Annotated in this window: 52 protein-coding genes (2 of these 52 running past the window's edge); 23 read left to right on the top strand and 29 right to left on the bottom strand. The window is 62.8% G+C overall.

From position 1 onward, the window contains the following. On the bottom strand, positions 1 to 645 hold the 5' portion of the coding sequence (locus tag NCR93_RS22215; RefSeq protein WP_008348380.1) for a hypothetical protein. 126 nt of this gene lie to the left of the window's left edge; only the first 645 of its 771 coding nucleotides appear in the window; it begins with the start codon at positions 643 to 645; its stop codon lies beyond the left edge, outside the window. A 331-nt stretch (positions 646 to 976) separates the two neighbouring features. Here NCR93_RS22215 and NCR93_RS22210 point away from each other — a divergent pair, with 331 nt between their 5' ends. Next, positions 977 to 3,076: a putative bifunctional diguanylate cyclase/phosphodiesterase gene (locus NCR93_RS22210; RefSeq protein WP_175981115.1), complete on the top strand. Its 2,100-nt coding sequence runs from the start codon at positions 977 to 979 to the stop codon at positions 3,074 to 3,076. Here the strand turns inward: NCR93_RS22210 and NCR93_RS22205 are convergent. The 7 genes from NCR93_RS22205 to NCR93_RS22175 all read right to left on the bottom strand — a co-directional run bounded on the left by NCR93_RS22205 (position 3,066) and on the right by NCR93_RS22175 (position 9,815). Then, positions 3,066 to 3,788, bottom strand: a complete 723-nt coding sequence (locus NCR93_RS22205; protein ID WP_008348376.1) for a PP2C family protein-serine/threonine phosphatase — start codon at positions 3,786 to 3,788, stop codon at positions 3,066 to 3,068. The two genes, NCR93_RS22210 and NCR93_RS22205, sit on opposite strands and share 11 nt — an antisense overlap. A 108-nt stretch (positions 3,789 to 3,896) precedes the next feature. Next, on the bottom strand, positions 3,897 to 4,499 hold the full coding sequence (locus tag NCR93_RS22200) for a phosphatase PAP2 family protein (RefSeq protein ID WP_175981113.1): 603 nt from the start codon (positions 4,497 to 4,499) through the stop codon (positions 3,897 to 3,899). 81 nt (positions 4,500 to 4,580) lie between these two features. Continuing rightward, complete coding sequence (locus tag NCR93_RS22195) at positions 4,581 to 6,026, bottom strand: efflux transporter outer membrane subunit (protein WP_372492501.1); 1,446 nt, start codon at positions 6,024 to 6,026, stop codon at positions 4,581 to 4,583. Between the two features lie 14 nt (positions 6,027 to 6,040). Further along, entirely contained in the window at positions 6,041 to 6,994 is a 954-nt protein-coding gene (locus NCR93_RS22190) for an efflux RND transporter periplasmic adaptor subunit (RefSeq protein ID WP_008348371.1), read from the bottom strand. Then, on the bottom strand, positions 6,991 to 7,200 hold the full coding sequence (locus NCR93_RS22185; RefSeq protein WP_008348368.1) for a DUF1656 domain-containing protein: 210 nt from the start codon (positions 7,198 to 7,200) through the stop codon (positions 6,991 to 6,993). The genes NCR93_RS22190 and NCR93_RS22185 overlap by 4 nt, the downstream gene beginning before the upstream one ends. A gap of 34 nt (positions 7,201 to 7,234) precedes the next feature. Beyond that, complete coding sequence (locus NCR93_RS22180; protein WP_175981109.1) at positions 7,235 to 9,301, bottom strand: FUSC family protein; 2,067 nt, start codon at positions 9,299 to 9,301, stop codon at positions 7,235 to 7,237. Positions 9,302 to 9,305: 4 nt separating this feature from the next. Further along, on the bottom strand, positions 9,306 to 9,815 hold the full coding sequence (locus NCR93_RS22175) for a MarR family winged helix-turn-helix transcriptional regulator (protein WP_175981107.1): 510 nt from the start codon (positions 9,813 to 9,815) through the stop codon (positions 9,306 to 9,308). A 141-nt stretch (positions 9,816 to 9,956) separates the two neighbouring features. On the opposite strand from NCR93_RS22175, the gene NCR93_RS22170 reads away from it, so the two are divergent. Next, on the top strand, positions 9,957 to 10,718 hold the full coding sequence (locus tag NCR93_RS22170) for a YoaK family protein (RefSeq protein WP_008348363.1): 762 nt from the start codon (positions 9,957 to 9,959) through the stop codon (positions 10,716 to 10,718). Here the strand turns inward: NCR93_RS22170 and NCR93_RS22165 are convergent. Further along, a complete protein-coding gene (locus NCR93_RS22165) occupies positions 10,715 to 11,596 on the bottom strand; it encodes a LysR family transcriptional regulator (RefSeq protein WP_175981105.1) in 882 nt (293 codons plus the stop codon). The genes NCR93_RS22170 and NCR93_RS22165 overlap by 4 nt on opposite strands. 108 nt (positions 11,597 to 11,704) lie before the next feature. Here NCR93_RS22165 and ampC point away from each other — a divergent pair, with 108 nt between their 5' ends. The 4 genes from ampC (at position 11,705) to NCR93_RS22145 (ending at position 17,327) form a co-directional block, all read left to right on the top strand. After that, complete coding sequence (gene ampC / locus NCR93_RS22160) at positions 11,705 to 12,868, top strand: class C beta-lactamase (RefSeq protein WP_175981103.1); 1,164 nt, start codon at positions 11,705 to 11,707, stop codon at positions 12,866 to 12,868. A gap of 11 nt (positions 12,869 to 12,879) precedes the next feature. Next, positions 12,880 to 13,770 (top strand): LysR family transcriptional regulator, encoded by an 891-nt coding sequence (locus NCR93_RS22155; protein ID WP_008348356.1) that lies wholly within the window; start codon positions 12,880 to 12,882, stop codon positions 13,768 to 13,770. 92 nt (positions 13,771 to 13,862) lie between these two features. Continuing rightward, positions 13,863 to 15,824, top strand: a complete 1,962-nt coding sequence (locus NCR93_RS22150) for an aconitase family protein (RefSeq protein ID WP_239294848.1) — start codon at positions 13,863 to 13,865, stop codon at positions 15,822 to 15,824. A 60-nt stretch (positions 15,825 to 15,884) separates the two neighbouring features. Continuing rightward, a complete protein-coding gene (locus NCR93_RS22145; protein WP_175981099.1) occupies positions 15,885 to 17,327 on the top strand; it encodes an MFS transporter in 1,443 nt (480 codons plus the stop codon). Positions 17,328 to 17,334: 7 nt separating this feature from the next. Here the strand turns inward: NCR93_RS22145 and NCR93_RS22140 are convergent, their stop codons facing one another. Further along, positions 17,335 to 18,240 (bottom strand): LysR family transcriptional regulator, encoded by a 906-nt coding sequence (locus tag NCR93_RS22140; protein WP_008348350.1) that lies wholly within the window; start codon positions 18,238 to 18,240, stop codon positions 17,335 to 17,337. A gap of 105 nt (positions 18,241 to 18,345) precedes the next feature. Here NCR93_RS22140 and NCR93_RS22135 point away from each other — a divergent pair, with 105 nt between their 5' ends. The 3 genes from NCR93_RS22135 (at position 18,346) to NCR93_RS22125 (ending at position 23,729) form a co-directional block, all read left to right on the top strand. Further along, positions 18,346 to 21,882, top strand: coding sequence for an indolepyruvate ferredoxin oxidoreductase family protein (locus NCR93_RS22135; RefSeq protein ID WP_175981097.1), 3,537 nt, complete (start codon positions 18,346 to 18,348; stop codon positions 21,880 to 21,882). Between the two features lie 456 nt (positions 21,883 to 22,338). Then, positions 22,339 to 22,653: a hypothetical protein gene (locus NCR93_RS22130; protein ID WP_175981095.1), complete on the top strand. Its 315-nt coding sequence runs from the start codon at positions 22,339 to 22,341 to the stop codon at positions 22,651 to 22,653. A gap of 137 nt (positions 22,654 to 22,790) precedes the next feature. Further along, the gene (locus tag NCR93_RS22125; RefSeq protein ID WP_175981093.1) at positions 22,791 to 23,729 is read left to right on the top strand and encodes a Gfo/Idh/MocA family protein; all 939 of its coding nucleotides are present in this window, start codon (positions 22,791 to 22,793) and stop codon (positions 23,727 to 23,729) included. Between the two features lie 10 nt (positions 23,730 to 23,739). On the opposite strand, the gene NCR93_RS22120 is transcribed toward NCR93_RS22125, so the two are convergent. From NCR93_RS22120 to NCR93_RS22100, 5 genes are all read right to left on the bottom strand, one after another. Next, positions 23,740 to 26,205 (bottom strand): glycosyl hydrolase 2 galactose-binding domain-containing protein, encoded by a 2,466-nt coding sequence (locus NCR93_RS22120; protein ID WP_175981091.1) that lies wholly within the window; start codon positions 26,203 to 26,205, stop codon positions 23,740 to 23,742. Between the two features lie 69 nt (positions 26,206 to 26,274). Next, entirely contained in the window at positions 26,275 to 27,279 is a 1,005-nt protein-coding gene (locus NCR93_RS22115) for a DUF1839 family protein (protein ID WP_008348339.1), read from the bottom strand. Further along, positions 27,276 to 28,343, bottom strand: a complete 1,068-nt coding sequence (locus NCR93_RS22110) for an amino acid--[acyl-carrier-protein] ligase (RefSeq protein WP_175981089.1) — start codon at positions 28,341 to 28,343, stop codon at positions 27,276 to 27,278. Before NCR93_RS22110 ends, NCR93_RS22115 begins: the two co-directional genes overlap by 4 nt. Before the next feature lie 2 nt (positions 28,344 to 28,345). After that, entirely contained in the window at positions 28,346 to 29,599 is a 1,254-nt protein-coding gene (locus NCR93_RS22105; protein WP_175981087.1) for an acyl-CoA dehydrogenase family protein, read from the bottom strand. After that, positions 29,596 to 29,847 carry an acyl carrier protein gene (locus tag NCR93_RS22100; RefSeq protein WP_008348335.1) on the bottom strand — a complete coding sequence of 84 codons (252 nt, stop codon included), beginning with the start codon at positions 29,845 to 29,847 and terminating at the stop codon, positions 29,596 to 29,598. The genes NCR93_RS22105 and NCR93_RS22100 overlap by 4 nt, the downstream gene beginning before the upstream one ends. A 415-nt stretch (positions 29,848 to 30,262) precedes the next feature. On the opposite strand from NCR93_RS22100, the gene NCR93_RS22095 reads away from it, so the two are divergent. Continuing rightward, a complete protein-coding gene (locus NCR93_RS22095; protein WP_175981084.1) occupies positions 30,263 to 30,979 on the top strand; it encodes a YdcF family protein in 717 nt (238 codons plus the stop codon). A gap of 59 nt (positions 30,980 to 31,038) precedes the next feature. Further along, positions 31,039 to 31,578 (top strand): HD domain-containing protein, encoded by a 540-nt coding sequence (locus NCR93_RS22090; RefSeq protein WP_175981083.1) that lies wholly within the window; start codon positions 31,039 to 31,041, stop codon positions 31,576 to 31,578. Here NCR93_RS22090 and NCR93_RS22085 read toward each other — a convergent pair. Continuing rightward, positions 31,558 to 34,242, bottom strand: a complete 2,685-nt coding sequence (locus NCR93_RS22085; RefSeq protein ID WP_175981081.1) for an excinuclease ABC subunit UvrA — start codon at positions 34,240 to 34,242, stop codon at positions 31,558 to 31,560. The genes NCR93_RS22090 and NCR93_RS22085 overlap by 21 nt on opposite strands. A gap of 58 nt (positions 34,243 to 34,300) precedes the next feature. Here NCR93_RS22085 and NCR93_RS22080 point away from each other — a divergent pair, with 58 nt between their 5' ends. Further along, on the top strand, positions 34,301 to 34,636 hold the full coding sequence (locus NCR93_RS22080) for a hypothetical protein (RefSeq protein ID WP_239294846.1): 336 nt from the start codon (positions 34,301 to 34,303) through the stop codon (positions 34,634 to 34,636). A gap of 30 nt (positions 34,637 to 34,666) precedes the next feature. Here NCR93_RS22080 and NCR93_RS22075 read toward each other — a convergent pair whose 3' ends face one another. Continuing rightward, on the bottom strand, positions 34,667 to 35,089 hold the full coding sequence (locus tag NCR93_RS22075; RefSeq protein ID WP_008348325.1) for a hypothetical protein: 423 nt from the start codon (positions 35,087 to 35,089) through the stop codon (positions 34,667 to 34,669). Between the two features lie 598 nt (positions 35,090 to 35,687). On the opposite strand from NCR93_RS22075, the gene NCR93_RS22070 reads away from it, so the two are divergent. Then, positions 35,688 to 36,434 carry a FadR/GntR family transcriptional regulator gene (locus tag NCR93_RS22070; RefSeq protein WP_008348324.1) on the top strand — a complete coding sequence of 249 codons (747 nt, stop codon included), beginning with the start codon at positions 35,688 to 35,690 and terminating at the stop codon, positions 36,432 to 36,434. Positions 36,435 to 36,449: 15 nt separating this feature from the next. On the opposite strand, the gene NCR93_RS22065 is transcribed toward NCR93_RS22070, so the two are convergent. Next, positions 36,450 to 36,860 carry a hypothetical protein gene (locus tag NCR93_RS22065; RefSeq protein WP_175981079.1) on the bottom strand — a complete coding sequence of 137 codons (411 nt, stop codon included), beginning with the start codon at positions 36,858 to 36,860 and terminating at the stop codon, positions 36,450 to 36,452. Positions 36,861 to 37,403: 543 nt separating this feature from the next. Here NCR93_RS22065 and NCR93_RS22060 point away from each other — a divergent pair. Beyond that, positions 37,404 to 38,489, top strand: coding sequence for a glycosyltransferase (locus NCR93_RS22060; RefSeq protein WP_175981077.1), 1,086 nt, complete (start codon positions 37,404 to 37,406; stop codon positions 38,487 to 38,489). Beyond that, a complete protein-coding gene (locus NCR93_RS22055) occupies positions 38,486 to 39,340 on the top strand; it encodes a polysaccharide deacetylase family protein (protein ID WP_175981075.1) in 855 nt (284 codons plus the stop codon). The genes NCR93_RS22060 and NCR93_RS22055 overlap by 4 nt, the downstream gene beginning before the upstream one ends. A gap of 1 nt (position 39,341) precedes the next feature. Here the strand turns inward: NCR93_RS22055 and NCR93_RS22050 are convergent, their stop codons facing one another. Beyond that, entirely contained in the window at positions 39,342 to 40,169 is an 828-nt protein-coding gene (locus tag NCR93_RS22050; RefSeq protein WP_081851882.1) for an alpha/beta fold hydrolase, read from the bottom strand. A gap of 263 nt (positions 40,170 to 40,432) precedes the next feature. Here NCR93_RS22050 and NCR93_RS22045 point away from each other — a divergent pair, with 263 nt between their 5' ends. Both NCR93_RS22045 and NCR93_RS22040 read left to right on the top strand, forming a co-directional pair. Next, on the top strand, positions 40,433 to 41,080 hold the full coding sequence (locus NCR93_RS22045; protein WP_175981073.1) for a carbonic anhydrase: 648 nt from the start codon (positions 40,433 to 40,435) through the stop codon (positions 41,078 to 41,080). 82 nt (positions 41,081 to 41,162) lie between these two features. Continuing rightward, positions 41,163 to 42,740: a SulP family inorganic anion transporter gene (locus NCR93_RS22040; protein WP_175981071.1), complete on the top strand. Its 1,578-nt coding sequence runs from the start codon at positions 41,163 to 41,165 to the stop codon at positions 42,738 to 42,740. A gap of 49 nt (positions 42,741 to 42,789) precedes the next feature. Here the strand turns inward: NCR93_RS22040 and NCR93_RS22035 are convergent, their stop codons facing one another. Both NCR93_RS22035 and NCR93_RS22030 read right to left on the bottom strand, forming a co-directional pair. Next, on the bottom strand, positions 42,790 to 43,455 hold the full coding sequence (locus NCR93_RS22035; RefSeq protein WP_008348315.1) for an O-methyltransferase: 666 nt from the start codon (positions 43,453 to 43,455) through the stop codon (positions 42,790 to 42,792). 118 nt (positions 43,456 to 43,573) lie between these two features. Continuing rightward, positions 43,574 to 44,857 carry a LysR family transcriptional regulator gene (locus NCR93_RS22030; protein ID WP_175981069.1) on the bottom strand — a complete coding sequence of 428 codons (1,284 nt, stop codon included), beginning with the start codon at positions 44,855 to 44,857 and terminating at the stop codon, positions 43,574 to 43,576. A 144-nt stretch (positions 44,858 to 45,001) separates the two neighbouring features. On the opposite strand from NCR93_RS22030, the gene NCR93_RS22025 reads away from it, so the two are divergent. Together NCR93_RS22025 and NCR93_RS22020 are read left to right on the top strand one after the other, a co-directional pair. Beyond that, on the top strand, positions 45,002 to 45,511 hold the full coding sequence (locus NCR93_RS22025; protein ID WP_250532284.1) for a universal stress protein: 510 nt from the start codon (positions 45,002 to 45,004) through the stop codon (positions 45,509 to 45,511). 158 nt (positions 45,512 to 45,669) lie between these two features. After that, positions 45,670 to 46,458 (top strand): L,D-transpeptidase, encoded by a 789-nt coding sequence (locus NCR93_RS22020; RefSeq protein WP_175981064.1) that lies wholly within the window; start codon positions 45,670 to 45,672, stop codon positions 46,456 to 46,458. A gap of 32 nt (positions 46,459 to 46,490) precedes the next feature. On the opposite strand, the gene NCR93_RS22015 is transcribed toward NCR93_RS22020, so the two are convergent. The 3 genes from NCR93_RS22015 to NCR93_RS22005 form a co-directional block, all read right to left on the bottom strand. After that, a complete protein-coding gene (locus NCR93_RS22015) occupies positions 46,491 to 48,248 on the bottom strand; it encodes an IlvD/Edd family dehydratase (protein WP_175981062.1) in 1,758 nt (585 codons plus the stop codon). 77 nt (positions 48,249 to 48,325) lie between these two features. Continuing rightward, positions 48,326 to 49,156 carry a siderophore-interacting protein gene (locus NCR93_RS22010; RefSeq protein WP_175981060.1) on the bottom strand — a complete coding sequence of 277 codons (831 nt, stop codon included), beginning with the start codon at positions 49,154 to 49,156 and terminating at the stop codon, positions 48,326 to 48,328. Between the two features lie 13 nt (positions 49,157 to 49,169). Further along, entirely contained in the window at positions 49,170 to 49,934 is a 765-nt protein-coding gene (locus NCR93_RS22005) for a PadR family transcriptional regulator (protein WP_249798675.1), read from the bottom strand. A 121-nt stretch (positions 49,935 to 50,055) separates the two neighbouring features. On the opposite strand from NCR93_RS22005, the gene NCR93_RS22000 reads away from it, so the two are divergent. From NCR93_RS22000 to NCR93_RS21990, 3 genes are all read left to right on the top strand, one after another. Further along, positions 50,056 to 50,637 (top strand): flavin reductase family protein, encoded by a 582-nt coding sequence (locus NCR93_RS22000; protein ID WP_008348308.1) that lies wholly within the window; start codon positions 50,056 to 50,058, stop codon positions 50,635 to 50,637. Positions 50,638 to 50,743: 106 nt separating this feature from the next. After that, a complete protein-coding gene (locus NCR93_RS21995) occupies positions 50,744 to 51,343 on the top strand; it encodes a LysE family translocator (RefSeq protein ID WP_175981056.1) in 600 nt (199 codons plus the stop codon). 34 nt (positions 51,344 to 51,377) lie between these two features. Beyond that, positions 51,378 to 52,145, top strand: a complete 768-nt coding sequence (locus NCR93_RS21990) for a class I SAM-dependent methyltransferase (RefSeq protein ID WP_175981054.1) — start codon at positions 51,378 to 51,380, stop codon at positions 52,143 to 52,145. Here the strand turns inward: NCR93_RS21990 and NCR93_RS21985 are convergent. The 5 genes from NCR93_RS21985 to NCR93_RS21965 all read right to left on the bottom strand — a co-directional run bounded on the left by NCR93_RS21985 (position 52,118) and on the right by NCR93_RS21965 (position 55,924). Next, on the bottom strand, positions 52,118 to 52,570 hold the full coding sequence (locus NCR93_RS21985; protein WP_175981262.1) for an ApeP family dehydratase: 453 nt from the start codon (positions 52,568 to 52,570) through the stop codon (positions 52,118 to 52,120). The genes NCR93_RS21990 and NCR93_RS21985 overlap by 28 nt on opposite strands. Next, positions 52,570 to 53,367: a beta-ketoacyl synthase chain length factor gene (locus tag NCR93_RS21980; protein WP_250532283.1), complete on the bottom strand. Its 798-nt coding sequence runs from the start codon at positions 53,365 to 53,367 to the stop codon at positions 52,570 to 52,572. Before NCR93_RS21980 ends, NCR93_RS21985 begins: the two co-directional genes overlap by 1 nt. Beyond that, positions 53,364 to 54,569, bottom strand: a complete 1,206-nt coding sequence (locus tag NCR93_RS21975) for a beta-ketoacyl-[acyl-carrier-protein] synthase family protein (RefSeq protein WP_033536216.1) — start codon at positions 54,567 to 54,569, stop codon at positions 53,364 to 53,366. The genes NCR93_RS21980 and NCR93_RS21975 overlap by 4 nt, the downstream gene beginning before the upstream one ends. 81 nt (positions 54,570 to 54,650) lie before the next feature. Beyond that, positions 54,651 to 55,373, bottom strand: a complete 723-nt coding sequence (locus NCR93_RS21970) for a class I SAM-dependent methyltransferase (RefSeq protein ID WP_175981051.1) — start codon at positions 55,371 to 55,373, stop codon at positions 54,651 to 54,653. 182 nt (positions 55,374 to 55,555) lie between these two features. Then, positions 55,556 to 55,924 carry a hypothetical protein gene (locus NCR93_RS21965; RefSeq protein WP_175981049.1) on the bottom strand — a complete coding sequence of 123 codons (369 nt, stop codon included), beginning with the start codon at positions 55,922 to 55,924 and terminating at the stop codon, positions 55,556 to 55,558. 353 nt (positions 55,925 to 56,277) lie between these two features. Here NCR93_RS21965 and NCR93_RS21960 point away from each other — a divergent pair, with 353 nt between their 5' ends. Next, positions 56,278 to 56,902, top strand: the 5' portion of a protein-coding gene (locus NCR93_RS21960) for an MFS transporter (protein ID WP_175981047.1). Its footprint extends 647 nt past the window's final position; the window shows 625 of its 1,272 coding nt (coding positions 1-625); it begins with the start codon at positions 56,278 to 56,280; the stop codon falls past the right edge of the window.

The following is a 56,902-nucleotide window of genomic DNA, read 5'->3' as shown; positions in this document are numbered from 1 at the left end:
CGGCGTCGCTTTCTTCTTCATCGTCACGCCGAGCTTGCGCGCGCGATAGTGATACGACGGCACCTCGTACCGGTCCGCGACGGCCTTGAGCCCGCCCTTGCGTTCGCCGCACGCGCCGAGACTCCCCGCGAGGACGATCCGGTCCGGCGCATCGAGCGCCGCGACGAACGCGCGCGCGAGACCGCGCACGTCCGCCTCGCTCAGACCGAATTCGGCGAGCGCGGCTGCCACCGGATCGTCGGGAGCGTGCGCGCGCGAATCGACTTCGGCCTGCACGCCGTCGATCTCGATCGACAGATTGCGCTGCAGGCTCGCGCTGCGCAGACAGTCGATCAGGAAGCGGCGAAAGTACGCGCACAGCGCATGCGCCGTGGACGGCGCGCTCTCCGGCGACGCGTGCGACGGGCGCTGCTCGAAGTCGAGCCGCAACACGCGCGAGAAGAAGAATTGCGAGATCAGCTCCTCCTTGTCCTCGGGCAGTCCGCGCAACTCCGACGGGTAATAGCCGCGCAGCGCCGCCAACACCAGCTTGTAGATCTGGCCGATTTCGCTGTCGGAGAGACTCGTCCGGCGATGCCACAGTTCGGCGAGCGTCGACGTTTCGAGCGCGAAGGCGCTTGCGTCGCGATGAGTCAGCGCGTCCATGATGACGCTCCCGTTCCCCTGAATCCTCTGTGCGTGAACATGGCCCCTCCTGCGTTTGCTGCGCCGCCCGGCGCGTGGCCCGAGGCGTGTCGGCTTTTCAGCCGTTCCTGCGAGCCGGCGCTTTCAAATTAGTCACGGCGGGGCGCGCGCAAAATCGGCTGGATGGCCTACATCGAAAGTCGTAGAAAGGGGATGGCCATAAAGTTTTCGGCTGACCGGCCGATAGCGCATGAGGAATCGAGCGCCGGGCGTCATCTCGGCGTGGGCCTGAGGCGGTCGAACCGCAAGAAAAAGCAGTCGCAAAAGACTGACAAGAAACGAGAGAGGGCCGATGACTGGTGTCTACAATCCGCTGCTGGTCTGCCTGTCGCTGGTGGTCGCGTTCCTCGCGTCCTACACGGCGATGGAGCTGTCCGGCGGCCTGAATGCGCTTGCGAGCGCGAAACGCCGCCCCGCCTGGCTTGCCGGCGGCGCGGTGTCGATGGGCGTCGGCATCTGGTCGATGCACTTCATCGGCATGCTCGCGTTCTCGCTGCCGATTCCCGTCGGCTACGACGTGTCCATCACGGCGGCGTCGCTCGTGCTCGCGATCGGCGTGTCGTTCATCGCGCTCGCCACCGCGAGCCGGGGCGCGCTATCGTGGCCGCGCCTCGTCGTCGGCGGCACGATCATGGGCGTCGGCGTCGCGGCGATGCACTTCACCGGCATGCGCGCGATGGAGATGTCGCCGGGAATCGACTACACGGTCTGGAAAGTGGCGCTGTCGGTCGCGGTCGCGATCTTCGCGTCGATGGCCGCGCTCTGGCTCGCGTTCACGCTGCGCGCGTCGAACGTGGAGAACCGCGTCGTCAAGCGGCTCGGCGCGGCGATCATCATGGCGGTCGCCATCACCGGCATGCACTATCTGGGCATGGACGCGGCCAACTTCGCGCCGGGCAGCCTCTGCCTCGCCGATGCCAAACTCGACGCGAACTGGCTCGCGCTCGTCGTCACGGCGATGTCGTTCACCGTGCTCGTCGGCACGCTCGCGCTGTTCGCGCTCCACACGAGCAGCCTGTCGATCTCGCTGAAGCGCGCGAACCGGCAACTGCGCTATCTCGGCACGCACGACGCGCTCACGAGGTTGCCGAACCGCCAGCAACTCACGCTGCGCATCGCGCAGGCGATCGAAGACGGCGCGCGCCGCGCGTCGCCGTTCGCGGTGCTCTTCATCGATCTCGACGGCTTCAAGTCGATCAACGATTCGCTCGGTCATGGCGTCGGCGACGATCTGCTGCAGGTATGCGCCGAGCGTCTGCGCGAGGATTTGCGCCATACCGACATGGTCGCGCGGCTCGGCGGCGACGAATTCGTGATCGTGGTCGGGAACGCGGCGGACACCTCGGCGGCAATGACGGTCGCCAATGGCGTGCTGGGGCGTCTCTCGCAGGAGATCGTCGTCAACGGCTTGCCGCTGCGCGTGAGCGCGAGCATCGGCATTGCGTTTCATCCGCGCGACGGCGCGAACGCCGACGAACTGCTCCACAGCGCCGACGCCGCCATGTACGCCGCGAAGCAGAGCGGGCGCAATACGGTCCGCGTGTTCGAGCCGCAGATGAATCACACGGCGCTCAGGTCGCTGATCCTGCAACGTGACCTGCATCGCGCGTTGAGCGACGACCAGTTGAGCCTGTCGTTTCAGCCGAAGTTCAGCGTCGCGTCGCAATCGGTGACGGGCGTCGAGGCGCTGATTCGCTGGCGTCATCCGGAGCTCGGCGAAATCGCGCCGCTCGAATTCATTCCGATCGCCGAGCGCTCCGGCCTCATCGTCGAAATCGGCGACTGGGTGTTGCGCGAAGTGTGCCGCAACATCGCGCGATGGGACGCGGACGGCCTGCCGGCGATCTCGGTCTCGGTGAATCTGTCGCCGATCCAGTTCAACGTGCCCGATCTCGTCGCGCGCGTCGATGCGCTGATCGCCGCGTCCGGCGTCGATCCGTCGCGCCTCATGTTCGAGATCACCGAATCGACGGCGATGCAGAACATCGAACGGACGAGCCGCACGATCGAGGCGCTGCAAGCGCGCGGCTACGCCGTGGCCATCGACGATTTCGGCACCGGGTATTCGAGCCTCTGCTATCTGCAGCGCTTTCGTTTCGATCAGATCAAGATCGACGGCTCCTTCGTGCGCGATCTCGATTCGTCCGGGCAGCGCGGCAGCGCGTTGCTGTCGGCGGTCGTGACGCTCGCGCGCGCGTTGCAGATCGAGGTCGTCGCGGAAGGCGTCGAAACGCAGTCGCAATTCCGCACGCTCGGCGAACTCGAATGCGATCAGATGCAGGGTTTTCTGCTGAGCCGGCCGATGCCCGCGGCGGAACTTCCGGGCTTCTTGAGCAGCATGGCGGGACGGATCGTCGCGTCCGGCCGCGCCTGCGCCGCGCCTATCGGCTGACGCGCGGCGCGCCCGCCCACAACGCGATCGCGCTCAGATTGTCCGCGCCGGCGGGCGCGTTGCGGCGCGCACGAGCCGCGAGCGCGGCGAGCCAGCTTGCGGCGTCGCCGGCATCGTCGATCGAATCGATCATCGACGCTTCGTCGAGATGTTCCCAGAAGCCGTCGCTGCAGACGAGAAACGCGTCGCCATCCTCGATCGGAAAGGGCACGCGCGCGGCTTCGATCTTCAGTTCGTCGTCGGTGCCGAGCGCCGTGTGCATCACGCTGCGCAGCCGGTATGGCTGCGCGCTGCCCTGATCGAGCGTCTGCAGGACGATGCGTCCGTTCCTGAAACAGTAGATGTGCGTGTCGCCGCAATGCGCCCAGTTCGCGTGTGCGCCTTGCGGGTCGATCGTGAGGATCGCGGCGGTCGAGCGCATGCGTTCGCGCGTGCCGCCGGCCGATTGCGCATCGACGATCGCGCGGTTCGCGGCGAGCATCGCATCGGCGAGTTGTCCCGTTTCGACGCTCTCGCCGCGCGTCGCGCAATCGCGCAGCACGTCGCGCATGGTGTCGACGACGAGTTGCGCCGCGACGTCGCCGCCGCCGAGACCGCCCGCGCCATCGGCGACGATGCCCGCGATCAGCCGGCGATGCGCGACCAGCACGAGCCGGTCTTCGTTGCTGTTGCGACCGCCCGGATCGGTGAAGCTGGCGAGATCGAATCGCATGGAGCTACCTTGAAGGCTTGTCATGGTTGGCGAACGTCGATGAGCGATGCGCGGGCCTTCCGCGCGGGCTACGCGATCAAGACGAACGCGCGTCCGCGCTTTTGAAACTCAAGGCGCGAGCCAGCCACGGCGAATCGGCCACGACGCGGCCTTGCGATAGAGCGCAATCAGCAAGCGCATCAGCGCTTCTCCGGCACGCGCCCAGAGCGGCGCGACGAGCGCATACGCGATGCACGCGACTCCGATTGCGCCCGCCATATCGAGCGGAAAATGCACGCCGATGCGGACCCGCGCCCACGCGACCGCGACGCCCGCGAGCGCGGCAAGCAGGCCGTCATGCCAGAGACGCGCAAGCAGCAATGTCAGCGCGACGCTGGCGAAGAGCGTCCCGTGATCGCTCGGAAACGACGAATCGGGCACATGCTCGATGAACGTATGGCCGAGGCCGATCATGAACGGCCGCGGATGCATCCACAGCATGCCGATCAGCTGATTGAGCCCGAGCGCGAGGAACGTGACGCAGCACGCGCGCACGGCCGCGCCGCGTTGAAGGCGGCCGCCGAAGAGCCACATGAACGCGAGCAGCGCGGGAATGAGATAAACGAGATCTTCGGCGATGGCGATGGCAACGTCGATTTGCCATAGCGGCGTGGCGGCTCGCGCGTTGATCGCAAGGAACCACGCGCGGTTGAGCGCTTCGAGTGCATTCATGCGGCAGTTTCGCTGGTTACGATGATCCGGCCGATCGTATCCGGCGAAACTTATGCGACCCTTAGCCGTGGCTCGCGCGCGCTATTTGCCCTTTGAATTCTGCGCGATGGCTTCGTCGGTTTCCCAGCCGCCGCCTAGCGCGCGAAAGAGGTTGACCTGATCGATCGCGACCTGACCTTCGGCGGCCGCGACCTGCGCCGCGACGCCGGTGAGCGTGCGCGTCGCATCGAGATCGTTGAGGAAGGACTCGCGTCCCGCGCGATACAGGCGATTCGTCTCATCGGCGGATTCGATCGCCGATTTATACGCGGTGCGCAATGCATCGGCGCGCGTGGTGTCGGACGCGTAGGTCGCGAGGCTGCTTTGCGTTTCCTGCAGCGCCTTCAGCACGACGCCGTCGAAATGCGCGAGCGCGCCGCGCGCCGATGCTTCCGCCTGCGTCACGCGCGCGCGCTGACCGTTGATCGGAAAGCTCCAACTGATGAGCGGCCCGAACGCCCAGCGGTTCGTGTTCGCGCCGAACAAGTCTTCCGCAATGCCGACGGAACCCACCGATGCGCCGAGACTCACCGACGGATACAGCGCCGCCGTCGCGACGCCGATGCGCGCCGTCGACGACGCGAGCTGCCGTTCGGCCTGACGCACATCGGGACGGCGCTTCAGCAGCGCAGCGCCATCGCCGACCGGAATCGGCGCGCGCAGCTTCGGCAGCTTCTTGCAGGCGAGCGCGGCTTTGGGCAAATCGGACGGCGCGCGCGCGAGCAGCATCGCGAGCCGATACTGCGCGACGCGGCGGCGCGCGACGAAGCGCGGAATGTCGGCGGCGAGCGTATCGGCCTGAGTCTGTCCGCGCGTGACTTCCGACTGATTGCCGCGGCCCGCGTCGCGCAAACGCTGCGTGAGCTTCACGCGCTCTTTCTGCAGGTTGAACGACTTCTGCGCGATCTCCAGCTCTTCGCCCGCGGAGCACGATTCGACATACGCGCGCACGACATCCGCGACCACCGTGATGCGCGCGAGATCCTGCGCGGCCTCGACGGCTTCATCGTCCGCGTTCGCTGCTTCGACACCGCGCTTCAGCTTGCCGAAGAGATCGATCTCGTAGGAAATGGACAGATCGAGCGCGCCTTCGTTGACGACCGGAAGCTTCTCCGACAACAGATATTGCTCGGCCGATTCCTGCGCGCGCTGAAACGCGGCCGAGGTCTTGCCGGAGAATCCGCCTTGCTTGTTCGCGAACTCGACTTCGGCGCGCGAACGCGCGAGATTCGCGGCGGCGATGCGCAAATCCGTATTCGATGCGAGCGCCTGCGTGACGAGCTGATCGACGACGGGATCGTCATAGAGACGCCACCATTTCGCGGGCACTTCGCCTTGCGTGACGGGCGCGCGATCCGCGCCGTCGATGGCCGCGTTCGCGTAGGGCGCCTTGATCGCGGCGTTATCGGGCAGCGTGTAGTTCGGTCCGAGGGTCGTGCAGCCGAAGAGCGCGAAGGCCGACGAAGCCGCGATGGCGATCGCTTTCATGATGCGCGTGCCGTTCATCGCGATGTGCCCGACGTGCTCGAAGTCGGCGCGGGCGCCGATGCGGGCGACGTCTCCGACGCCGCGCGCTTGCCGATCTTCGGCCCGATGCCCCGCACCGAAACCGTCGCCGTGCGTCCCGCGATCATGCGGAAGTCGGCGGGGATCTCATCGAGCGTGACGCGTACCGGAATGCGCTGCGCGAGACGTACCCAACTGAACGCGGGGTTCACGTTCGGCAGGAGACTCGGGCTTTGCTGACGGTCGCGGTCTTCGATCGCCGCGACGATGCTCTGCACATGACCGCGCAAAATGTTGGCTTCGCCCATGACCTTGATATCGACGGGCTGGCCGATATCGATGCCGCCGAGCTTCGTTTCTTCGAAGTAACCCTCGACGCGGAACGATTGCATGTCCACCACCGACAGCACCGCGCGTCCCGCCGACACGAATTCGCCGGTGCGCGGCGCGCGATCGTTGAGATAACCGTCGACGGGACTCACGATCTCCGTGCGCTGCAGATTCAGGCGCGCGGTATCGATGGCGACTTCGGCATCGGCGAGGGCGGCTGTCGCCTGCTCGACGCGCGAATGCGTTTCCTCGACGACTTCGCGCGCGACGAGATTGCCGAGCGCGCGATTGCGCGCATCTTCGCGACGCGCCTGATCGAGCGTGGCGCGGCGTTGCTGCGCGGTCGCCTGCGCATTGCGCAGCGCGAGCGTGTAGCGCGCCTGATCGATCACGAAGAGCACGTCGCCTTTCTTCACCTGCTGATTGTCGGCGACCTTCACGTCGGTGATGAGGCCGGACACGTCGGGCGCGACTTGAATGACATCGGCGCGCACGTGGCCGTCGCGCGTCCACGGCGCGAACATGTAGTAATCGACGAGCTTCCACAACACGACGCACGCAATCGCGACGACGATGAGCGTAAGCAGAATCTGTCCGAGAGAGAACCAGGTTTTTTTCACGAGATGAGCCGCTGCGAAACGATGACGACAACGCCCAGCACCAGAACATAGATGCCGAGATCGAAGATGGAACGGTGCCACACGAAACGATAAAAGCCGACGCGCGCAAGCACGTTGCGAATCGCCAGATTCAACAGATAGGCGATGAACATCAGCACGAGCACGGCGGGCACGAAGACGCCGAGAATGTCGATTTCGCCGATCATGTATGGCGTTCCGATGAAGAATGAGTGACGAAGATCATGCCGGCTCTTCCTGCGTCGCGGGCGGATGCAATGAGAGCCGCATGCCGACGAGCGCGTGCAGCGTGTCGCGCAGCCATCTTTCCGCGGCCGCATTCTGCGACTGCTCGAGCGCGCGCGACGTGACCTGAGCGCTCGTCGCATCGATGCTGCGAATCAGCTCGGGCGGCACCGGCTGTCGTGCGCGCCGCGCGAGGCAGGATTCGAAGTAACGGCGCAGTGCGTCGAGCGTATCGTCGACGGATGTCTGTATGTCCAGCGGCAGCTTGCGGCGCGTGCGGCGCAGATCGAGTGCGTTGAGCGCGACACGAAAATCGCGAAAGCTTTCGATCGACGGATGACGATGCGAGTCCGTCGCGGCATGACGCGGCAAGAGCTGCATCAGACGGTCGAGCATGCGTGCGTAGAGATTGCGCTGATCCGCGATCAGCACCGAAGGCGACGCGCTCAGCACGATATCGGCCCACGCCGAGCGCGTGAGACGCGCGGCCGCGAGTTCGGCGCCGAACGGACGCGTCATGCGCGTCCAGATGAATGCGAAGAGCAGGCCCCCGACGCCCGCGAGATTGCTGTTGGCGAACACGAAGAAGTCCGCTTCGTAGGCGCTCTGGATGCTGATGAAGGTTGCGGTGTTCACGGCCGTGAGCATCGTGACGAGCGTGAAGCGCGGGCGCGGAATCAGCGTGCCGATAATAAGGAACGGCACCGCGAAAATCACGACGAGCATCGGGAAATCGTGTACGTGCGGCAAGACGGCGAACACGTAGAGTCCGGCGAGCACGACGCTCAGACACGTCGCGAGAAAGAACGTGAACACTTGCGGCGCGGGCTCGTCGAGCGCGGCGAAGAAGCAGCACGCGACGGCGGCGAGCGTCACGGCGGCCGCGCCGTCGTTCCATCCCGATTCGATCCACAACCCGCATGCAACGATGATCGCGCTCACCGCGACGCCCGTCGAAAAGAGCATCATGCCGCGATCGAAAAAGCGCGCGGTGCCGCCCAAACGCCAGTGACGGAAGTGCGGACGCCATTCGCTCGTCTCGTTGAGAATGGCCGCACGCAACGCGCGAATGTCCTGCCATACGTCGATGACCTGACCGAGACGCCACAGCGCATTCGAGAGCAGCGCGCCGTCGGCGCTCGCGAGCGCTTCGACGGGCGGACGCATCGCATTGATGCGCTCGCGGAAGGCATCGGGCGCGCGGTCGGTTTCGACATCCTCTTTGGCGCGCGGCGTGGGCGAGCCGACCCACGCGGCGACGTCCTTCAACAGCGCTTCGAGCCCTTCAGGATGCTCGCCGTGCTTCCCGATCAGTTCGATGAGCGGATCGGCCATCGATGAAATGAGCGGCAGAAAGATCTGCATGCGTCCCTGCAACGCGCGCGCACGCCGGATGATGTCGGGCCGCGTGTGATCGTAGGTCAATTGGCTCAGCAGGAATTCGAGTCCGTTGACGGTCGCCGCGAGCCGCTGCCGCGCCGCCGATATGGAGGCGCCCGCGATATGCCCCGAGAGCGTTTCGCTCGCGTAGAAGGCGGCGTCGCGGAACCATGCGTCCGTTCGTTCGATGAGCGTCGGCGCGAGGCGGCTCGGAAACACCACGCTGCCGACGACGCTCGCCACCACGATGCCGAGCAGGATCTCTTCGGTGCGCGTGATCGCGAGATCGAAGACGGCCGTCGGATTCGTGACGGCGGGCAGCGCGATCAGCGGCAGCGTGTAGCCCGCGAGCAGAAACACATAGCTGCGCGCGCTGCGGTCGAACATCGAGAGAAAGAGCAGCGTGCCCGTCCACAACGCGACGATCACGCTGAAGAGATACGGCGATTCGACGAACGGCGGCACGATCAACACCGCGCCCGCCGCGCCGATCATGGTGCCGAGCGCGCGATACAGCGCCTTCGAGCGCGTCGCGCCGACGAACGGATTCGACACGATATAGACGGTCGCCATCGCCCAATAAGGACGCGGCAATTCGAGTCTGAGGCCGATGTAGAGCGCGATCATCGCGGCGGCGAAGGTCTTGGCGGAAAAGAGCCACTCGCGCGCGGATGGAAAGGACATGGCGCTATGCTCCGCGCTTTGCGGCGGACCGCGCCGGCTTTGCGGTTTGATCGCCGGCTTCGAGTGCCGCGAGCAGCTTCGCATCCGGCGACGCGCTGAATACGTTCAACACGCGCAATGTCGTTTCCAGGTCTTCGCGGCTCACGCCCTTCAATAACCGCGCGCGCAGCGTGACGAGACGCTCTTCCATGCGCGCGGTGACGGCGCGGCCTTCGTCGGTAAGCGTGATGGTCTTGGCGCGCTTGTCTTCGGGATCTTCGTCACGGCGCACGAGTCCGGCCGCGCAAAGCTGATCGAGCAGCCGCACGAGCGATGGCCCTTCGATGCCGACATGCTCCGCGAGCGTCACCTGACGCACCGCCTCGCCGAGCCGGTTGGCCGTGAGCAGCGGCACGGCGCATGCTTCCGACACGCCGTACGAGGCGAGCACGCCGTGGCTCGTGCGGCGCCAGCGTCGCGCGGCAAGCACGAGCGTGCTGCTCACGGAGCGGCGCAGAAAGTCGAGATGAGTCATGCGGCGGGATTATAGCGAGAACTCTATTCGTTAGCATGCTATCGACTTATGTTTTTTCTTTCAGATTGCGTACGGTAGGCATGCCCGGAGAGGCAAATTGGCGTGCTATCTTTTCGGCTCGATCATCCTGCCCGAGCCGCCATGCCGATTGCCTATATCCGTGGCTTGACTTCGCCCAGCCGCACCGATTCCGCCAACCGGCGTCTGGGCTGCGCGCTCGCCTTCGTCGCGGGCGCCGCGAACGCGGGCGGCTTTCTCGCGGTCGGGCAATACACGTCGCATATGTCGGGGCTCGTTTCATCCATCGCCGATAACCTCGTGCTCGGCCAGATCGCCTTGGTCTTTTCCGCGATCGGCGCGGTCGGCGCGTTCCTCGGCGGCGCGGCGACTTCCGCGGTGCTCATCAACTGGGGACGGCAGCGGCGCGCGCATAGCGTGTTCGCAACGCCGCTTTTGCTCGAAGCGGCGCTTCTGCTCGTGTTCGGCATGCTCGGCGCCAATCTGGAGACGCATCGCGTGTGGGATGTGCCGTTGACCGTCGCGCTGCTTTGCTTCGTGATGGGCCTGCAAAACGCGATGATCACGAAGATATCGAAGGCGGAGATCCGCACGACGCATGTGACGGGTCTCGTGACGGACATCGGCATCGAGATCGGCAAGAGCCTTTACTGGAACCGCGGCGTCGCGCGCGACGATGCCTCTTATGTGCGCGCGAATCACGCGCGTCTCGCGCTGCTGAGTTCGCTCTTCGCGATGTTCATGCTCGGCGGTTTCGCGGGCGCGATCGGCTTCGCGCATCTCGGCTTCGCGACGACCGTGCCGCTCGCCGCGTTGCTGCTGCTGTTCTCGTCCGTGCCGCTCGCGGACGATCTCGCGGCAGGCAGACGCCGCCTGCGCCGCTAAACGGCCTCGGCCGCTTCCCGGACGATCCAGTCGCGAAAGAGCTTCATGCCGTGCGAAAGACGCCGTGACTTGAGCCACGTGAGCCAGTAGCTGCCGGTTCTCACTTCGACATCGAACGGACGCACGAGCAGCCCGGCCTGCAACTCGCGCACGAACATGCGCGGCGGCGCGAGCGCGACGCCCGCGCCTTGCACGGCGGCTTCCACCATCAGGCGCGACGAATCGAAGACGGGACCGTTCATCGTCCATGCGTCGAGGCCCGCGGCGTCGAACCAGTCGCTCCAGTCGTCCGCGCGATAGGAGCGCAGCAGCACTTCATTGACGAGATCGGATGGCGTGTAAAGACGCCGCGCGATGTCGGGCGCGCACAGCGCGGCGAGCGGCGCATCGAGCAGCAGCGCGTTATGCGTCGCCGGCCAGACGCCCGCGCCGAAGCGGATGGCGAAGTCGAGCCCTTCGGACGCGGGATCGACGAGATTGTTATGCGTGAAGAGCCGCAACTCGACGAACGGATGCGTCTCGCGAAACGCCTTCATGCGCGGCATCAGCCAGCCGACCGCGAACGTGCCGACCACGCCCACCGTCAGCACTTCGTGAAAGTGTCCCCCTTCGAACTGCTTGAGCACGGCTTCGATGCGGCCGAACGCATCGCTCAACACGGGCAGTAACGCGCGCCCTTCGTCGGTGACGCTGAGGCCGCGCGGGACGCGTCTGAAAAGCGGCGTGCCGAGCCGTTCCTCCAGCGCGCGCACTTGCTGGCTGACGGCCGCCTGCGTGACGTTCAATTCCTGCGCGGCGCGCGTGAAACTCAGATGCCGCGCCGACGCTTCGAACGCGCGCAACGCATTCAGGGGAAGATGAGGTCGCATGGCTCGCATAAGTTTTTCTATTGCCAGCGGCAAATTATCCTCGATTGTCGAAGTGCGAAAAAGAGCGGATATTTCGCTTCGTTCCAATCATGCAAACCAGAACGAAGGATCAAGACAATGAAGTTTCGCGCGCTGAGTCTTTTGGCAGCAGCCATTTTTTCTTTTGGCGCGATGTCCGGCGCCGCCTATGCCGACCATGCAGCGAGCGTCAAGTCGACCGTCGATCAGACCATCGAGCCGTTGATGGCGCTGCACGGCATTCACGGCATGGCCGTGGGCGTCGTCGTCGACGGCAAGCCTTATGTGTTCGAGTACGGCGTGGCGTCTAAGGCGACGAAGCAGCCCGTCACGCGCGATACGCTCTTCGAACTCGGCTCGATCAGCAAGACGTTCACCGCGACGCTCGCATCGTATGCGCAGATCGAAGGCGATCTTTCCTTGAACGATCCGGTGAGCAAGTATCTTCCATCGCTCGATGGGACGGAGTTCGGCAAGGTGACGTTGCTGAATCTCGGCACGCACACGCCGGGCGGCTTGCCGCTGCAAGTGCCCGACGAGATTCACGACAACGAGCAACTGATGCAGTACTTCAAAACATGGCGTCCGGCCCGGCCGCCCGGCACGATCCGCACGTATGCGAATCCCGGCATCGGCACGCTCGGCCTCATCACGGCGAAGAGCATGAAGCAGGACTTCGCAGCGCTGATGGAGACGCGTCTCTTTCCCGCGCTGGGACTGAAGCAGAGTTACATCAACGTGCCCGCTTCGAAGCAGCGCGATTACGCGCAAGGCTATACGAAAGACGACGCGCCGATACGCATGAAAGGCGGCGTGCTTTCGCCGGAGGCTTATGGCGTGAGATCGACGGCTGCGGACATGACGCGCTTCCTGCAGATCAACATGAACCTGGTGCGTATCGATCCGGCGTTTCAGCGCGCCGTCGATGCCACGCACACGGGCTATTTCCAGGCCGGCCCGATGACGCAGGATCTCATCTGGGAACAGTATCCGTATCCGGTCGCGTTACAGCCTTTGCTCGATGGAAACTCGTCGTCGATGATCCTGAACGCGACGCCCGTCACGCGCATCGATCCGCCGCAAGCGCCGCGCGACGACGTGTGGATCAACAAGACCGGCTCGACCAACGGCTTCGGCGCCTATATCGCGTTCGTGCCGAAAGCGCGCGTGGGCATCGTGATGCTCGCGAACAGGAACATCCCGAACGAAGAGCGTGTGAAGGCGGCGTATGCAATCATCACGTCGTTATCCGGCGGACGATAAACACGAGAGCCATGCGAATCGATCCCTACAGTCTCGAACTCTTCATCGCGGTCGTCGAGGAGGGATCGATTGCGCGCGCCGCGAGCCGCAGTCACATCGCGCCATCGGCGTTGAGCAGGCGCATCGCCGATCTCGAAGCGGCCATCGGCGTCGCGCTGCTCATTCGCTCGCCCTCGGGCGTGCAACTGACCGAAGCGGGGCAGCATGCTTATGCGAGCGCGCGTTCCATTCATGGACAACTCGAGAGCATGGCGCGCGAAGTTCAGTCGATGAGCGGCCAGATCGCGGGCGTCGTGCGTCTCTATGCCAATGCGTCGGCGATCGTCGGCTTTCTGCCTGAACGTCTCACGTCGTTCAAGGCGCGCTATCCGCTCGTCGAGATCGCGTTGACGGAACAGATCAGCGATGAAGTGATTCGCGCGTGTCTCGACGATCGCGCGGATGTCGGGATATCGGCGAGCACGAAGGCGCATGCGGGTCTCGATACATGGCGCTTCGTCGACGATCCGCTGATGGTCGTCCTGCCGCCCGGTCACGAACTCGCGCAAGCAGACGCGCTGAGCTTCGCCGAAGTGACGCGCTTTCCGCTCGTCGCGTTGCAGGCAGGCGGCTCGCTCGATCAGACCTTGAAGGAACACGCCGACGCCGCGCGCGTGCCGCTCAACGTGACCGTCACCGTCAACAGCTTCGATGCGCAATGCCGCATGGTCGAAGCGGGACTCGGCATCGGCATCGTGCCGACGAGCGCGGCGTCGGCGTTCGCGGGTTCGCGCAATTTCGTGCGCGTGCCGTTGCGCGAAACGTGGGGTAGCGGACGATGCCTGCGCGTTCATGCGCCGCGCAAGTCTTCGCGGCTGAAGGCGGTGCAGGCGCTGATCGATACGCTCATCGGCGAGGGTTAACACGGACATCGCGTCTCGCGATGGCCCCAGTGCCGAACGAACACTTCATGCACGCGCGCGGGTGCGTCTAGATTGGCGTCGAGGAGAATGCGATGGCCAATCTGAATGTAAGCGGACGAATCCTGTTTCTGAGCGCGGACGCCGCGAAGGTCGAGCAGCAACTCGCCGGCGAGGATCTCACGCTCGATGAAGCGGGCGCACTGCGCGACGATGTGTCCACCGACGAAATCACGCCGATCAGCGTGCTCACGCGTTTCGACGAGCGGCTCGGTCAATGCCCGTATGTCGCATTTCATGCGGGCGGGCGCAATCCGATCGGCCACGATGCCGTGCGCGCGGGCCGCTTTCAGGTGACGGTCGCGGGCAATCGCTATGGCAAAGGCTCGTCGCGCGAACATAGCCCGCTCGCCGAATATCACGCGGGCATACGGCTCGTGATCGCGCGGAGCTTCGAACGCATCTATCGGCAGAACGCGGACAATCTCGGGCTTTTCACGTCGACGGATTTCGGCCTGATCGAACGCATCCGGTGCGGCGAGGCTATCGATATCGATGAACTCGTTGCGGATCGCGATCCGTTGGCGGCGGCGATCCTTACGAGCGGCGGACTGTTGCGCTATGGAAAGTTGCATATGCAACGAGTCAGCATCGGCGAAGCATCGCACGATGAAGCGCCGCGCACGCTCGTAGAGAAAATTCTCGCGCGTCACACATTGACGACCGATGTGACCAACGCATCGCTCGAAGCGGGCAACGGCATCTTCGTGCGCGCGGACTGGCGCTTCATCCACGAGTACTACACGGGCATGGCCGCGCATATGCTGCACGCGGCATTCGGCCGCCCGCTGACGCTGCACGAACCGCGCAGCATGCTCGCGTTCGAGGATCATCTGTCGTATTCGCATCGCAGCGAACTGCATATCGGGAACGGGCTGCTGCCGAACGTGCGCGAGTTATCGGACGCGCATCGCACGTTCGCGCATGACTACGATGTGCGCAATCACGGCTATCTGAGCGAAGCGAACAGCGAGCTCGACGAAGGCTCCGAAGGCATCTCGCACGCAATGATGGCCGAGCGCTACGCGTTGCCCGGCCACGTGATCGTCGGAACCGATTCGCATACGCCGCATAGCGGCGCGCTCGGATGTGTCGCGTTCGGCGTCGGCACGACGGACATGGCGAACGCATTCGTCACCGGCGCGGTTCGCATGACGGTGCCGCAATCGTTGCTCATCGAACTATCGGGACCGATTCCCGCGGGCGTCACCGCGAAGGACATCGTGCTTCACTTGCTTGCCGATTCGCGCATACGCGCGGGCGCGGGCGTCGGCAAGGTGTTCGAGTTCGCGGGCACGGCCATCGCGAGCCTCTCGACCGATGAGCGCACGACGCTCACCAACATGACGGCCGAGTTAGGCGGCTTCACGGGCATCGTCGCTCCCGACGATGAAACCGTGCGCTTTCTGAAGGCGCGGCGCGGCATCGACTTCAAGATCGAGCCATGGATGCGAAGCGATGAAGGCGCGCGCTACGCCGATGTCATCGCGATCGATTGCTCGCGTCTCACGCCGATGCTCGCCGCGCCCGGCGATCCGGGCAACGGCATCGCGCTTGAAGCGCTCGATGAAAGGCCGGTCATCGATATCGCGTATGGCGGTTCGTGCACGGCAGGCAAGCGCGAGGACTTCGATCACTATCACGAAGTGCTTTCGTGGGCGGCGAAGCGCGGCTTGCGCGTGCGCGGCAATGTGACGCTCTATTTGCAATTCGGCACGCAGGACGTGCGCGACTATTGCATCGCGCAAGGCTATGTCGATGCGTTCGAGCGCGTCGGCGCGATTCTGCTGCAACCGTCGTGCGGTGCGTGCGCGAACTGCGGACCAGGTTCGTCGACACAGGCCGAACAAGTCACCATCAGCGCGATCAATCGCAATTTTCCGGGCCGCTCGGGTCCGGGAAAAGTATGGCTCGCAAGCCCGCCGACGGTAGTTGCAAGTGCAATTATCGGCCGCATCGCATCGTTCGCGGAGTTGCAAGAACGCTTCACGCAGTAAGCACGCAGCATGACAGAGCCGCCATCGATGCGGCTTCAAAATACATTCAGGAGACAAGCAATGGCCATCATGCAGGGCACTTCGCGTCTGCACGACGCCGCCGGCAGCGCGTTCACGGACGCGCCCGCCATCGCGGACACGGCGGGCATCTCGGCACGCCTCGACCGGCTTCCCGCCACGCGCGCGGTGTGGAAACTCGTCTTTCTGCTGAGCCTCGGCTTCTTCTTCGAGCTATATGATCTGCTCTTCACCGGCTATATCGCGCCGGGTCTCGTGAAGAGCGGCATTCTCACATCGACGACCGCGGGTCTCTTCGGCACGACGGGCGTCGCGAGCTTCATCGCCGCGCTGTTCTGCGGCTTGTTCATCGGCACGATCGCGTGCGGCTTTCTCGCCGATCGCTACGGACGTCGCGCGATCTTCACGTATTCGCTGCTCTGGTACGTCGCGGCGAATACCGTGATGGCGTTTCAGGACACGGCACTGTGGCTCAACTTCTGGCGCTTCGTGTCGGGGCTCGGCATCGGTGTGGAACTCGTGACCATCGGTACTTATATGTCCGAGCTTGCGCCGAAACATCTGCGTGGAAGGGCGTTCGCCGTGTGTCAGGCGATCGGCTTTTCCGCCGTGCCGGTGGTCGCGTTCCTTTCGTGTCTGCTCGTGCCGCGCGCGCCGTTCGGCTTCGATGGCTGGCGCTGGGTCGCATTGGCGGGGGGCGTGAGTGCGCTGTTCGTTTGGTACTTCCGGCGCAATCTGCCGGAAAGCCCGCGCTGGCTCGCGAGCAAAGGCCGCATCGACGAAGCCGACGAAGTGCTGCGCCGTCTCGAAGACACGGTCGCGCTTCAGTACGGCAAGCCGTTGCCCGCGCCGGGTCCTTCCGATCCCATTGCAAGAAAGGCCGGGTTCGCCGATATGTGGAAGCCGCCGTATCGCAAGCGCACGCTCATGCTGATCGTCTTTCATATCTGTCAGACGGTCGGTTTCTACGGCTTCGCGAACTGGGTGCCGACCCTGCTCGTCAAGCAGGGCGTGACAGTCACGTCGAGCCTGCTCTATACGACGGTGATCGGGCTAGCCGCGCCCATCGGTCCCTTGCTCGGCTACTGGATCGCCGATCGTTTCGAACGCAAGCATGTGATCGTGTTCATGGCGGCCGTGAATATCGTCGCGGGCCTGCTGTTCAGCCAGGCGTCGGCGGCGGTGACGATCGTCACGCTCGGCGTGTTGCTCACGCTCGCGGGCAACATCATCTCGTTCACGTATCACACGTATCAGCAAGAGCTTTATCCGACGACGATCCGCGCACGCGCTGTCGGCTTCGTGTATTCGTGGAGCCGGCTATCGGCGGTGTTCAGTTCGTTCGTGATCGCGTTCGTGCTGAAGGAAGCGGGCGTGACCGGCGTGTTCGGCTTCATCGCGGGCGCGATGCTGATCGTGATGATCTGCATCGGATCGATGGGACCGCGCACGCTCGGCCGATCGCTCGAAAGCATTTCGCATTGAGTTCGAACTAAGCACCACAGGCATGAATCAGGAACTGCTGCACGGCGGTCGACGGGGCGCTCAACGTCGCGCCCTTGCGCCAGATCATGCCTGCTTCCATATGAGGAATCGCGTCGTTGACGGGCCGCGCCTCGATGCGCTTGCCTTCGAGCGACCACGGCCGAAACACCATATCCGATAGCACCGTGACGCCGAAGCCATGCGCCACGAGTCCGCGCAGCGCTTCCATCGAACTCGTGCGAAACGCGATGTTCGGTTCGATGCGCTTCTTGTGCCAGTAGCGCATCGTCGATTGCTCGCCTTCATCGACGGTAATCAGAATGTAGGGATGCACGGCGATATCCTTCAACGATACCGCGTGCTGCTGCGCGAGCGGATGCATCGGCGCGACCCACAGTTGCCGGCGCGAACGCATCAAGACCTGGCTGTCGAAACGATTCGGACGCTGCAGATTCGATAGCAGCACCACGCCGATATCGACATCGCCATTCGCGACTGCTTCTTCGATTTGCGGCCGCTCCATATCACGCAGATCGAAATCGATGAACGGATACGTCGCACGAAAGCGCGCGAGCAGTTCCGGCAAAAAATACCCGAGCACCGTATAGGACGCCGCGATTCGCGCGACGCCGCGCATGTCGTGCGCGCGAAACGGCGGCATGTGCATCGCATCGCGCGCGGCGTCGAGCACGCGACGCGCATGGTTATGAAAATCCTGACCGTCGGGCGTCAGCGCGACGCCTTGCGGCAGGCGCTCGAACAGCTTCGTGCCGAGCGCGCTTTCGAGCGCGAGCACCGCATTCGTGATCGCCGACTGCGATACGTGTTCGTTGGCCGCCGCCATCGAGAACTGGCCCGTTTGCGCGGCGGCGACGAAGTAGCGCAACTGCCTGAGCGTGAGATCGAACGCCATCTGATTTTCAGATACCGGAGTTGTGTATTCGTGATTTTACGATCGCAAATCGGCTTCCTATACTCGGCAAAAAAACTAATTCCCGAATTCCGGAGACATGCCCTCATGAACGCACCCGATCGCGCCGCACTAGCCGCTGCAACCGTAACGCTCGACGATAAATACACGCTGGAGAAAGGCCGCGTCTATATCAGCGGCACGCAGGCGCTCGTGCGTCTGCCGATGTTGCAGAAAGCGCGCGACCGCAAGGCGGGGCTGAACACGGCGGGCTTCGTTTCGGGCTATCGCGGATCGCCGCTCGGTGCGCTCGATCAGTCGCTATGGAAGGCGAAGGCGCATCTGAAGAATAACGACATCGTGTTTCAGCCGGGCGTGAACGAGGATCTCGCGGCGACGTCGATCTGGGGCACGCAGCAGATCAATCTGTGGCCGGGCGCGACACGCGATGGCGTGTTCGGCATGTGGTACGGCAAGGGACCGGGCGTCGATCGCACCGGCGATGTTTTCAAGCACGCGAATTCCGCAGGCACCGACAAGCATGGCGGCGTGCTTGTCCTCGCGGGCGACGATCACGCGGCGAAGTCGTCCTCGGTCGCGCATCAGTCGGATCATGCGTTCATCGCGGCGGGCATTCCGGTGCTGTATCCGTCGAACGTGCAGGAGTATCTCGACTACGGCCTGCACGGATGGGCGATGAGCCGCTATTCGGGCCTGTGGGTCGCGATGAAATGCGTGACCGATGTGGTCGAATCGACGGCATCGATCGATCTCGATCCGGATCGCGTGGAGATCGTCACGCCGGACGACTACGCGATGCCCGAAGGCGGCCTCAACATTCGCTGGCCAGATTCGCCGCTCGCGCAGGAAGCGCGTCTGCTCGACGAGAAGTGGTACGCGGCGCTGGCCTACGTGCGTGCGAACAAGCTCAATCGCGTCGTCATCGATTCGGACAAGCCGCGCTTCGGCATCATCACGGCGGGCAAGGCGTATCTCGATGTGCGTCAGGCGCTCGTCGATCTCGGTCTCGATGATGACACCTGCGCGCAGATCGGCCTGCGCGTGCTGAAAGTGGGCTGCGTGTGGCCACTCGATGCGCAGGACGCACGCGCGTTCGCGACCGGTCTCGAAGAGATTCTCGTCGTGGAAGAGAAGCGGCAGATTCTCGAATACGCGCTGAAAGAAGAGCTTTATAACTGGCGTGAAGACGTGCGCCCGCGCATCTACGGCAAGTTCGACGAACGCGACAACGAAGGCGGCGAATGGTCCGTGCCGCGCGGCGACTGGTTGCTGCCGGCGCATTACGAGCTATCGCCCGCGTTGATCGCGAAGGCTATCGCGCGTCGTCTCGCGCGCGCGGATCTTCCCGAAGACGTGCGTGCGCGCATGTTGTCGCGCGTCGAAACGATCGAAGCGAAAGAGCGCGAGGCAACCAAGCCGCGCGTCGATGTCGAGCGCAAGCCGTGGTTCTGCTCGGGATGTCCGCATAACACATCGACGCGCGTGCCCGAAGGATCGCGCGCGCTCGCGGGCATCGGCTGCCATTACATGTCGATGTGGATGGACCGCAAGACCGAGACGTTCAGCCAGATGGGCGGCGAGGGCGTCGCGTGGATCGGCCAGATGCATTTCTCCGGCGATAAACACGTCTTCGTCAATCTCGGCGACGGCACATACTTCCATTCGGGCCTGCTCGCGGTGCGCGCGGCGATTGCGGCGAACGCGAACATCACGTACAAGATTCTCTATAACGATGCGGTTGCTATGACGGGCGGCCAGCCCGTCGACGGCATATTGACGGTGCCGCAGATCGCGCATCAGGTCTATGCGGAAGGAGCGAAGCGCATCGTCATCGTGACCGACGAGCCGCAGAAATACGATGCGAACGTTGCGTTGCCCCAGGGCGTGAACGTGCATCATCGCGATGAGCTCGATCACATTCAGCGCGAGTTGCGCGATACGCAAGGCACGACCATCCTCATCTACGACCAGACTTGCGCGACGGAGAAGCGCCGTCGCCGCAAGCGTGGCACGTATCCCGATCCGGCGCGTCGCGCGTTCATCAACGATGCGGTTTGCGAAGGCTGCGGCGATTGCTCGGTGCAATCGAACTGCCTGTCGGTCGAGCCGATGGACACGCCGCTCGGCACGAAGCGCAAGATCAACCAGTCTTCGTGCAACAAGGATTTCTCGTGCGTGAAGGGCTTTTGCCCGAGTTTCGTCACCGCTGAAGGCGCGCAGGTTCGCAAGCCCAAGGCGGCCGCAGGCGTGAAGCCGGACTTCGATAATTTGCCGATCCCTTCGTTGCCTGCCTTGTCGAAGCCTTACGGCATTCTCGTGACGGGCGTCGGCGGCACGGGCGTGGTGACGATCGGCGGATTGATCGGCATGGCCGCGCATATCGAACGCAAGGGCGTGACCGTGCTCGATATGGCGGGTCTCGCGCAGAAGGGCGGCGCGGTGCTGAGTCACGTGCAGATCGCGCCGAAGCCGCAAGCGCTGCATGCGACACGCATCGCAACGGGCGAAGCGCGGCTCGTCATCGGTTGCGATGCGATCGTGTCAGCATCGAACGATGTGCTGTCGCGCACGCGTCACGGCATCACGCACGCGGCGATCAACAGCGGCGCGACGCCGACCGCCGAGTTCGTCACGAATGCGCAATGGACCTTTCCCGCTGCGCAGACGGAGCAGGCGTTGTCGGAGAGCATCGGCGCGGGATGCGAGTTCGTCGATGCCAATGCGCTCGCGTTGAAACTGCTCGGCGACACGATCTATTCGAATCCGCTGCTGCTTGGTTTCGCGTGGCAGAAGGGCTGGTTGCCGCTCGAACTCGCGAGCCTCACGCGCGCGATCGAACTGAACGGCGTGGCCGTCGAGAAGAACGTGCTCGCGTTCAGCTGGGGCCGCTTCGTTGCGCAGAACGGCGCCGGCGATCTGCTCAAGTCCACGCAGCACGCGGTCATCGTCAAGATGCCGGAGTCGCTGGAGAACGTGATCGCGACGCGCGAAGCGTTGCTCGCGGCGTATCAGAGCGAAGCGTATGCGCGTTCGTATCGCGATGTCGTCGAGCGCATTCGCGAGAAGGAAAAGCTGCTGAACGCGAAGTTACCCCTTACGCGCGCCGTCGCGGTGAATCTCGCGAAGCTGATGGCTTATAAGGACGAGTACGAAGTTGCGCGTCTCTATGCGGATCCCGCGTATCTCGACAAGCTGCGTGAGCAGTTCGAGGGCGAACCGGGCCGCGATTACAAGCTGATGTTCCATCTCGCGCCGCCGCTTTTCGCTAAACGCGACGAGCATGGCCATCTCGTGAAGCAGCGTTTTGGTGCGTGGATGCTGCCGGCGTTTCGCGTGCTCGCGAAGATGAAGGGTTTGCGCGGCACATCGTTCGATGTGTTCGGCAAGACGGAAGAGCGCCGCACCGAACGCCGGATGATCGCGGATTACATTGCGCTCGTCGATGAATTCGTTGCGACGCTCGATGCGCAACGATGCGATGCCGCGTTGAAGCTTGCGAAACTACCTGATGAAATCCGCGGCTTCGGGCATGTGAAGGAGCGCAACATCGCGGCCGTCGCGAAGAAGCGCGAACGGTTGATCGAAAGTTATCGCGCGCCGGTGGAGGTGGCGGCGACTGCGTGAGCGGGCGATTGGGTATCGCGAGGTGACGAATCGGAAGCTGTATCGCGAATTCGTCACCGTAACTTCAAGTGACGAATCAATTCGGATGGCAAAGTATTCTGTTGGCTCGCTATGTTCGAGAGTCAGAATATGCAATCGTCGTTGCCGTATAGCAGAGACGAGCCGTCGTTCGATTGGAAGCCTGCAAAGAAGCCGATTGAGGTGGGTCGCTTCGAAATCCGTCCACCGTCCGTGCCCTTCAATGCGAAGCCAATCTATGACGCGGAGCTGGATGCCGTCATTGGCTATCGCGAGGAAAACGCGGGCGTATCACGATAAGCGAGAGGCGTATAGAGTCGCCGCTTACCGTCGTTCGAGAGCGCGACTACACCATTCTTCACTTCGCTTACAGACACATCCTATGAAGCAGCCCACCGTTCATACCACGGCGCATATTGATTCCAGTGCGACAGTGCAATGGGACAGCGATTGCTTCACTGTGCGCTGCGCAATCGAGTATGCGGCTTCGTCCACTTCCGTCGAAAGACGGTCAACCTAAGCGAAGAGATCGACCGGCGCTGCGATATCCATCCGCCGATTCATGTCATTACTGCGGGAACGCTATCGATGGTGTTAGATTTGGATAAGCGTCTCAAGGGGTTCGACCTCTACACAAATCCCGAAAAGTGGGTTGCATGCTCGCTGCCTTTGCGCGGCGCGGTTCAGGAAACGCCGCATATCGAGACGTCGTTCGATGCAAACGGTCACGGGAACGGGCATCGGGGTCGATGAGAATCTGGCGCAGATTTGCGTAGAGGGTTTATTTCTGGAAATAACGAAGCCGAAGCATGAAACGCTTTGGGCCGCGCTGTTCGGCCGCGGTCACGCGGGAACGTGATTCGGTTCCACGGAAAGGAGGAGACATTCGCATGAAAGCCGTACACAAGCTCGCCGTCGTCGGCATCGGCAAGATCGCGCGGGATCAGCACTTGCCCGCGATCGCCGCGCAGCCGGGGTTCGAACTCGTCGCGTGCGCGAGCCGCAATGCAAGCGTCGAAGGCGTGCGCAACTATCCGGATATCGGCGCGCTGCTCGCCGCCGAGCCGTCGGTCGATGCAGTGTCGCTCTGCGCGCCGCCTCAAGTGCGTTATGCGCAAGCGCTCGCCGCACTCGACGCAGGCAAGCACGTCATGCTCGAAAAGCCGCCAGGCGCGAGCGTGAGCGAAGTCGAAGCATTGCGCGACGTTGCACGCGCGAACGGCTGCACGCTCTTCGCCTCGTGGCATTCGCGCGCGGCGAGCGCAGTCGAACCGGCGCGCGCCTGGCTCGCGTCGAAGGAACCGGGCGCGATTCGCTCGGTAGAAGTGCGATGGAAGGAAGACGTGCGGCGCTGGCATCCGGGGCAGCAATGGATCTGGGAGCCGGGCGGTCTCGGCGTATTCGATCCAGGCATCAACGCGCTATCGATCGTCACGCGCATCCTGCCGCATGAAGTCGCGCTGCGCGCCGCCACGCTCACGATGCCGGCCGATACATCCACGCCGATCGCCGCCGAACTCGATTGCGTCGCGACGAACGGCGCGCCGGTGCGCGCGGTGTTCGATTGGCGTCACGGTCCCGTCGAGGAATGGGACATCGACATCGAAACGGACGCGGGCCGCCTCTCGATGCGCGAAGGCGGCAAGCGTCTGTCGATCGCGGGCAAGGAGATCGATGTCGAAGCCGAGCGCGAATATCCCGCGCTGTACGAGCACTTTCACACGCTCATCGAAACGAAAACGAGCGATGTCGATGTGCGACCGCTGCGACTCGTCGCCGATGCATTCCTCACCGGACGGCGCATCGAAACGGAAGCATTCGGCCGCTGACGCGCGCGCATCACGAAGCGCGATACGTCGCGCTTCGAATCGCATTGATCGCGAATACATCGCCCTCGGGCGCGGCGCTCACGTTCCCGTGCCGCGCGACGAGCGGAATGCGACGCGTGCTTCCCGGCGCGAGATGAAACCAGTCGATGCGTGCGAAGTAGTTCGGATCGGCGATATGCACCCAGCGCGCGAGCTGCGCCGTTTCGACAATGAGACTGAAGCCCTCGTCGTCCTTCTCGACGGTGACGCTCAAGCCGATATCGCGCCGCTCCCCAATCGACGGATCGGGGAAGTGGAACGCTTCCGACAGCACTTCGTTCGTGTCCGCGTCGCGCAGAACGACATGCGTCGCATCGTGCGCGCGCGGGCCGAAGCGATACGCATATGCGATATCGAAGAATGCGCCGATCAGCGCATTCGACGACACACGTTGTACGCTGCGCGGTTGCAATACGACATCGCGCGAACCGCTCGCCACCTTGATCGCGCCTTCACGCAGGCACGCCAGTTCGACGCGCGCGCGAATCTCGCGCGCGGTATCGTTGACGAGATGAACGTCGAGTCCGTCGAGACCTTCATCGAGGATCAACGCCTGCACGGGTTGAAGCACGCGCGCGAGTCCATGCAGCGCGCTCTTCGGTGCGCCGAGAACGTCGATGATGCCCCAGCCCGCGCCCGGACGCACATCGAGCAGATTCCATACGATGCCCCCCGCACAACTCGATCCTTCGCGACGCCATTCCGAGAACACCGCGCCGATCACATCCGCGACGACCGCGCGCGACAGTTCCAGATAGCGCTCGGGATTTTCATAGCGCAAACGCGGCACGTCCATGCGATAGAGCGATCGCATGTAATGCTCGCGTACATCGTCGAAATCCCACGCCGAGCCGGGATCGCGCGGCACGCCTGCTTTCCAGCGCGGTTCGTGCGCGCGCGCATTCGGTATCGCGCGCAGGGCGACATCGTCGGGAACGTTGGCGAACGCGAGACATTCGGAGGCGAAGCGCACGTGCGCGCGACGCACATCGTCGAACGGGCGCTGATACGCCGGCACGCCGTAGTAATGCGTAATGCCGCCGCGCGTGCCGAAAGGCATCGACTCCTCGTCGCCGGGCGCCGCGCTCGGCGAGTTCACGACATACGCGACGTCGGGCCGCTGCGCTGCAATCGCATTCGGCAAGAGTTCGGTGAAGAGGCGCTGCTGATACGCGTCGAAGGGCAGGCCGAGCATCGCCGCCTGCTGATGCACTTCGCTTCCGCCACACAGCACCGCGAGCGATGCGAAGCGTCGCGTGCGTGAAAGGAACTGCTCGGCTTCGCGTTGCGCGCTCTCGCGAAATGCTTCGTCGTCCGGATAATCGAAGTTCGCGAACGCGAAGTCCTGCCACACGAGCACGCCGTATTCGTCGGCGAGTTGGTAGAACGTGTCGGATTCATAGAGCGTGATGCCGCTCACGCGAATGATGTTCAGGCCCGCATCGCGAATCAGGCGGAAGACGTTCTCGAGTTTCTCGCGCGGCGCATCGAGCGCGACGATATCGGCCGATGTCCAGCACGCGCCGCGCGCGAATACAGGCACGCCGTTCACGACGAGCTGAAAGCCTCGGCCGTCCACACCACGATCGACTTCTATCGTGCGAAAGCCGACTTCGCCGAGATCGATATCGCCGAGCTTCACGGCATAGCGCGATGGCTCGCCATGCGTGTGCGGATACCACAAGCGCACATCGGGCACGCGCACGCGGCCTTTGAGCGTGCGCGCGTCGTGCCATTCCAGCGTGGCGTGCGCGTCGCCACATTCGATGCGAACCGGCGCCTGTTCCTGTGCATGAAAGTAGCGCACGGTGACATCGAGCATGCCATCGTTGCCGTCGATGCTCGTGCGCAGATCCACGTTGTCGATGCACGCGCGCGTTTCGCCGATCAATTCGATGGGGCGCCACGGACCCGCCGGTTGAATCGTCGGACACCATCCGGACATATGCCCGAGCAGCGTCGTGCGAACGTTGCGCAACGTGGCGGGTTGCGCGAGCTTCGGACGCCAGCGCGCACGTCCGCGTTTGGCGGCAAGCGCGGGCGCGATCGAACGGAAGCACAGATGAAGCGTATGCTCGCCGTTGAGTTCGACGTCGAGATCGTGCGCGACGAACATCGAATCCGATTCGAGCAGCTTGCGATCGTCGAGCCATATTTCGGCGATGGTCGCGAGCCCATTGAAGCGCAAGCGCCGCATGCCGTCGCCCGCGAGCTTCACGCGATACCAATGATCGGAATGCGCGAACGGCTGCGCGAGCGCTTCATCGCTGAGGCCTTGCGCGCGCAATGCGGATGCGATCGTGCCCGGCACGGGCGCGTCGATCCACTGCGTGACGGTGTCGAGCGATGCGGGCGTCGCGCATGAACCCGCTGGCGTGCTCACGCATTGCCAGCCTTCTGAAAGACGCCGCGCCGCGTGCGCGCACTGGTCGTGCATGAACCTACCTCGTCGATGGAATGCGAAGAACGACGCCAAAGCCGCGCGGCATGCGCGCGGCTTCGGCGTTCACAGAAAGCGCGCGGCGAGCGGCTCGATAACCTTGTCGTACGAAGCCTGCATCGAATCGAGGCAGTCTTCGCACAGGTCCGAGCGCGAGCGCATGCGGGCGCGCGCGAGTCGAAACTGCATGACCATCGCTTCGCTCGCGATCGCTTGAGCGCTCGTCTGAATATCGCTCGATACTTCCACGCCGTGCCGGTTCAGCCAGCCGAGATACTTCGACAGCAACTCGAAGTTCGAGCCGAGCTGACGCATCACGTTGAACGTGTAGAGGTGATAGTACGCGGGATCGCGTTCGAGCAACGCACGCAGATGCTCGGGAAATTCCGCGCGCCATTGCGCAACGGGATTCACCGCGGGACGTTCCGCGAGACGCAGCTTGAGCAGCTCGACCGAGCGTTGCACCATCGCATCGCCTTCGAGCGGCGCACGCGCGCGCTTCACGAACTCGACGTACGGGAAGAGCGCGTGCACATCGCTTGCGAGGCCCGGCATCAGACGGAACACGCCATCGTAGTCCTCGCCCGCCAACGCGAAGTAACCCGCATTATGGAAGTACGTGATGCGCTTCGCTTCCGTGTCGATGGCGTCGATCGCGATGGTCGTCTTCGTATGCGTCTGCCGATACGCGGTCGCGCGTGTGTCGGGCAGATAGTACGAGTCCATCTCGACCACCACGATCTGCCCGCGGCGCGTCTGCTCGCGCACGTGCGCTTCCAGCGTGTCGTAGATCGCGAGCTCTTGCGCCTGCAGGCCATAGAGCCGCGCGATATCGTCGAGCGAAAACTTCGGGAACGTGAACTGATCGCCCTCGAATGCCTGCGTCACCGTGAAACCGAGCGCCGCATGCGGATCGCAGCCGTAGTGATGCAGCAACTCGATCCACAAGTCGACATAGCAGTTCGTCTCCAGCCAGACGCGCTCTTCGCGATGCAGCGCGTGCTGGATGTAGGCGGTGTCCGCAGGCATGGACGTGTCGGTCACGGCTTCTGCCGGCGAGCGTGCGTTCATGCCTTGTTTCCCAGGTTCGCGAGGCCTTCCTCGATGAGCGGCGCCTTGTCGCCCCAAAGCAACTGACGCACTTTCTCCGGCCACGCCTTGACATCGAGACCGTGGTGACGGAAGAGCGCGAGCGTCGTGCGCTCCATGCCGAAACCGACACACGCGGTATGCGCGACCTGATCGTCGGCCTGACGGATGTGCCACAGCTCGCCGAAGTGGTCCTGGTGATAGTTGAACGACAGGCACGCGGTCGGACGGTCGGGCGTCGCGACGGGCACGAGCAGTTCGAACTTCAGTTGCTGCGCGCGCTGGCTATCGGCGACGATCATGCCGCCGCGACCGAAGAACGGATCGTTGGCGAGATCGATTTCGAAAGGCAGTTGCAGCAGATTGACGAGCAGCGAACCGCGGTCGATCCACTTCTGACGGAACGCCATCACTTGCTCGGGGCTGCCGACGCGGATGTATTCGCGCATCCGGAACATCTGCATGCGGCCCGGATCGATCGACGGCTCGTGGCGGAAGCAGTACGAGAACGCATCGAAGATCGCGCCGTCAGCCGCGAGATTGCCGCGCTTCGCGACGAGCGGATAGATCGGATAGCACGCGGCCGGCGTGAGCACGAGGCGCGTCGGCTTTTGCTGATCCATCCATTCGTCGGAGCGCTCTTCCTCTTCACCGATATGCACGATCTTGTTGAGCGCTTCGAGCAGGCGATGATGCCCGCGATCGTTGCCCTGGAACGAGTGGATCGTGCCCGCCAGATTCGGGAAGCTCTTCAGATACTCGCTGTCCTCGAAATCGCGGCGGCGCATCGCGGGCGGAAAGCGCAGCACTTCCGCGTGTTGATCCGCGCCGAGCATCGTGATGGCCTGATTGAGCCGTTCGACGACATCCTCGAATACTTCGCTGCGGCCATAGAGACCGTCTTCGCCGGTATCGAGCAGAATGCCCGCTTCGATCAGGCGATCGCGCAAGGTCAAGTCCGATTTGTCGTACGGTGCCTGTGTCTCTTGTGATTGTGCTTGTGCTTCGGCCTGCATCATGGCGGCCTGTTCCGTCGGCATGTTCATCGTCAAATGGTCCCCGTTGCGGCGCGCTGCGCAAGCAGCAGGTTCGCCGTGTTCAATTCGATGCGATCGTTGCTGATCATGAGCGGCGCCGAATGCAGATCGCGCAGATGGCGCCCCACGCTGAACGGCGTGTCGTTCTTGTAGCCCGCCATGCCGCAGATCATCAGCGTCTCTTGCACGACATGCAAAGCCGACTGCGAGATCGCCAGCTTGAGCATGTTCAGATCGGCGTTGATGCCGATCGACGCCGCGAGCGGTGCGTCGTCGTCATTGCTCTGGTTCGCCTTGCGCGCCGCGCGTTCGGCCTGCGCCGCTTCGACATTGGCGAGCGATTCGCGCAGCCGCGCCTGCATCATCTTGATGAGCGTGAGCACTTGCGAAAGGCGCGCGGCCGAAGGCGGCAACGCGGGCTTGCCGCGCGCCTGATTGCGGAAGAACTGATGCCCGCGATTCGCCGCGTCGCTCGCGATGCCGCACCATACCGACGACCACAAGGTATGGGATACGGGCAGCATGCTTTCGTCGGCGATCTTCGAGAACGGCGTCGGCAGAATCTGTTCCGCGATGCCGCTCGCGACCAGTCGATGTCCTTCGCTGCATGTCCCGCGCATACCGAGCGTGTCCCACGTCCCACGCTGCTCGAGCGTGAACGTTTCGCGCGGCGCGACGATCAGCACCTGATCGGAGGGCGGCGCGTCCGGATGACGGCGCGCCGTCACGAGAATGGCGTCGGAATACTTGCCGTACGAAATGGTCGGTGCGAGCTTCTCGATGCGAAACGCGTTGTCGACGAGATCGACCGCGCACGCGCTCGTACGCATGTTGCCGCCGATGTTCTCTTCCGACGTCGCCGATGCGAGCAGCAACTGTTCGTTGACCATGCGAGCAAGGAAAGCGCGCTGCCACGGCACGTTCACGCCATGATCGACGATGCAAACGACCTGGCTCTGATGCATCGCATAGATCATCGCGGACGAAGCGCAGCCTTGCGCCAGTGCCTCGCACAAGCGCGCGACGCCGGTGAGCGACAGACCGTCGCCGCCGTATTCCGTCGGGATCATCGCGGAGAAGAGACGCTCCTTGCGCATCGCTGCAACCGCTTCGGCGGGAAAGCGCGCTTCGCGATCGACCGCGTCGGCGTACTGGGCCGCAACGGCCGCGACGCGCTTCGCGGCTTCGATCAGTTCGCTTTCGCTGCGCAAGATTGCGCTCTGCGCGAGCTCGGCGACTTCAAGCTCCTGAGCGGGCGCGTTCATGCTGCCGCCTGCGAACGACGCAGTTCGTCGACCGCCGATGCGAGCGAATCGACGCTCGAAAAGAGACGGCGCGTGAGCATGTGATCGGGAATTTCGATGCCGAACTCGTCTTCGATCGCCAGCATCACATGGACCGTGGCAAGCGAAGAGAGACCGGCGGCGTAGAGATCGTCGCCGTCGGCGAGCGTATCGATGGGCACGTCGAGACGAGCGGACTCGGCGAGGATGCGGCGCAATTCAGTTTTCATTGTCTATGTTTTCCCTTGTACCCGGCCATTGGTGCAACTAACCCGGGTCGCGACGATGAGTTCTTATCGAATGTCGCTGACCCCGGTGCGAATCGGCAGTGGTGTTGTTGTTGTCTCGCGAAGACGGTTCCACGAGAGCCCTCGCACGCACTGTTTTCTTATAGCTATTGTTTGATCGTATTTAACGAATTTGCGGGCCTATGCGTCCGTGCGATGGCGCACGGAGGGCTTCGTCGAGAAAGCATCGTTTTGTGCGATATCAAGCACGTCGCGATCGGATGCGATGATTCACACTCACGTCAGCGCTTCATATTCGATAAATAGGTAACTCCTTCGCATGTTCGAATGAGTGATAAGCAAAAACGATGCGTACACTGAAAGCATTTTGAAACGATAACTTTCCGGAGTGAATTGATTGGTTCTGATATCGCTGCTGCTTCTATTCATCGCGCTGTTCCTCGTTTGGAGAAAACGGCGCGGCATGATTCTGGTGATGACGGCTATCGTCTTCTGGGGGCTCGGAAGCTGGTTTCCGGGGCCGCTCGTGCGGCTCGCGAACGATCACTACGCGTCGATGAAGGATCCGACGTTCGGCCCGCGCACGGCGATCATCGTGCTGGGCGGGGGGACCTGGTACGACCATAACCGGCGTCTCGTGCCCAAGGGTGACGCGATGACGCGCATCGATCTTGCGGCGTCGCTCTATAAGCGTTGCGTCGAGATGGAGAAGGCGTGTTTTGTCATCATGAGCGGAGGCAACCCGCAGCATCACGAGCAAAGCGAAGCAGACTTATATGGAAGCCTGCTTCTCGACGCAGGCGTGAAGCGCCAAGATCTCATCCTCGAAAATCAGAGTCTCGACACTTATGAGAACGCGCGCAATACGGAGAAGATACTGCGGTCGCGGCCCTACGATACGTCGGTTTTGATAACGTCGTCGCTTCACATGCGTCGCGCGATGCTCGCGTTCGAAGCCTTCGGTTTGCATCCACAGCCGACCGTCGCTTATGTTCGTCCGCAGTTCATGTGGTGGCGTCCGCATCGAAGAGGATGGTTCGATTCGAACAGCGCGTTGCATGAGCTGGTTGGTATCGTGCGGTTTTATGTATGGAGGTGGGTCGGGTTGTATTGAGACTGGCGCGTCGGCGCAAGACCTATACTTCCGGTAAAGACGACACGGAAGGCCATCCAGTGAATCAACTCATCCACGCCGTCGCGTTCGCGGCCGACAAACATCGCAAGCAGCGCCGCAAGGATGCCGACGCGTCGCCGTACATCAATCATCCGATCGCGCTCGCTCATGTGCTCGCGAACGAAGGCGGGGTCGAAGACGAGCGCGTGCTGATCGCCGCCATATTGCACGACACGATCGAAGACACGGACACATCGCGCGATGAACTCGTGCGGCGGTTCGGCGCGGAGATCGGGCGCATCGTCGACGAAGTGACGGACGACAAGTCCTTGTCGAAGGCCGAAAGGAAGCGTTTGCAGGTCGAACACGCGGCGCATATCAGTCACGGCGCGAAGCTCGTGAAACTCGCCGATAAGATTTGCAATTTGCGCGATATTCTCGCCGCGCCGCCGTCCGGCTGGAGCGATGAGAGAAAGCGCGAATACTTCGATGGGGCGAAGCGTGTCGTCGATGAATTGCGTGGCACGCACCGGGAACTCGAAGCCGTGTTCGATGAGGTCTATCGCAAGGGCATCCCTTCAGGACACGTGGTCGCCTGAGGCCAGCGCGTCGCTCAAATAACGCGCCGTGCGGCTTGCAGCATGTTCGGCGATACGTTGCGGCGTGCCCGTCGCCACGATCCGGCCGCCATCTTCACCGGCGCCCGGGCCGATGTCGATGACCCAATCGGAAAGCGATGCGACGCGCATGTCGTGCTCCACGACGACGACCGTATTGCCCGCATCGACGAGCCCTTGCAGTTGCGCCATCAGGCGATCGACGTCGGCGGGATGAAGCCCCGTCGTCGGCTCGTCGAGAATGTAGAGCGTGTCGCCGCGATGCGCGCGCTGCAGTTCGGTTGCGAGCTTGATGCGCTGCGCTTCTCCGCCTGATAGCTCCGTCGCGGGCTGCCCGAGCCGCAGATAGCCGAGGCCGATGTCGCGCAACACGGCGAGCGCGCGCATGACGCTGGCTTCATCGGCGAAGAAGTCGCATGCCGTATCGACGGTCATGCCGAGCACATCCGCAATGTTCTTCCCATGCCATTCGATTTCCAGCGTCTGCGGGTTATAGCGCGATCCGTGGCATGTCGCGCACGACGTGTAGACGCTCGGCAGGAACAGCAACTCGACGCTGACGAAGCCTTCGCCTTCGCATGTCGGGCAGCGTCCTTGCGCGACGTTGAACGAGAAGCGTCCTGCGCCATAGCGGCGCTTTCGCGCGGCCGGCGTGTCGGCGAAGAGCTTGCGAACGTGATCGAAGAGGCCGGTGTAGGTCGCGAGATTCGAACGCGGCGTGCGGCCGATCGGCTTCTGGTCGACGCGCACGAGACGCCGGATCGTCTCCATGCCTTCGACGATGCGTCCGCCCGCCGAAGCGTCGGCTCGAGCGAAGAGCGGGTCCTGCTCGTCTTCTTCTGCATCGTCGAGCGCGCGTCCGAGCCGCTCCGCGACGAGTTCCGGCAACGCCTGACTCACGAGGCTCGACTTGCCCGAGCCCGAAATGCCGGTGACGGTCGTGAAGGCGCCGAGCGGAAACGCGGCATCGATGCCATGCAGGTTATTGCGCGTGACGCCTTCGAGCCGCAACCATCCGCGCGGTTCGCGTGCGACGCGTTCGATCGCTTGCTTCGGCGCGAACAGATGCCTGCGCGTCTGCGATTCCTCCACCGATGCGAGGCCTTCCGGCGGCCCGCTATACAGCACATGTCCGCCTCGCTCACCGGCGGCCGGACCGACATCGATCAGCCAGTCCGCGCGCCGCATGGTGTTCAGATCGTGCTCGATGACGAACAGCGAATTGCCTGCTGCCTTCAATCGCTGCAACGCGGCGAAGAGCGCTTCGCTGTCGGCCGGATGCAAGCCCGCGGATGGCTCGTCGAGCACATAGACGACGCCGAAGAGCTGCGACGCGAGTTGCGTCGCGAGCCGCAATCGTTGCAGTTCGCCGGATGAGAGCGTCGGCGTCGCGCGATCGAGCGAGAGATAGCCCAGACCCAGATCGATGAGCGTGCCGAGCCGCTCCAGCAAATCCGCCGCGATGCGCTCGGCGGCGGCGCGTTTCTCCTCGGAAAGATTGGCCGTGCGGCGCACGTCCGGCGCGGCCTTGTGCGCCGAGCCGCCTGCCGCGACGCGCTTGGCCGTCGCCGCGATGCGGTCTTTCCTCGCGAGCGCGGGAGCCGGCGCTTCATCACTGGCGGGCCATTCTCCGCGTGCGATGGGCGCAAGTAGATCGGCGAGTCGGATGAGCGGCAGACGCGCGAATTCGGCGATGTCGAGCCCTGCGAACGTCACCGATAGCGCTTCCTTCTTGAGCCGCTTGCCGTGACATGCGGGACAATCGCTGCCGACCATGAAGCGCGACACGCGCTTTTTCATGAGCGCGCTTTGCGTGTGCGCGAAGGTATGCAGCACGTAGCGGCGCGCGCCGGTGAATGTGCCCTGATAGCTCGGTTCGGCGCCGCGTTTCAGCGCGGCTTGCGTCTCTTTCGGCGTGAGACCGGCGTACACCGGCACCGTCGGCTGCTCTTCGGTGAACAGAATCCAGTCGCGATCCTTCTTCGGCAAGTCGCGCCACGGCGTGTCGACGTCGTAGCCGAGCGTCACGAGTATGTCGCGCAGATTTTGTCCGTGCCACGCGGGCGGCCAGGCCGCGACGGCGCGCTCGCGGATCGTGAGCGAGTCGTCGGGCACCATCGACTTTTCCGTGACTTCGTAGACGCGGCCGAGGCCATGGCACACGGGACACGCGCCCTGAACCGTGTTCGGCGAAAAATCTTCCGCGTACAGCATGGGCTGCTTCGGCGGATAACTGCCGGTGCGCGAATAGAGCATACGCACGAGGCTGGAGAGCGTCGTCACGCTGCCCACCGACGAGCGTGCATTCGGTGCGCCACGCTGCTGCTGAAGCGCGACGGCGGGCGGCAAGCCTTCGATCGAATCGACCTGCGGCACGCCGACTTGTTCGATGAGCCGCCGCGCATACGGCGCGACCGATTCGAAATAGCGGCGCTGCGCCTCGGCGTAGAGCGTGCCGAATGCGAGCGAGGACTTCCCGGAACCGGATACGCCGGTGAAGACGACGAGGGCGTCGCGTGGCACGTCGACATCGACGTTTTTCAGGTTGTGCTCGCGCGCGCCGCGCACGCGCACGAAACCTGCTCTCGATGCAGGCGCGGCATCGTCGCGATAGGCGGATTCGCGTTGGGTTTTGCGGGCATCCATGAGTCGGGCGGGTTGTCTGGCCGGGCGCGGCGGCGGAAGTAAGGAATTCGCATGCAGCATGCCATATACCAGATGGCATTTTGAATTACGCATCATGCATGCGATCGCATTCAGACCGGTGGTGAACCTGATCGACGAGGGAAAAAATGAGGACAATGCCGGTGCGGGTTCCGGTCGCGCTGACGGCAGGTGTGACGATAGGCGGGTCGGGCGTTGCGATGGCGCAGTCGGGCGGCAACGCAATGGCGGATCGGGCAGGGGCAACGCTCACGGCGCGGCAACGGCCGGGCCGACCGTCGGCGGCGACAACACGTCCACGCCCGGCAGTACGCGCCAGGGCAGCTTCCACTCCAAGCACAAAAAGAAAGCGAAGCCCGCGACGACGACCCAGTGACGGGCCGATCGTAGCGGCGGGCGTTGCCGATCAGACCGCGACGCTTTCGATGTCGATATCGTCGGTGCCGAGGCGCGAGAAGATGTCGCAAACGGCTCGCATCTCCGCTTCGTCGCGAATGCTCACGATGACGCGTGTAATGCTGCATGCCACGTCAGCGTCGCCGCCGTCCGCGCCGAACGAGGGGAGGATGTCGTCGCTCGACATGTCGAGTCCGTAGGGATAGTCGTGCGTATCTACCACGCCCAGATGTTCCCCGTGCCCCGCGTATTCCGCCGCGATCCATTGTGTCTGCGCATTGTTGCTCTGCGTTTGCGAAGTATGGAAATCCGCGAAGCCGCTCATGCTCGCCACGCGCACGCGGTCGGCCGCGATTCCTTCCGCGCGCAGGTCTTCGAGTGCTTCATCCAGCTTACGGGAGCCGTAGAACGCTCCGCTTACTTCACGCATCATTTGCTCGTCTCCTTGCCTGCCAACCTCGATGCCGCGTCTCAGTATCGCTGTGAAAATTGCGAATGTGAATACGGATGTCCACCGGTTGAGCGCCTGTCCGATGAGTGACTTGCGCGAGAGGCGAAAGACGTGTGGTGCAACGCATAGACATGCGTGGCGATTAACCGGTGAACCGCTGTGATCGGGCTCGCGACTGCGCGAGTTGATGGCGAATCCAACGGATGCGGCATGGACTCGCGAGCCGGACGATGAAGCGAACCGCCAATGCGCGGACAAAAAGGATATTTGCCGACGTGCGGCTGATGCCGTCTGGCGGGCGCGTTTCACTTCATGCGGTACATGAACTTTACGCCGCAACGAACGGTTTATCAACGCTTTGCTTTGTCCCTATTCGGACGTTTTCGATAGGGATTTCCATCATGACCGGCACAGCGTCGAACAGAGCTCGCCGCGTTATGCGGCTCGCTCAATGAAGCGATTGTTGGTTCTAGAAATTGCCTCGATGGATCGTCGAGTTTCGCGCTGAAAACGATAGTCATCGTACAAGCTGTCCCGCGCCCTATAATTGCTCATCGAGCATACAAAGATCGGCCTTTCAATGTCCCAAGCACTCGCGTCCGGCGCGCTTCGCCGCTCCCGAAATCTCACCGAGGAAGTCGTCGCCGAGTTATCGGAGCGGATTCGCAGCGGCGCGCTTCAGCCCGGCGACAAGCTGCCGACCGAATCGGAAATCATGGCGCAACTCGGCGTGAGCCGGACTGTCGTGCGCGAATCCATTTCGCGATTGCAGGCTGCGCGCCTCGTTCAGACGCGGCACGGCATCGGTACATTCGTGCTCGAAGCGGGCGATCAGGAGCGGTTCCAGATCGAGGCCGCGGGCGATCTCACCGTGCGCGACGTGATGGCGATTCTCGAATTGCGCATCAGCCTCGAAGCCGAGGCGGCCGGTCTCGCGGCCATGCGCCGCACCGATGAAAACCTCGCGCAGATGCGCCGGGCGCTCGACGAATTCGAGCGGCTCATCGAAGCGGGCGAAGGCAGCGCGGTCGCGGCCGATGTGGCCTTTCATCTCGAGCTTGCGAAGGCTACCGGTAATCGTTACTTCCATAGCATCCTGAGCCAGCTCGGCAACACGATCATTCCGCGCACGCGCGTCAATTCGGCGGCGCTTGCGCATAACGATCCTTCTGGCTATCTCGATCGCGTGAATCGCGAGCATGAAGATATTTTCGATGCGATCGAACGCCGCGATCCCGAAGCAGCACGCGCGGCCATGCGGATGCATTTGTCGAACAGCCGGGAGCGGCTGCGGCGCGCGCATGAGGCGGCATCGAAGAATGACTGATCGCAGTGGCGTCGTTTAATCTTCTTCGAGCATGACCGAAAGCGTGCCGGCTTCGCTTTGCACGCCGGCATCGAGATCGATCTCGTGCGGCGCCATCCTGGCAATCGCGCGCAGAAGACGCGGCGAGAAGCGCGCGCCGAAACGCGCGATCTCGGCTTCGCGTGTAGCGTCATCGGCATGTGAGAGCGCGCGCAACTCATTCAGCGGCAAGCCAACGAACAGATCGAGCGCGTAAGGCGGCGCATCCGAAGCGGCCGTCGTCCGCGACGAATCCGGCGCGCGTATGCGCAGGCCCGGTTGCAAATGCGATTCGAGCTCCATCGTCACTTCATAGTTCGCTTCCAGCTCGAGTGCCGCGTGCGCTTCGTTTCGTAAAAACGGCGCGACGGATTGCAAGCGGGCCAGTTCATCGTCTGAGAGCAGCATGATTTTTTCCTCCGGATATCGGTTGAAGTTATCACGCTCGAATGATGCTTGCCGGCCGAGAAAAATCGACCGAAAGACCGCGTTGCGGTTCGTTCTAAACGCGCCTAATTACTGTTTCAATGGGTTGTCGATCTATCGTCCAAAAGGCTTGCTTAAGCGCGTGCGCATCAAACGTTTGCGCAATCGGCCCAATTCTTATCGCATGCTTAAGCACCCGCATGTCCGTCGGGTTAGTTCGGAATCCCCCAATTCCACGCTAGGATCCGAATAGCTAAGCTGACGAAATTGCCAGCTACGAGTCAACCGAACGCGTGAGTGAGCCGTTAGCCTTTCACGCACTCGGTTCACTTCGTCGAAGAATCGTTAGCGACGGATCGCCACTTCGGCGCGCGTTCATCTGCTTGCATTCTTTCTTTCGATAAGCCTCGTTCGAGGCCATATCAAATTCCTTGCGTTTTTTTACGAATCGCCAAGGCCAGTAAGGTAATGTGAATATTACGAAATATTTCCGACAGGAATGTGTCGGACGTGGAGACCAGGCGTTTGAAGATCCTACATAGCGAGTCCTCGAAGGGATGGGGCGGTCAAGAAATACGGACGTTGAAGGAGATGGTCGCGTTGCGCGAAAGCGGCCATACCGTCGAGCTGATTTGCCCGAGCGATGCGCGGCTCGGGCAACGTTGCGCCGAACTTGGGTTCGCCGTTCACCACGCGCGCATGCGCAGTGGCGGCGACATGCGATCCATTCTGGCCATCAAAGCGCTTCTGCGTCGCCGCGCCTTCGACGTGCTCAACACGCATAGTGGCCACGACAGTCTCGTTGCCGGCGCGGCGGGGCGGCTGGCGCGCACGCCGCTCATCGTGCGTACGCGGCATCTGGCATTGCCCATCTCGTCGCTCGCAACTTATACATGGCTTCCGCATCGCGTGATCGCCGTGAGTCATTACGTGCGCCGCTATCTGATTTCGGCGGGTGTTGCGGAGAAGCGCGTGCAGACTATTTACGATGGCATTCCGAAACCTCAGCATGTCTCGCATTCGACTTTGCGCGCGGAACTCGGTCTCGGTGAGGACGCATTCGTTGCGTGCATGGTCGCGATCATGCGCGACAAGAAGGGACATGAAGATCTTATTGCGGCAGTGCGCCCGCTCGTCGACACGCATCCCAACCTGCATGTTGTGATGGCGGGCGATGGTCCTTTGTTCGAACGCATCAAGGGAATCGTCGATAGCTTCGGCCTCGCCGATCGCATTCACCTGCTGGGCTTTCGCACCGATATCCCCAATATCTTTCGCGGTTCCGATCTATTCGTTCTTCCCACGCATCAAGAAGCGCTGGGCCAGGCTTTCATCGAAGCAATGGCGGCGGGCTTGCCGGTCATCGGCACGCATGTCGATGGCGTGCCGGAACTGATCGAAGACAACGTGAATGGACTGCTCGTGCCGCCGCACGATCCCGTTGCATTGCGTGCGGCGATTGTCCGCATGATCGACGATCCGGCGTTGCGCCAGCGTCTGCGCGACGAGAGCCTTCGCATCACCGAACGTGGCTTCACCATAAGCGATATGGCGGACGAAACGGCCAGTTTTTATCAGCGCGCATTGCACGAACGAGGTCATCGCAGATGAGCGCGAAGTATGCACGCGCCGTTCCCGTGCTGATGTACCACCACGTCAGCACATCGCCCGGCATGATCACAGTGACGCCCGATAACTTCGCCGCGCAAATGGACTACCTTGCGCGCGCGGGTTATCGCACCATCGGCGCGGCGCAACTCGCAGGTTTTCTGAGCGGCGAGGACGTGCCCGCGAAATCGTTTGTCATCACTTTCGACGATGGTTATCTCGACAACTGGGTGCACGCGCATCCGGTATTGAAGCGCCATGATTTTACGGCGCTGTGCTTTCTTGTCAGCAGTTGGCCCGGCGAAGGCGGCGTTCGTCCGAATGCATCGGACAACTTGGCAACGATGCCGAGATTGCTCGATCATCGTGCGGGGGAGCGCGCAATCGAAAATGGATACGCCGATGATGTGATCCTGCGCTGGTCCGAAATCGAAGCGATGCGTGAAGCCGGCACGTTCGAATTTCATAGCCATACGCATTCTCATGTGCGCTGGGATCAGGTTGCGGGTTCGCGCGACAAGAAACGCAAGGCGTTGCAGAACGATCTGAGCGCCGCGCGTGGCGCACTGCGCACGCGTCTCGGCGAAGTATCCGATCATCTGTGTTGGCCGCAAGGTTATTACGACGACGACTATCGGGAAGTCGCGTTGAATGCGGGATTCAGGCACTTCTACACATGCCACACCGGAACGAACGTCGGCGCGAATCCGCTGGATCGCGCTGCATCCGACGATACCGAACGCACGATCAAGCGGCTCGAAGTGCGCGACCGGCCGGCTTCGTGGCTGGCATCGCGTTTATGGGTGCATACGCGGCCCGCGATAAGCCGAGCTTATCTGAAGATCAAACGCTGATTCACTGCTGATGCGTTCGCACGAAAGCGGCGATCGCATCGTTCACTGCATCGGTCGCATCGCGATGCGGCGAGTGGCGGCACTGCGGGAGCTTGACGAGCTGCGCGTGCCCGACAGCCGCCGCGATCTTGTCGAGTTGCAGCATCGACGCATATTCGTCGTCCTGGCCTTGAATGGCGAGCAATGGCCGTTTGATCGACGATATTTGTTCCGTGATGTCCCAATGCAAGAACGCGGGATTCAGCCACGCATCGTTCCATCCGTAAAAGGCTGAATCCACATCGTCGTGATAAGCCTCGAGCTTTTCTCGGAACGACGTCGTTTCATACATTTCACGCGCCTTTGTGATGCCTTCCACGGTCATCGGTTCCACGAACAAATGCGGAGCGAGGACGGCGAGACCGGCAAGCGATTCGGGAAATGCTCGGGCGTAGAGCAGGGCGATCGTGCCGCCATCGCTATGCCCGACGAGCCACATGCGCGCACGTTCCCGTGCGTCGATGTGGAGCGCATCGAGCAATGCGGGCAATACTTTTTGCGCTTGCAGATGCAGAAACTCGACCGGCCACTTTTCTTCGGCGCGCCGTGGCGTGGATCGGCCATAACCTGGCCGCGAATAGACGAGTCCCCTGCAGTTCAGGCGATCGCAAAGCATTTGCGGCCAGCCTTTCCATAGCGCGATCGAGCCCAGTCCTTCATGCAGGAACACTGCGATAGGCGCATCGGCGCGCTCCGGATTCAGCCACTGATATTCGATGCGCACCGAGGAAGCGGCGCCATTCAGTTCGACGAAGCGCGTCGTGTCGATGCTTGCTGCAGGGTCGGTCATCTGTTTGCGAATGCTGAGCGTGAAGTACAAAGATTATCAGACGGCGCGCCTGCAGCTTTGAACCCGACTGGCGAATGCATCATTGGTCCTGCGCGATCTTTCAAAAAAAAATAAATTTATTTGTCTGCTTTTTTCTCTGGACAGCGCTGAACTTTTTCTGCGAAAGTTATTCGTAAGAATCTCGCTGCACTGCAACGCAGATGCGGCCCTTATTCGAATACTTGCGTGTGCAACTGTGGCGCGCCCGTTCTGGAGAGATCTGCATGAATCGACCGAAACGAATGCTTCTGGAAAACATTGCCTGGGCACGCGAGACCGCGCACGCTGACGCGCAATTTTTTCCGCGTCTCGCCCAAGGACAGAGCCCTAAAGTGCTGTGGATAGGCTGCGCGGATAGCCGCGTGCCCGCCGAGACTGTGACGAACGCCAATCCTGGCGACCTCTTCGTACATCGCAACATCGCTAACCTTTTTTCTCCATCCGATGACAACACGTTGAGCGTGCTCGAATACGCGGTGCGCGTTTTGAAGGTCGATCACGTAATCGTTTGCGGCCATTACGGATGCGGTGGCGTGCGCGCCTCGCTCCTGCCGAAATCGAGCGACCTGCCGCATGTGAATCGCCGGATCGCGCCGCTGTGCGCGCTGGGCGAACGGCATCGGCACGAACTCGATTCATTCGGCGAGCTCGACGCGCGCGCAAATCGACTCGCCGAACTGAACGTGCTCGAACAAGTGCGGCTTTTGCGAGAACACGCCATCGTGCGAGAGCACGACGTGCCGCCACGCGTTCATGGCTGGATCTTCGGCCTGCACGACGGGCTCATCAAAGTGCTCGCTTCGGGCTATGCCGAAGAGAGCGACAGTCGCGACATTGCGAGCGCGCAGGTCACATCGCTTCGGGCCGCCTAAGCCCGCTCATTTCTAACGATCGCTTATCGATGCGAGGTCGCTTTCGCGACATTCGCAGGACCCAACTCGTTCGAAAAAAACCATGAACTCGAATAACCGTCTAGCCACTTTTCCGCGAGACATGTTCGCGGGCACTGTCGTGTTTCTCGTCGCGATGCCCTTGTGTCTCGGCATCGCCAATGCATCCGGCGTGGAGCCGTTCGCCGGTCTGCTGTCGGGCATTATCGGCGGCCTCGTCGTCGCGTTGCTGAGTGGCTCGCAATTGAGCGTGAGCGGCCCTGCCGCGGGCTTGATCGTCATCGTCGTCGATGGCATCGCCGGGCTTGGCAGCTTCTCCGCGTTTCTGCTCGCGGTGCTGCTTTCAGGCGCGATTCAATTCGGCTTCGGCATGTTGAAAGCGGGGCGCTTCGCGGCCTATGTGCCTTCGTCGGTTATCAAAGGCATGCTCGCGGCTATTGGCCTATTGCTCGTCATCAAGCAGATTCCGCTTGCTGCGGGATTCGCGAATGCAGGCGCGCCTGCAGCGAACGGTCCGGGCATGCTCGACACGCCCTTCGGTCCGATATCCGCAGCGGCGTGCATTGTCGCCGTAGTCTCGCTTGCGATGCTCGCAGGCTGGGAAACACGCTCGATGCGTCGCTTTGCGCTCGTGCGCGCCGTGCCCGCGCCGCTCGCAGTGGTCGCGTTCGGCATCGGTGCGACTCTGCTGCTCGATCTGTTCGCGCCTGGCTTCGCACCGCCCGCGCAACATCGCGTCGCGCTGCCGTCGCTGGAGTCGTTCACCGCGTTCACGAATGCGCTCGAATTGCCGAACTTCTCGCAGTTCGCGAACCCCGATGTATGGCGGCTCGCATTCACGCTTGCTATCGTCGCAAGCCTCGAAACGCTGCTGAGCCTCGAAGCTGTCGAGCAACTCGATCCCAAGAAGCGCGCGGCGCATCCGGATCGCGAGCTGAAAGCGCAGGGCATCGGCAATATGATGGCAGGTGCGATTGGCGCGCTGCCGATAACTTCCGTCATCGTGCGCAGTTCGGCGAACGTGCATGCGGGCGCGCAGAGCCGATGGTCGTCGTTCATGCATGGCGCATTGCTACTCGTGAGCGTGTTCGCGCTGACGAGCGTCATCAACCTGATTCCGCTCGCCTGTCTCGCGGCGATCCTGATCTTCACGGGTCTCAAGCTCGCCAAGCCTTCGTTGTTCGCAGCGGTCGCGAAACAGGGCATCGAGCGCTTCGTGCCGTTCATCGCGACGATTGCCGGCGTGCTGTTGACCGATCTGCTGATGGGCATTTTGCTCGGCATTGCATGCAGTCTTCTGCTTGCCATGCGCGCGAACCTCAGCCGTCCCATTACGATTGCGCAGCACGACGATCACTATCTGGTGTCGTTCAGAAAAGACGTTTCATTTCTTGGCAAGGTCACGCTGAAACATCATCTGCGCACGATACCCGACGGCGCGACGGTGATCTTCGACGCTTCACGCGCGGACTATATCGACCCCGACGTGCGCGAGGAGATCGACAGGTTCGTGGCCGCGGCGGCTTCGCGCGACATGCATGTCGAATGCAGAAAGCTGCCGCATCCTCGCTCGCAAAGTGGTGCGCCCGCATTGCGAGGCAGATGGCTCGGCTTGCGCAGGCAGGAGATGTCGTCGGAGTAAGAAGAAGTCGAACGAGGCGTCTCGATGCACCAACCGTTGCGGGCGCCGTTCACGAGACGATCGAGATCGAGAATCCGTCCCACCCTTTGCTGCCGACCGTTTGAATCGCCGTGGACGTCACGTGGGTATCGGCTGCGAGCATGTCGAAGAACTTGCGCACGCCGATGACGTCCGGGTCGGCGCTGCCGACGTCCGCCACGCGGCCACTGCGGATCACGTTGTCCGCGACGATCACCGTGCCGGGCCGGCTCAGGCGCAACACGAGGCGCAAATAGGCGGGATAACTTTTCTTGTCGGCGTCGAGAAAGATGAAATCGAAAGGCGGAATGCCGTCGCGCACGAATGATTCGAGCGTATCCACAGCGTCGCCGACAATCACCGACGCAACGCCCGACAATCCGGCGCGTTCAATGTTCTTGCGCGCGACGGAAGCATGATGCTCGACGGCTTCGAGCGTGATGAGCGTACCGTCCGCAGGCAGGGCACGCGCGAGCCAGATCGTGCTGTAGCCGCCGAGCGTGCCGAGTTCGAGAATGCGTCGCGCGCCGCGCAACTGCGCGAGCATCTGCAGCAGCTTGCCCTGGTTTGGCGCGACGTTGATCGCAGGCAGCCCTTCGTCCGCGCTGGATTTCAATGCGGCTTCGAGTGCGGCGTCCGGCGTTTGCGTTCGATCGCACAGGTATTCGTCCATCGCCAGCCATTGCTGTTCGTTCATGGCATCTCCTTGCCGTTGCGGTTATCGCGTTCTATCGAACGATACAACACGAATGGAGCCCCGTACAAAACGCGTCTGCGCGATAAACAATTCAGATGACCTTGAAAGCAGTTCGCAATCAAGGTGACACATTTGCGCCGACTGTCTTGACGATACTGCGCGACTCGCGCCGCAACTCATGCCCGAGTTGATCGACGGTCAAGCGGATTGCGTCGATCAATGCACGCGCGGCCGGCGAGGGCGTGCCGCCTGCGCGCATCGTAAGCCCGATCTCGCGGCGCGTGGCTTGCAGCGGAATGTCCATTACGGTTAGCTGACCCGACTCGCATTCGTAGTGCAGTTGTTGTGCGGATACGGCAGCGAGCATGTCGGTATGCATCAGGAGCCCGCGAATGACCGCGAGATCGGCGGTCTCGACGGTCGGCATCGGCGGTTTCAGTTTCCATCGCTTGAACTGCGCTTCGAACATTCCGCGCGCGGGTGCCTGGCTACGCGGCAGAATCCATTGTGCAGCGATCAGGTCCTTGAGCGTCAGGGCACTTCGCGCTGCAAGCGGATGCCCGCGACGCGCAATCACGACGATATCTTCCGACATGAGGCGCTCATTGACGAGTCCGCTCGACGCATCGTTCTGACGCAACGCGCCGAGCACGAAATCGATATCGCCGGCGCGCAGTCCCGCGACCAGCGTTTCATACGAGCTCTCATCCGTCACGACGCGCACGCCCGGATATTGCGCGGCAACGCGCGCGATCGCGCCAGGCAGGATCAACGTTCTGCCGAGCGGCAGCGCGCCGACCGTGACATAACCTTGAATCGTGCCGCGCAGCGCCGCGAGATCATCAGGAATGTGGCGCAGTTCGTTCAGCGCGCGCCGCACATGCAGCACGAAAGTTTCGCCTTCGCTGGTGAGCAGCAACCCGCGCGGACTGCGATAAAACAGTTGCATGCCAGCGCCGGTCTCCATGATGCGGATCGCGCTGCTGACGGCCGGTTGACTGAGCCCCAACGTCTGCGCTGCGCTCGGCATGTGACGATGGCGCGCGAGTGCCGAGAACAACTGAAGCCGCCGTGTATTGAGCAGAAAGGCCGGGAGCGTGCCGCCTGTCGCGGTCCGACGCCGTGACTGGCGCGTGGCGCACCACTGCGCCAGTTCTTCGAGTTCGGCGAAGATGCGCTGGCAGCGCAACAGCACAGCGCGTCCCGCAGGCGTGGGCAACATGCCCGACGGACGACGCTCCAATAAAGTTTCCCCGACCGCCGCTTCGAGTTCCTGCAGCGAGCGTGTGACCGCCGATTGCGCGCGGAACAGTGCCGCTGCGGCGCGCGTGGCGCTGCCCGTTTGCGCGACGAGCCGAAATGCGCGCAGATACGCGAGATTGAGCAGTTCCCGATTGTCCATGTGAAGGTGCCCGATGCCATCAGTTTGATTTATCGCATCGTACAGGTTCGTGCGCTTCGCGCTCATTTTCCCCTAATTGTCGTCGCCGATCATGACGTCATGCATAGAGCGATGGATGTCATCGATTGATCGGAGGGTTGCGCCATGTATCAACATATCCTCGTCGCAGTGGGCCCGAGTTTCAGCGAAGCCGCTCTGTCGACCGCGATTGCGCGGGCGCGCGAAAACAACGCGCGTCTGACCGTGCTGCATGTGATCGAATCGTCGCCGTGGTGGGCGGGATGGCAGATGGAATGTCTATCGGACCTGCCCGCGCTCGTGAATCAGCTCGCGCTCTTGATTCGCGGCAGCAGCGAGAAGATGCTTCGGCGTGCGGGCATCGATGCGGACTGGCAAACGCGCACGTTGCCGCGAGACGGGCGCAGCGTCGGCCGCATCATCGCCGATGAAGCCAATCGCCTCGATGCGGATCTCGTCGTGCTCGGTGCAAGGAAGCGCGGCGTCTTCAGCTTCGGCATGGACCGTGTTCGTAACGTGGTGTGCCGCCATACGAATCGGGAAGTGCTGATCGCAACCGTATGCGTCGCTGATTCGGCGGACGTGATGGAAATTCGCGGCGCGGCGTTGCAAACGCATCACGCCTTATGCGTTTAAGCGACGGTATCGGAAACCGTTTCACCCACGCGTAGAGAAACGCGTGCTGCGATATGTCGCGGTACAACCAGAAGTGGCTGATCGACAACCCCTCGGAGAGCGTTGATAATCGCATCGCTTCAATTTTTGCGACGACTTCGTTCTAAGAGGGATAGGGAGTGCGTAGTTTCTGTTTGGGCCAGCGCCGTTGGAAATGGCTGGCTGTAGGTGTCGTGGCTGTGCTGGCGTTAGGCGCGCTAGCCGCAAGCGTCAATGTCATGCCTTCTGACGCGGCGGCAAATGTATCGATGGAAGCGGTCGCGTCGAGTCCGGTGCTCGCTTCGGATCCCTTGAAAGGGCTGTCTGTAGTCGATGCAATCGAGGTGATTCAGGCTCAGGCCAGTGCATCGTACGCTGCGAATCCCGCGATTGAACCCCACGATGGAAAGACGGCCGGCCCCGTCGTCCCGGATGGTTTCAGCTTCGATAGGGCACCGACACCCGCATCCACGACGGTGCCTTCCATTTGCTCCAAAGCCAAGCACATCATTTGTGTCGATAAGACGACTTTCACTGCAACGGTTTATAAAAATGGCATAGCGCAGTGGTCGTATTATGTGCGTCCCGGCGATGCCCGTGGTGCGCGATATGCCACAGGCGAAGGTCGCGGACGCATAGCTTTCAAGAGCCGCCATCACGTTTCAAAGGCCTATGGAACGCCCATGCCCTATGCGATGTTCATTGCATGGGACAAGGATCAAGACAAGCACTCCGGTCAGGCCTTCCACCTCTCATACGATTTTCAGAACCAAGGATATGAGGGCGCCAGCCATGGCTGCATGGGAGTAGGATCAGAGGCAGTCATGCAGCGACTGTGGGAGACAAGTCCTGTGGGCACGCAAGTGTATGTCTATCGCAGTTCCAAAGATCCTTCGGAAGCCGTGGCTGACGGATCGAGTCCCGGTTGAAAAAAAGGCCACGCTCAAGTGGCCTTTCGAGCCTATCGGCGCGGTATCACCCCGCGGGTCTGCGTAGCTCGAAGAAAGTCGAAGTCGACGCCTTTGTCCGCCTGGGTGACGGTGTCATAGAACAGCTTGCGATAACCGCGATCCGCAGTGGGAATCGTGACCGGCGATCCTTTAGCGCGCGCTGCGAGTTCTTCATCGCTGATGAGCAGACTGATCTCGCGTTTCGATACGCTCAGGCGAATGCGGTCGCCCGTTCGAACATGCGCGAGCGGACCGCCCACCGCCGCTTCAGGCGTCACGTGCAACACGATGGTGCCGAACGCAGTACCGCTCATGCGTCCATCCGAGATGCGGACGATATCCTTGACGCCCTTTACCGCGAGCTTGCGCGGGATAGGGATATAACCCGCTTCGGGCATGCCCGGCGCACCCTTCGGCCCGATGTTCTTAAGCACGAGGATATCGTCGGGCGTGACATCGAGATCATCCGAATCGATGCGTGCCGCGAGATCGGCGCCGTTCTCGAACACGACCGCGCGCCCTTCGTGTTCCATCAACTTCGCATTCGCCGCCGATTGCTTGATGATCGCGCCGCCCGGCGCGAGATTGCCGTCCAGCACCGCGATACCGCCTTGCGGATAGATCGGCTTGTCGAAGGGGCGCACGACATTCTGCGCGAAAGCGGGGCCCGCAGCATCGATCTCTTCGCCGAGCGTGCGGCCCGTCACCGTCAGCGCGTTCAGGTTCAATAGCGGCTTCAATTCGCGCAACAGCGTAGCCATGCCGCCGGCCTTGTGAAAGTCCTCCATGTAATGCGATCCGGACGGCTTCAGATCGACGAGCACGGGAGTCTCGCGTCCCATGCGATCGAGCGCTTGCAGATCGATGTCATAACCCATGCGTCCCGCGATCGCCGTGAGATGCACGATGCCGTTGGTCGAGCCGCCTATCGCGAGCAGCACGCGCATTGCGTTCTCGAATGCTTGAGCCGTGAGGATCCTGTCGATGGTGAGATTCTCGCGCGCCATCTGCACGGCCTGCGTGCCAGTGAGCTCGGCGACGCGCATACGATCCGACGTCACCGCAGGCGGCGAGGCGCCGCCTGGCACGGTCATGCCGAGCGCTTCGGCGATGCACGCCATCGTGCTCGCCGTGCCCATCACGGAACATGTCCCCACGCTCGCGACGAGTTGATTGTTCACCACTGCGATTTCCGCTTCGTCGATCTCCTCCGCGCGAAAGCGGCCCCAATAGCGCCGGCAATCGGTGCATGCGCCGACGCGCTCGCCGCGATGGGCTCCCGTAAGCATCGAGCCGGTGATGAGTTGAATCGCGGGAATGCCCGCCGATGCCGCGCCCATCAACTGCGCGGGCACGGTCTTGTCGCATCCGCCGATCAGCACGACCGCGTCCATCGGTTGCGCGCGGATCATCTCTTCGGTGTCGATCGACATCAGATTGCGCAGATACATGCTCGTCGGTTGCGAGAACGATTCGGCGATCGATATGGTCGGGAAATCCATCGGCAAGCCGCCCGCGAGCATCACGCCGCGTTTGACGGCTTCGATGAGTTGCGGCGCATTGCCATGACACGGGTTATACGCGCTGCCCGTATCGACGATGCCGATGACGGGCCGATCGAGCGCACTATCGGTATAACCCGCGCCCTTGATAAACGCCTTGCGCAGAAAAAGCGAGAAGCCATTGTCGCCATAGCTCGTCAGCGATTTGCGCAGGCCGCTCGGTTGCGCGGGTTCGTCATCGGACTTTTTCTTGAACGTGTCGGTCATGGTCGCCCTGCCGTGTGATAAGCGTTGAACGTCTCCGTGCCTCGATTATCACCGGTTTATCGTCGGGCGATCACGAATCAACCGTCGATCGTTTCGTGCACGCCTTGTTCGCCGCGTTTCCAGTAAGCCGAAGCGCGAATGCGTTTCTTGTCGATGCCGCGTTCGTCGCATAGCAGCTTGCGCACTTCGCGCATGAGCGTGGCTTCGCCCGCCGCCCACACATAGCCTTCGCCATCGGGCACATAGGTTTCGCGAAGGGCGAGCAGCAACGCGCCGCCGGGATGTGAGCTTTCGTTGCGATAACGCCATTGCGCGTACAGATCGGCGCGCGTGTCGAATTCGATACGCGCGGAAGGATCGGCCACTTCGATGAGCGTCGCGACGCGCGTGCCTTCGGGCAGTTCTTCGAGACGACGCGCGATGGCGGGCAGCGCGGTTTCATCGCCGATCATCAGATGCCAGTCGAAGTTAGTTGGGATGACGAACGAACCGCGCGGTCCACCGATACCGAGATGCTGACCGGGCGCGGCCTGCGCGGCCCAGGCCGTTGCGGGACCGGCTTCGTGGAGTGCAAATTCGATATCGAGCTTGCGCGCATCACGGTCGAAACGACGCGGCGTGAAATCGCGCGCAATCGGACGCGGTTTGGCCGGATCGAACTCGGGACCGTTCGGACCCGCTTGCGGCAGCGCGGGCAGGGTCTCGCCCGGCGCGGGGAAAAACAGCTTGACGTGATCGTCGAACGATGCGCTGACGAAATCGTCGAGCGAGTCACCCGTGAAGGTCACGCGCACGAAGTGCGGATTGAGCGCCTGGACGCGCGTGACTTTCAGCAGCCGAAACTTGAGCGCGTGGCGCACACGCGTGACTTCGAGATCGGGCCGGTCTTGCAGGATGGAATCGGTCATCGTCTTTGGCTCCTTACGCCTGCTTCGGCGCCGGGTTTTGTTCGATTTCGGCCGTCGCGCGCGCGAGGATCGCGGCGATGCGGCGTTGTTCTTCCTGCGATGCGTCGGTGCGCAAGAGCAGCGCCTTCTTCAGCGCGCGGCGAGCGGCGATCAGCTCGGGCGCCCAGCCGTTGTCGGCGGCGGCGTCGTCGACTTCTTCGCCCATGTACGCGCGGCGCACGAGATCCATCTTGCGGGCGAAATGCGTGAGCTTCGCGAGCATGATGTCCACGCGTTCGCGATTGGATGCGAGGTATTCGCGGCCCGCGTCGGAAAGGGCATAGCGCTTGCGGTTGCCTTCCAGCTCGACGGTCGTATAACCGAGCTCTTCGAGATAGGTGAGCGCCGGATAGACCATGCCGGGACTCGGCGCGTAGAAGCCGTTGGAGCGGTCTTCGAGCGCCTTGATGAGTTCATAACCATGACGCGGTGCTTCGGCGAGCATTGCGAGCAGCAACAGTTGCAAGTCGTCCGACGAGAACTTGCGGCCGCGCGGCATGCCGTCTTCGCCGCCGAGCCCGCCCATGCCACCCATGCCACCGGGGCCGCCGCCGAAGCGACCGCCGCCGCCATGGCGATGACGGCCGATCATTCCCCAACGTTCGAAAGCGAATCGTTCGTGCCCCTCTGGGGCGTCGAACGCAGAACCATCAAAGCCGAATGCGCGGAAACCGCCGTCACGCGCACGTTGAAAGCAGCGGGATTTCATAGGGAACACTCCAGATATGTCGTAAAACATATCTAAAGATATATATCGTAAGAGTGTCTGTCAAGAAGATCTTCTTAGGATCGATCGGCGGACGCGCGCATTTTGAACGCCGCATACAATGGCCCGCACTGTCTTTTGCACACATAAAACCATGAGCCATTTCCGTCCCGTCAAGCTGGAGCACGCCAGCCGCCTTATCAACCACGGTCCGACCGTTCTCGTCACCAGCGCGCACGGCGCGCGCCGCAACGTGATGGCCGCCGCCTGGTCGATGCCGGTGGAGTTCACGCCGCCGCGCATCGCCGTCGTGATCGACAAGCGCACCTACACGCGCGAGCTCGCCGCCGCGAGCGGCACGTTCGGCATCGTCGTGCCGGGTGCGGCGATGATCGATCTCACGTACGCCGTCGGCTCGACGAGCGGGCGCGAGATCGACAAGTTCGAGGCCTTCGGAATCGACATCGTGGAAGGGCCGGTGCTCGGTCTGCCGCTCATCGAAACGAATTGCGCGGCTTGGCTCGAATGCAGGCTGATCGACGAGAAGCACACGGAAGACGCCTACGACACCTGTTTTGCCGAAGTCGTCGCAGCCGCTGCCGATTCGCGCGTGTTCGTCGACGGCCACTGGATCATCGACGAATCGAATCAGCCGCTACACACGATTCACCATCTCGGCGCGGGGAAGTTCGTGCGCGCGTCGTCGATGGAGCAGGCGAAGCCGCTTGCGCGCTGACGCCGTCGATGCGCCCCTGGACACGGCAAGCAAACCTTGCCGCGCGGCAGAAACGGCATCGAATTATGGTATTAAGCACGTTGCATCCAATATTCAAAACCGTTCCATGCATTCGAGCTCCCAGGCCGCGCTCCTTTTGCTCGGCATCGTCATCATCCTGATCACGCCCGGACCGACCAACACACTGCTCGCGACCGCGGGCTTGCGTCGCGGCGTCAGGCGCGCCACGCCGCTCATGGCCGCCGAGCTCGCCGGCTACCTCATCGCAATTTCCGTCTGGGGCTATCTCGTCACGCACGCGGCCGGCTTTCTCACTTGGCTCCCGACATTTCTGCGCGTCGCGTGCAGCGTCTACATCGCCTATCTCGCCGTCCTGATGTGGCGCACCGCCGTCTCCCTGCCGACGTCCGCGCAAAAGACGGTCGGCATGCGCACCCTCTTCGTCACCACATTGCTCAATCCAAAGGCGATGCTCTTCGCGAGCGCGATCTTTCCGGCCAGCGCCTTCGGCAATGCCGTCGTTTACCTTCAGACGATGTCGATCTTCGCCGCCGCGCTGATTCCGATCGGCTTTCTGTGGATCACCTTCGGCGCGGCGCTCGGCACCGGGCGTCTCGCGTGGCTGAGTCCCGATCGCGTTCAGCGCGGGGCATCGATCGTGCTGGCCACGTTCTCCATCGCGCTTGCGTGGACGGCGCTTCACTGAAGCGATAAAACGAACAGCGAAATCTGGAGACTGAATGACCTCTCATCGGCGCGATCCCCTCGACAAGAAAGCTCCGCACGAGCCGCTCACCTCCTACTACGCCGACGAATCGAAAAGGCGCGTCTGGCTGCGCGGCATCTTCGACCGCACCGCATCCGACTACGACGCGATCGAACGCGTGATGGCGCTCGGTTCCGGTTCGTGGTATCGAAATCGCGCGCTGCGATCGGCGGGACTCGCGCGCGGCATGCGCGTGCTCGATGTCGGCATGGGAACGGGGCTCGTCACGAGGGAAGCGGTCGCGATCACCGGCGATCCGGCGCTCGTGACCGGCGTCGATCCGAGTCCGGGCATGGTCGGCGAGGCGCATCTGCCGATCGGCGTGCAAACGCGCATCGGCACGGCGGAAGATCTGCCGTGCGAGAACGCCGCCTACGACTTTCTGAGCATGGGCTTCGCGCTGCGTCATGTAAGCGATCTTTCGAAGGCCTTCGACGAATACTTCCGCGTGCTCGCGCCCGGCGGACGGCTCTGCGTGCTGGAAATCACGCGGCCCGGGCATGGTATCGGCATCGCTGCGCTGAAGTTCTATATGCGCGGCGTCGTGCCGACGATCGCGCGCATCGTCGGCAAGAAAGGGGAAAGCGTCGAGTTGATGCGCTATTACTGGGACACGATCGAGGCCTGCGTGCCGCCCGCCGATGTGATCGCCGCGATCGAGCGCGCCGGTTTCATCGACGTGCGCCGCGACGTCGAGCTCGGCATCTTTTCCGCTTATTGCGCGACGAAACCGGCGCGCTGAGCGGCGTCGAGAATCACCGCAGCGCGGCCGCTCAGCAGCAGCCGGCCTGCGCAGTGAACGGTGAAGCGGTAGAGCACGGTGTTGTCGTCGCCGCCCATGCGTTGGGCTTCGATATCGAGCGGGGCGTCGAGCGTGTCGAGCCGGTCGATGTGCGTTTGCACGCCACGCACGCTGGTCAGCATCCCGACGCGCGGTCTCGCTTCGTTCGATGCGACGAGCGCGCCATGCGCCGCCATCGCCTGCGCCGCGTATTCGATGCCGCATACCGACGCGAGACGTCCCTTCGAGCGCAAAGGATTATCCGGCGAAACATGACTCGTCGCGGTGCAGCGGATGCGCTTTGCATCCCACGCGACGACGCCATCCAGCAGACACATGGAGCCGCTATGCGGAATGCGCGCGGCGATCCAGTCGCGGCCGAACATCATGACGGCTCGACGCTCACGGCGAGCTGCGTGCCGTCGAGATAATCCAGCACGACGTTCGCCGCCCGCCGATGCGCCAGCGCGTCGAGCAACGGCAGCGCGCGCGCGGCGGGATTCGACAGGCGCAGCGCTTCGAGATCGGCATCGGCGAAAGCGGAAGCGTCCTCGTCCGACAGATGCGCTTCGATGCGCCCGAGCGTCCGCTCGCTCTCATGCGGCGCGAGCACCAGCGCGACGCCGAACGCATCGACGATGGGACGCACTTGGCGCAACGGCTCGGGATAGTCCGTGTCGTAGGCGACGAGCAGCGTCGCGGCGCCATCGACGCTCACTTGCGCGAGGCTTTCCAGCAAGCCGGCCGCGAAGCTGCCGTCGTACGCGCACAGCACATTCGACGCGGCCATCGCGCGCGTCGCGATGCTCCAGTAGCCCGCGGGCGCGTTGTGGACCGAGTTGTGGAAGCGCGTCGGCGAGAGCTGCGGTTCGGCGCTCGCGAGGGTTTCGCAGATCGCGTGGAAATTCCCGCCATCGCCGCCGGATGCCGCGAACACGGCAGCGAGCGTCGCGGCGTCGCGGCCGATCTGCGCGACCGCTTCGTGCGCGGCAGCGAGCGCCGCGCCCACGACCGGCCCGGTGCGGCGGCGTTCGGCCGGCGGCAGACCGGCGGGCGCGGGCAGCACGGTTTGAGCGGCGTCGCGAACGGCGCGCTGCGTCAGCACGTCGGCGGCATGGGGCCAGCCGGCCAGGCCCGGACCAATCACGCCGATGCCTTCGATAAATGCACGCAATGGAGTCATGCCGATGCCGCTCCCTTGCGTCCGAACACGAGACTGCAGTTCGTCCCGCCGAAGCCGAACGAGTTCGACAGCACAGCCCGCAACGGCGCGGCGCGCGTCGTCAGCACGTAGTCGAGGCCGAGCGCCGGGTCCGGCTCGGTGGTATTGGCGCCTGCGGGAATCATCTGGTGCTGCAGCGTCAGCGCGGCGATCACCGCTTCGAGCGCGCCGGCCGCGCCGAGCGTATGCCCCGTCGCGCCCTTGGTCGAGCTGCACGGCACGCGCGCGAACAGGCTCGTAAGAGCGCGGCTTTCGGCGGCGTCGTTGCTGGGCGTCGCCGTGCCGTGCAGATTCACGTAGCCGATGTCGCTCGCATCGAGACCGGCGCTGGCGAGCGCCTGTTCCATCGCGATGCGCGCGCCGAGTCCCTCCGGATGCGGCGACGACATGTGATACGCATCGCTCGATTCGCCGATGCCGAGCAGGCGGATCGCGTCGTCATCGGCGGGATCGGCCAAATCGCGTTCGAGCAGCGCGAACGCCGCCGCCTCCCCGATCGAAATGCCGTCGCGCTTCACGTCGAACGGCTTGCACGGACCCGGCGCGAGCAGTTCCAGCGAATTGAAACCGTAGAGCGTCGTGAGACAGAGCGTATCGACGCCGCCGACGATGGCCACATCGATCACGCCGCTTTCGAGCATGCGCCGCGCCGACCCAAACACCTTCGCGCCCGACGAACACGCCGACGACACCGACGCCGCCGGCCCGCGCAGCCCGAAATAGGCGCGCACGAAAGCGGCGAGCGAATAGGGGTTGTGCGTGTTGGCGTAATTGAAATCGGCGGGCAGCGCGCCCGTCCGGGTGTCGCGACGCCGGTAGGCGAGTTCGGTTTCGAGGATGCCCGCCGTGCTCGTGCCCATGAACACGCCGACGCGCTCCAAGCCGTAACGCGCGATCGCTTCGCGGACGCGGTCGTCGAACCCGTCCTGCGTCATCGCGAGTTGCGCGAGCCGGTTGTTGCGGCAGTCGAACGCGGCGAGATCCGCGGGCACCGGCGCATCCTCGATGCCCGCGACGCGGCCCGTATAAGTGGCAAGCGCGGCGCCCTCGAAGTCGCACGGCGCGAGTCCGCTGCGTGCGTCCGAGAGCGCGGCGAGCGTCGCGTCGAGCCCGCGGCCCGCGCAACTCGTCGCGGTGAAATGCGTAAGCAGAAGAGGATTCACTACGGGCTCGTTTCCCTTGAGTCGGGAGCGTTCGAAAACGATGAATTGTAACAAACGAGGCCTTTCGGACGATCCCGCCAATCAGCCGACGGGACGCGCAATCAACAGACGATTGGCGTCGTGCGCGCCGTGGCCCATCTGACGGATGGAGACCGCGAATCGCAGATCGCCGAGCAGCGCGAGCCATTGCGCCTCGCTGCGGACCGTCAGACCGTTCGCGCGCCCCGAACGCGCGATCTGCATGCCGAAATCGATGGCGCGATCGAGGCGCGCGTGCCAGCCCGCGGCGGCATCGCTGACGCGCAGCAGGAGCACGCCGTTCGCCGCGAGGCTGGCGCGCGCGCGGCGGAGGATCGACACCTGCGCGTCGGCATCGACGTAATGGAGCACATCGCAGGCGACGACGACATCGGCATCGGGAAACGGCGCCGCGCGAATGTCGTCGCACACGAATCGGATGCGCGCCTCGTGCGCCTGCAACGCGATGCGCGCCCAGGCGACGTCGCGCGGCGTCAGATCGATGCCGTGAATCGAGCGCGGCACGGGCGGCGCGGGCCAGCGCGCGGGCCACGCACGCTGGGCGTGTTCGCGATGCCACGCGTGCGCGCCGACGAGGCACGCGGCGAGCAAGCCCTGGCCGCTGCCGAGATCCAGGATGCGCGCGCCATCCGGAATCAGGCCGTGCGCGAGGATATGGGCGAAGAACGGATCGCGACGCAGCTTGGCCGATGCGAAGTGCCACGCGAACCGGCCCGCCGCGCGGTAGGGGCGGCTGGCGGTTTCGATGAGCGCGGCGGGCAGCATTCGGGCGAGGGTGAGTTCACGTATGCAACGGCCCCTGACGGGTCAGCCCTCGACTATAGATTCAATCTTTCGAAAGCGCCGGAGATCGTTGAACATGTTCGAGTCTGAACACGTTGTTTTTTTCCGCATCGCGACGAAGCACATCCGCGCGCGGATCGATCGTTGCGCGAAGATTTCGGCCCTCACAGACCGTCTGCGCTCGCGGGATTCTCGAAGTGATCGACGCAAAAGAACCTGACGTTTATTCCGTTTCGCGACGCGTCAAGTGCAAGTTGCACGCGGTTTTCGACGGTCCTGCTAACGGCGGTCGTTGCTTGCTCGACTGCCGCGTCTATATCCGCTTGCGCGGCCCGTTTTTGCGTGGCCAGCATCCTGAGCGAGCTTCGCAGATGCAAGAGATCCGCCTCGGCTCTTGCGAGATATCCGTGACTTTGATGCAAGCGTTCAATGATGCTGTCGAGCTCAGGCGTCGCTTCAAGTATGGCGACGGCTTTTGCGTCGAGCAAAGACCACAGCCTCGCTTCGGCGACGGCATCCGGATTCTGAACCACGTTGCCTCGAGTGCGAAGGGGCACTGGAAATCGTGATGCTTCTTGCGCTGGCACCTTTCATTCTCCTGTTTCGGTTTTGGCTTCGAAAAATTCGCTGACTGAAGGTCTTCGCTCAAATAGGACGTTGTCTATCGATCGTTCTTGGATGTTTAGAATTGCGAAGATTTAACAAAGCGAAGCGTGACACGCTACGGCACACAAATTGGTATCTCATACATCAGATACTTCGGGTTGACGGAGAAAACGCTGCTGGATACCGTGTTGTCAATATTAAATAGGTATGTTGACGATTCGATATTCGGGAGGCATTTTTGGAGCGTCAGGAATTTGGGCCGCAGGTCATTCGAACGGTGATGTGGAAGATCGTGCCGTTCGCGTTCATTCTTTACTTCTTCAACTATCTCGACCGGGTGAATGTCGGTTTCGCGGCCCTGCAAATGAATCGGGAGTTGGACATTTCCCCGACCCAGTTCGGCACGATCGCATCGATGTTTTTTGCGTCGTATCTGCTGTGCCAGATTCCGGCCAACTTCGCGCTTCAGCGCATGGGCGCGCGCCGCTGGATCAGCTTCATCGTCATAGTGTGGGGCGCGGTTACAGCACTGACATTCTTTGCCCAGACTGCGACCCACGTCGCGATCGCGCGCCTGCTGCTCGGCGTGTTCGAAGCGGGTTTCTTCCCCGGCATGATCTTCTATCTCGCCTGCTGGTTCCCTGCTCGCGAGCGAGCCAAGGTCACGTCGTTTTTCATGATGGCGATTGCCTTTTCCTCGGTCGTCGCGGGGCCGATGTCCGGCTGGATCGTCGAGCACGTCCACATGGCCGGGTATGGCGGCTGGCGCTGGCTATTCGCGATCGAAGGCGTGCCGACCATTCTGCTGGGCGGTCTGGCTTTCTTCATTCTGGTCGACGCGCCTGCGGATGCCAAATGGCTGAACAAGGATCAAAGAGCGTGGCTCGTAGCGGAGTTGCAGCGGG

Source organism: Caballeronia sp. ATUFL_F1_KS39, assembly GCF_023630985.1.
Lineage (GTDB): Bacteria > Pseudomonadota > Gammaproteobacteria > Burkholderiales > Burkholderiaceae > Caballeronia > Caballeronia zhejiangensis.
The sequence above is the reverse complement of the archived record's forward strand: the minus strand, read 5'-3'. Positions and strand labels throughout refer to the sequence as shown.

Excerpts from the sequence above, each read along its gene's own strand:
- NCR93_RS22085 (WP_175981081.1), bottom strand. The coding sequence starts at position 34,242 with ATGGATGCCCGCAAAACCCAACGCGAATCCGCCTATCGCGACGATGCC.
- NCR93_RS22130 (WP_175981095.1), top strand. The coding sequence starts at position 22,339 with ATGGGACAGCGATTGCTTCACTGTGCGCTGCGCAATCGAGTATGCGGC.
- NCR93_RS22030 (WP_175981069.1), bottom strand. The coding sequence starts at position 44,857 with ATGGACAATCGGGAACTGCTCAATCTCGCGTATCTGCGCGCATTTCGG.
- NCR93_RS22145 (WP_175981099.1), top strand. The coding sequence starts at position 15,885 with ATGGCCATCATGCAGGGCACTTCGCGTCTGCACGACGCCGCCGGCAGC.
- NCR93_RS22070 (WP_008348324.1), top strand. The coding sequence starts at position 35,688 with ATGTCCCAAGCACTCGCGTCCGGCGCGCTTCGCCGCTCCCGAAATCTC.
- NCR93_RS22135 (WP_175981097.1), top strand. The coding sequence starts at position 18,346 with ATGAACGCACCCGATCGCGCCGCACTAGCCGCTGCAACCGTAACGCTC.
- NCR93_RS22015 (WP_175981062.1), bottom strand. The coding sequence starts at position 48,248 with ATGACCGACACGTTCAAGAAAAAGTCCGATGACGAACCCGCGCAACCG.
- ampC (WP_175981103.1), top strand. The coding sequence starts at position 11,705 with ATGAAGTTTCGCGCGCTGAGTCTTTTGGCAGCAGCCATTTTTTCTTTT.
- NCR93_RS22105 (WP_175981087.1), bottom strand. The coding sequence starts at position 29,599 with ATGAACGCGCCCGCTCAGGAGCTTGAAGTCGCCGAGCTCGCGCAGAGC.
- NCR93_RS21970 (WP_175981051.1), bottom strand. The coding sequence starts at position 55,373 with ATGCTGCCCGCCGCGCTCATCGAAACCGCCAGCCGCCCCTACCGCGCG.
- NCR93_RS21990 (WP_175981054.1), top strand. The coding sequence starts at position 51,378 with ATGACCTCTCATCGGCGCGATCCCCTCGACAAGAAAGCTCCGCACGAG.
- NCR93_RS22005 (WP_249798675.1), bottom strand. The coding sequence starts at position 49,934 with ATGTTTTACGACATATCTGGAGTGTTCCCTATGAAATCCCGCTGCTTT.
- NCR93_RS22010 (WP_175981060.1), bottom strand. The coding sequence starts at position 49,156 with ATGACCGATTCCATCCTGCAAGACCGGCCCGATCTCGAAGTCACGCGT.
- NCR93_RS22195 (WP_372492501.1), bottom strand. The coding sequence starts at position 6,026 with ATGAAAGCGATCGCCATCGCGGCTTCGTCGGCCTTCGCGCTCTTCGGC.
- NCR93_RS22025 (WP_250532284.1), top strand. The coding sequence starts at position 45,002 with ATGTATCAACATATCCTCGTCGCAGTGGGCCCGAGTTTCAGCGAAGCC.
- NCR93_RS21995 (WP_175981056.1), top strand. The coding sequence starts at position 50,744 with ATGCATTCGAGCTCCCAGGCCGCGCTCCTTTTGCTCGGCATCGTCATC.
- NCR93_RS22100 (WP_008348335.1), bottom strand. The coding sequence starts at position 29,847 with ATGAAAACTGAATTGCGCCGCATCCTCGCCGAGTCCGCTCGTCTCGAC.
- NCR93_RS22125 (WP_175981093.1), top strand. The coding sequence starts at position 22,791 with ATGAAAGCCGTACACAAGCTCGCCGTCGTCGGCATCGGCAAGATCGCG.
- NCR93_RS22110 (WP_175981089.1), bottom strand. The coding sequence starts at position 28,343 with ATGAACATGCCGACGGAACAGGCCGCCATGATGCAGGCCGAAGCACAA.
- NCR93_RS22120 (WP_175981091.1), bottom strand. The coding sequence starts at position 26,205 with ATGCACGACCAGTGCGCGCACGCGGCGCGGCGTCTTTCAGAAGGCTGG.
- NCR93_RS22035 (WP_008348315.1), bottom strand. The coding sequence starts at position 43,455 with ATGAACGAACAGCAATGGCTGGCGATGGACGAATACCTGTGCGATCGA.
- NCR93_RS21980 (WP_250532283.1), bottom strand. The coding sequence starts at position 53,367 with ATGACTCCATTGCGTGCATTTATCGAAGGCATCGGCGTGATTGGTCCG.
- NCR93_RS22155 (WP_008348356.1), top strand. The coding sequence starts at position 12,880 with ATGCGAATCGATCCCTACAGTCTCGAACTCTTCATCGCGGTCGTCGAG.
- NCR93_RS22210 (WP_175981115.1), top strand. The coding sequence starts at position 977 with ATGACTGGTGTCTACAATCCGCTGCTGGTCTGCCTGTCGCTGGTGGTC.
- NCR93_RS22185 (WP_008348368.1), bottom strand. The coding sequence starts at position 7,200 with ATGATCGGCGAAATCGACATTCTCGGCGTCTTCGTGCCCGCCGTGCTC.
- NCR93_RS22140 (WP_008348350.1), bottom strand. The coding sequence starts at position 18,240 with ATGGCGTTCGATCTCACGCTCAGGCAGTTGCGCTACTTCGTCGCCGCC.
- NCR93_RS22055 (WP_175981075.1), top strand. The coding sequence starts at position 38,486 with ATGAGCGCGAAGTATGCACGCGCCGTTCCCGTGCTGATGTACCACCAC.
- NCR93_RS22205 (WP_008348376.1), bottom strand. The coding sequence starts at position 3,788 with ATGCGATTCGATCTCGCCAGCTTCACCGATCCGGGCGGTCGCAACAGC.
- NCR93_RS22040 (WP_175981071.1), top strand. The coding sequence starts at position 41,163 with ATGAACTCGAATAACCGTCTAGCCACTTTTCCGCGAGACATGTTCGCG.
- NCR93_RS22115 (WP_008348339.1), bottom strand. The coding sequence starts at position 27,279 with ATGAACGCACGCTCGCCGGCAGAAGCCGTGACCGACACGTCCATGCCT.
- NCR93_RS22180 (WP_175981109.1), bottom strand. The coding sequence starts at position 9,301 with ATGTCCTTTCCATCCGCGCGCGAGTGGCTCTTTTCCGCCAAGACCTTC.
- NCR93_RS22050 (WP_081851882.1), bottom strand. The coding sequence starts at position 40,169 with ATGACCGACCCTGCAGCAAGCATCGACACGACGCGCTTCGTCGAACTG.
- NCR93_RS22150 (WP_239294848.1), top strand. The coding sequence starts at position 13,863 with ATGGCCAATCTGAATGTAAGCGGACGAATCCTGTTTCTGAGCGCGGAC.
- NCR93_RS22175 (WP_175981107.1), bottom strand. The coding sequence starts at position 9,815 with ATGACTCATCTCGACTTTCTGCGCCGCTCCGTGAGCAGCACGCTCGTG.
- NCR93_RS22170 (WP_008348363.1), top strand. The coding sequence starts at position 9,957 with ATGCCGATTGCCTATATCCGTGGCTTGACTTCGCCCAGCCGCACCGAT.
- NCR93_RS22000 (WP_008348308.1), top strand. The coding sequence starts at position 50,056 with ATGAGCCATTTCCGTCCCGTCAAGCTGGAGCACGCCAGCCGCCTTATC.
- NCR93_RS22045 (WP_175981073.1), top strand. The coding sequence starts at position 40,433 with ATGAATCGACCGAAACGAATGCTTCTGGAAAACATTGCCTGGGCACGC.
- NCR93_RS22080 (WP_239294846.1), top strand. The coding sequence starts at position 34,301 with ATGCCATATACCAGATGGCATTTTGAATTACGCATCATGCATGCGATC.
- NCR93_RS22165 (WP_175981105.1), bottom strand. The coding sequence starts at position 11,596 with ATGCGAGCCATGCGACCTCATCTTCCCCTGAATGCGTTGCGCGCGTTC.
- NCR93_RS21985 (WP_175981262.1), bottom strand. The coding sequence starts at position 52,570 with ATGTTCGGCCGCGACTGGATCGCCGCGCGCATTCCGCATAGCGGCTCC.
- NCR93_RS22075 (WP_008348325.1), bottom strand. The coding sequence starts at position 35,089 with ATGATGCGTGAAGTAAGCGGAGCGTTCTACGGCTCCCGTAAGCTGGAT.
- NCR93_RS22065 (WP_175981079.1), bottom strand. The coding sequence starts at position 36,860 with ATGCTGCTCTCAGACGATGAACTGGCCCGCTTGCAATCCGTCGCGCCG.
- NCR93_RS22200 (WP_175981113.1), bottom strand. The coding sequence starts at position 4,499 with ATGAATGCACTCGAAGCGCTCAACCGCGCGTGGTTCCTTGCGATCAAC.